Here is a 56,952-nt window from a genome sequence, read left to right as displayed (position 1 = left end):
CCGGCGGTGACGACGTCGCCGATTTTGGCGGTGATGGTGAAGACGTATCTGGTTTCGAGGATCGGTGTCATCGCTTCACCTTGTCAATGCGCCATCATCCGCGTCGGCAGCCATGTCGCCAGCAGCGGGAAGGCGATCAAAATCACCAGGCGCACGAGATCCGTCGCGACGAACGGGATCACGCCCTTGAAGATGGTGGAGAAGGACACGTCCTTCACCACGCTTTTGATGACAAAGACGTTCATGCCGACAGGCGGATGGATCAGGCCGAGCTCGACCGTCATCACGATGATGACGCCGAACCAGATCGGGTCGAAGCCGAGATGGATGATGACCGGGAAGATGATCGGCACGGTGAGGATGATCATCGCCATGGCATCCATCAGGCAGCCGAGCACGAGATACATCACCATGATCAGCGCCAGCACGCCGTAGGGGCCAAGGCCGAGGCCGGTGAGGAATTCGGTCACCTTCTGCGGCGTCTGCGTCACCGTGAGGAAATAGCCGAAGATCAGCGCACCGATCAGCACGGTGAACACGGCGGCCGCGGTGCGCGTCGCCTGGAGCAGCGAGGCCAGGATCTTCTCGCGGTCGAGGCGGCCCGTCAGCACGCCGATGATGAAGGCGCCCGCGGCCCCAACGCCGCCGGCTTCGGTCGGCGTGAAGCGCGGCAGGAAGGGCAGGCCGTAGAGGCCGCCGATGACGAACACGAACAGCAGCACCGGCGCCCAGATCTCCTTCAACCCCGCAAAGCGCTCGCGCCACGGCAGCACCTTGCCCTTGGGCAGGAAGTCGGGCCGGAAATAGCCGATCAGGAAGATCGTGATCATGTACATGGTCATCGCCAGCAGGCCAGGAATGATGCCGGCGATGAAGAGCTTGCCGATGTCCTGCTCGGTGATGATGCCGTAGACCGCGAGCACGGTGGAGGGCGGCAGCATCGCGCCCAGCGTGCCGCCGGCCGCGATCACCCCGGTGGCAAAGGACTGCGGATAGCCGAAGCGGCGCATCTCGGGATAGGCGACGGCGGAGAAGGTTGCGGCGGTCGCGACCGAAGAGCCGCAGATCGCGGCGAAGCCGCCGCAAGCGCCGACGGTGGCGATGCCGAGCCCGCCGCGCAAATGCCCGACAAAGCCGTTGGCGGCGCGGAACAGCTCGCGGCTCATGCCGGAATTGCTGACGAAGGAGCCCATCAGCAGAAACATCGGAATGACGCCGAACGTGTAGTCGGTGACCGTGCGCATCGAGGTCTGCCCGACCAGTTTCAGCGCCGGGGTGGCGCCGACCAGATAGGAGAAGCCGGAGACGCCGACGAGGCCCATGGCCATGCCGACGGGGACGCGCAGCAGCATCAACGCGAACAGGGAAACGAAGCCGATAACGGCGACGGCATCGGTGCTCATGATTACTCCGTCGCCTTCAGCTTGGGGTCGTGCATCTCTTCGGGATGGAAGATCAGCCGGTAGGTGCGGATCGCGATCAGCAGAACCGCGGAGACGTCGCCAATCCAGGCGATCGCGAAGAACGGCCAGGTCGGCATGTGCATGTCGAACGTCTGGACGTTGTCGTTGTAGGTGCCGCGCACCTTGTCGAACAGCGTCCAGGTCTGCACGCTCACGACGAACAGCAGCACCAGGGTCGCGAACACGTCGATCCAGCGCTGATAGCGCGGCCCGACATTGCCCCAGACGAGATCAACCGTGATGTGGGTGCCGCGATAGGAGGTCGCCGCGATGCCCCAGAAGATGAGGATGCCGAGCAGCATGCGGCCGATGTCGAAACTGTCGGGGATCGAATAGTTCAGCGTGTTGCGCAGCAGCACCGACAGGAAAATGTCGAGCGCGACGATGCCGACGAAGCCGGCCGCGATCCATTCGATCGAGTCGATGACGCGGTCCATCCAGGAGCGCTTCATGGGAGTTTCCTACCTGATGTCATTGATCGATCCTGATCCCCGCTTCGCACTTCGCCTCTCCCCGCTTGCGGGGAGAGGCCGGAATTCGCGCGCAAGCGCGGATTCCGGGTGAGGGGGACTCTGCGCGAGTCCAACTGCCACCGCCCCCGCGGAGACTCCCCCTCACCCCAACCCTCTCCCCGCAGGCGGGGAGAGGTAGAGGAGCGTCGTGCGCTCCTCACCGGTCAACCCGCTTGCAGAGCAACGGCGGCGAGATGCCCCTCGCCGCCGTGCTCCGTTCGACGCGAGCTACTCCGCGAGCGCGTTGTACTGCTTTAGCGACGCCTTCAGCTCGCTGAGCGCGGCGTCGGGATCGGCCCCGGCCTTCTTGGCGCCGTCGCCCCAGGTCTTGACCAGCGGATCGGCGGCCTTCTTCCAGGCGGCGGTCTGGTCGGCCGTCAGCTTGTAGACCTCGTGGCCTGCCTCCGCCTTCACCTTGTCGACGCCGGCATCCTCGAACTTGCCCCAGTGCTCGCCGACCATTCCGGCCATCTCGGTCGAGCAGTTCTTGTCGATCGCGGCCTTCTGCTTGTCGGACATCGCGTTGTACTTGTCCTTGTTGATCACGAACACGAAGGTCGTCGTGTAGAGCGGCGCCTCCATGTGGTACTTCGTGACCTTGTCGATGCCGAACAGCACGAGGGAGCCCCAGGGGAAGGTGACGCCGTCGGCGACGCCGCGCTCGATGATGTCGCGCACTTCGGGCGCGGAGGACTGCACATTGGTGCCGCCGAGCGAGGTGACGAAGTTCGCCATGGTGGCGTGCGCCGGGCGGATCTTCATGCCCTTCACGTCTTCGGGCATCACGATCTTCTTGGTGCGGGCGTGGAAGGAGGAGGGCGAGTGGACGAAGGCGAGGCAGTATTTGACGTCCTTCATCTCCTTCTCGGCATATTTGCGGTACCAGGCGTCCAGCCCCATCGAGCCGCCCTTGGCATCCGAGATCAGGAACGGCAGCTCGCCGGCGCCGATGATCGGGAAGCGCCCGGGCTGGTAGCCGGGATTGACATAGGTGACATCGGCGATGCCGTCGCGCGCCATGTCGTAATGGTCGAACGCCTTGCCGAGCTGCTGGGCCGGAAACACCTTGCCGGTGATGGTGCCGCCGGAATCCTTGTTCACCGCGGCCACCCAGTCTTCCAGCGATTTTTGCAGCGGATGCGAAGCCGGCACCCAATGCGAGACCTTCAGGTCGAAAGTCTTGTCCTGCGCCAACGCAGGCGTCACGCTTGCTGCCAGCAGCAAAGCCAGACAGGCTTTTCTCATCACGCGTCTCTCCCTGTTTTCGACGGGCTTCGTCGGCCCGGTCTCTTTAATTAACATGTTATCTAATTGGCCGGCGCGTTCAAGCCGGAACTGGCGCGACATCTACGTCAGCGATGTTGCATGGATTTGTCGCGGTGCGGCGACCAGCCCTCCCCTTTTGCCCAACAATTATATGATATAATTATCGTCTGCGGACGATCGCGACAAGCGAGCCGCGACGAAAGCCTACAGGATCGGGAGGAGCAAGTATTGCGGACAAAAGTCGCAATCATCGGGGCCGGGCCGGCCGGATTGTTGCTTGGGCAACTTCTGCACCGCTACGGGATCGACAACGTCATTCTGGAGCGCCAGAGCCCGGATTACGTGCTTGGCCGCATCCGCGCCGGCCTGCTCGAGGAAGGAACCGTCGCGCTGCTCAACCAGGTCGGCGCCGGCGCGCGGGCGCATGCCGAAGGTCTGGTGCATGAGGGCATCGAGCTTGCCTTCTCCGGCCGCCGTCATCGCATCGACATGAAGGCCGCGACCGGCAAGACGGTGATGATCTACGGCCAGACCGAGGTCACGCTCGACCTGATGAATGCGCGCAAGGCGGCCGGCCTCACCACCGTCTACGAGGCGAAGGACGTGCAGCCGCATGATTTCGACGGTGGTCACCCGCGCGTAACCTGGGTCCAGGACGGCGTCACCCATACGCTCGATTGCGACTTCATCGCCGGCTGCGACGGCTTTCACGGCGTCAGCCGCGCCAGCGTCCCGGCCTCGGCGATCGAGGAGTTCGAGCGGGTTTACCCGTTCGGCTGGCTCGGTATTCTCTCGGAGACACCGCCGGTCAGCCACGAACTGATCTATTCCAACCATGCCAGAGGCTTTGCGCTCTGCACCATGCGCTCGATGAAGCGCAGCCGGCACTATGTTCAGTGCTCGCTCGACGACCACGTCGACCAATGGCCGGACGACCGCTTTTGGGACGAACTGAAGCGCCGGCTCGACCAGGAGGCGGCCGACAGCCTCGTCACGGGTCCCTCGATCGAGAAGAGCATCGCCCCCTTGCGCAGCTTCGTCGCCGAGCCGATGCGATTCGGCAAGATGCTCTTGTGCGGCGACGCCGCCCACATCGTGCCGCCGACCGGCGCCAAGGGACTGAACCTGGCTGCCAGCGATGCGCATTATCTGTCGAGCGCGCTGCGCGAATTCTACGACGAGAAGTCCAGCGCCGGCATCGATGCCTATTCAGCAAAGGCGCTGGCGCGCGTCTGGAAGGCCGTGCGCTTCTCCTGGTGGATGACCTCGATGCTGCACAAATTCTCCGACACCGGCACCATCGGCGCGCGCATCCAGCTCGCCGAGCTCGACTACGTCACCCAGTCGCAGGCCGCGATGACGTCGCTGTCGGAGAATTACGTGGGATTGCCGTTCTGATACTCGCTGTCATGCCCCGCGAAGGCGGGGCATCCAGTACGCCGCGGCTTCTCCGTATCGCGTCACGGTCTCTGGAGTACTGGATCGCCCGCCTTCGCGGGCGATGACAGGTGCCGTAGGGTGGGCAAAGCGAAGCGTGCCCACGAGCTTTGGCGGTTACCGCGAGATCGTGGGCACGGCGCGTTGCGCCTTTGCCCACCCTACGGCACTGCTGTTTTGGAGGGACGCCGCTGCCACATGCTCCGTCATTGCGAGCGCAGCGACGCAATCCAGGAATCTCTCCGCGGAGACAGTCTGGATTGTTTCGCTGCGTTCGCAATGAGAGTGGGGCCGTTTCAAACACCTGCGCAAATGGCGTTTAAAACTTTGTAATTGATGCAACCGTCACGTCCATCGCGTTCAATGGCGGCAGCCAAACACACGCGAGACAATCATGGCTTCCTCCGACATCCCCGCCGGCTTCGAGCCGCATTTCCGCAAGGCGCCGCTCACCGATCCCTGGGAGCCGCTGTATTCCAGAAAGACCGACAAGGCCGTGATCATCGGCCTGCGCCTGGCGACACCCCACACCAATGCGCGGGGGCTGATCCATGGCGGTCTGATCGCGGCGCTGGCCGATGCCGCCATGGGCTATAGCTGCGCACAGGCGACGGGCTGGACGACGTCGTTCGTCACGATCTCGCTCTCGGTCGACTACGTCGGCTCCGCCGAGATCGGTCAATGGCTCGCGATCGAGGGCGAGGCGATCAAGACCGGCAGCACGATCTGTTTCGCGCAGTGCCTGGCGAAGGCCGACGATGCCGTGATCGCGCGGGCCAGCGGGACGTTTCGCGTGGTGCCCAAGAAGGGATAGCCCCGCTCTCTCCGTGCCCCGGACGCGGTGCGGCGCGGAGTGCCGCTCCGCAGAGCCGGGACCCATGCGTCCGCGGAGAAATGGGCCCCGGCTCAGCAGCGCATCACTACGTGCTGCGCTGCGTCCGGGGCACGAGACCTACCCAAACTTCCACTCCGCCGTCTCCACTACGAGATCGACGAACGCACGTACCTTGGCCGAGAGCAGGCGCGAGGTCGGATAGACGATGTGGATCGGCAGCGCCGGCTGCTCGTATTTCGCCAGCACGATTCTGAGCCGCCCGCGCTTCAAGCCTTCGGCGGCCTGATAGGCCAGCACGCGCGTCACGCCGCCGCCAGCCTCGGCATATTGCAGGGCGGCGTCGGCGCTGTTGCTGGTGAAGCGTGGGCTCAACGTTACCTCGACGTCGCGGCCGTCCTGCATGAACTGCCAGCTGGCGGATGGCCCGAACTGGATGGATTGATGCTCCAGCAGCGCCTCCGGCGCCTTCGGCTCGCCATGCCGCTTCAGATAGGCGGGCGAGGCCACCACGATGCGGCGCATCTCGCCGACCTGGCGTGCGACCAGCGAGGAATCGGCCAGATGCCCGATCCGCACCGCGGCGTCGACGGCGTCTTCGACGAGATTGACCAGGTTGTCGGAGAGCCTGAGTTCGCAGGCGACCTCGGGATAGCGCTTGAGATAGTCGGTCATGACCGGACCGACATGCAGCCGGCCGAAGCCGACCGGCGCCGACACCACCAGACGTCCGCTCGGCCGGTTGCGCTCCTCCCGTGCCGAGCCGTCGGCCTCCTGGACATCGGCGAGAATCCGCCGGGCCCGTTCCAGATAGCGCGTGCCGACGTCGGTCAGCCTCACCTGACGGGTGGTTCGCTGCAGCAGCCGGGCGCCGAGATGCTCTTCCAGTGCAGCGATCAGTCGCGTCACCGCCGAGGGCGACAGCCGCAGTTTGCGGGCCGCCGGCGCAAAGCCACGCAGATCGGCGACGGTGACGAAAACGTGCATGGCTTCGAGGCGGTCCATGGAATTATTGCATATATTGCAATGATGAAGTGTCAATAAGCCAGATTGTTTTAAGCGTCGAAAGGTCCACATTTCGGGGCGAGAGACGCAGACATGCGCCGGAATTTCAGGAGATGTTCCGATGACGACAGCAGCCCACACCTACGCCAGCGACGTGGCCTTTACGCCGGCAGTCAAGTCGATCCAGGCCCGCAAGGGGTCGCGCGAGGCCTATGCCCGTGCCGAGCAGCATGGCTGGCGGACCGAGGTCGACGAGAAGCTGGCGAGCTTCCTGACGGAGGCGAACAGCTTCTATTTCGCCACCGCCTCGGCCGACGGCCAGCCCTATATCCAGCACCGCGGCGGCCCGAAGGGGTTTTTGAAGGTGCTGGACAAGCAGACGCTCGCCTTTGCCGACTACGCCGGCAACCAGCAGTTCATCACGCAAGGCAATGTGACGGAGAATCCCAAGGCCTACATCTTCGTGATGGATTACGCCCATCGCCGCCGGGTGAAGATCTGGGGCGAGGCCCGCGTGGTGGAAGATGACGATGCGTTGACGACGTCGCTGATGCCCAAGGGCTACCGCGCACGGCCGGAGCAGGTGATCCTGTTCAAGATCGCGGCGTGGGACACCAACTGCCCGCAGCACATTCCGCAGAAATTTGACGCTGAGGATGTGGCGCAAGCGCTGGCGGCGAGGGATCAGCGGATCGCGGAGCTGGAGGCGGAAGTCGCGGCGTTGAAAGGCAAAGCGAGCCTACCTTCTAGCGAAAGCTAGAGCGGCTCGTACGGTGTACCCTCTCCCCCTTGCGGGAGAGGGTGGCTCGTCGCGTGGCGGCGAGACGGGTGAGGGGTCTGTCTCCGCATGCAACAGTCCCACGTCGTCATTCGCGGAGAGAACCCCTCATTCATATCGTCGATGCGATCCAGGTGAGGAAGAGCGTCCGCGAGTCGCGCCCGGTCGATTTAGCAGCTGCTCCATCCACACCGTCATCGCGAGCGCAGCGAAGCAATCCAGAGTGTCTCCGCGGAAAGATTCTGGATTGCTTCGCTGCGCTCGCAATGACGGGGGAGGGAGCTACAGCACGCTCGCGCCCTCGTGCTGGAAGCCGAGATAGCTCGCCGCGACCCGTTCATTCGCCGCGATATCGCTGGCCTTGCCGCTGAGCACGAACTCGCCGAGTTCCATCACATAGGCCTGGTCCGCGATCTTCAGTGCGGCCTGCGCGTTCTGCTCGACCAGCAGTACCGAGACGCCGGCGGTGCGAAGTTCGGTGACGATGCGGAAGATATCCGCGACGATGATCGGGGCGAGGCCGAGGCTCGGCTCGTCCAGCATCAGCAGTTTTGGTTCGCCCATCAGCGCGCGGCCCATCGCGAGCATCTGCTGCTCGCCGCCGGAGAGCGTGCCGGCGAGCTGCTTGCGGCGCTCCTTCAGGCGCGGAAACAGCGTGTAGACACGTTCCATCGAGGCCTTCGCCCTGCTCCGCTCGATGCGGAAGGCGCCCAGCTCGAGATTGTCCTCGACATTCATGGTCACGAACAATTCGCGGTGTTCGGGGACGAGGCCGAGCCCCATCGCGACGCGATCCTCGATATCGAGCCGGGCGAGATCCTGGCCGGCAAAGGTGACGCGGCCCTTCAGCGGCAGGATGCCCATGATCGCCGACAGCAGCGTGGTCTTGCCGGCGCCGTTGGCGCCGACGATGGTGACGATCTGGTTCTGGCCGACTTCGAGCGAGACCGAACGCACCGCCTCGACCTTGCCATAGGCGACATGCGCGTCGGTGACGGACAACAGCGCGCTCATGCCGCCACTCCGAGATAGGCCTTGATCACTTCGGGATTGGTCTTGATCGTCGAAGGCGTTCCTTCCGCGATCTTGGTGCCGAAATCGAGTACCACGATGCGGTCGGCGAGGTTCATGACGAAGCCCATGTCGTGCTCGACCAAAAGGACGGACATGCCGCCGTCGCGCAGCTCACGGAGCAGGGTGGCGAGCCGCTGCTTCTCCATGTGACGCAGGCCCGCGGCCGGTTCGTCGAGCAGCAGCAGCATCGGATCGACGCAGAGCGCGCGCGCGATCTCGACGATGCGCTGCTGGCCCAGCGAGAGGCTGCCTGCGAGCTGATGCATCTGGTCGGCCAGGCCGACGCGCTCGATCTGGCGTGCGGCTTCCGCGAGCAGTTTTGCTTCGTCGGCACGATCGAGCCGCAGCATGGAAGAGAGTGGGCCGGAATGGCCGCGCAGATGCGCACCGATCGCGACGTTCTCCAGCACGGTCATGTCGGGGACGAGCTTCACATGCTGGAAGGTCCTGCTGATGCCGAGCTTGACGATCTCCTGCGGCGGCGCCCGATCGACTTTCTTGCCGAGCACCGAGATCGAGCCCGAGGTCGCCGACAGCACGCCGGTGATCAGGTTGAACGTCGTGCTCTTGCCGGCGCCGTTCGGCCCGATCAGCGCGACGATCTCGCGGGCCTGGACGTCGAAGGAGACGTTGTTGACCGCGATCACGCCGCCGAATTGCTTGCGGGCTTTCTCGACCTGAAGGAGGACGCCGGACTGGATGGGCGTGCGGGTTCGCTGCTCCAGCTTGAGCGATGCATCGGGCTTTTTGCCACTGCTGCGCTCGGGCAGGAACGACATCAGCCAGGGCCAGAGGCCGCCGGGTGCGAGCTGCAGCAGCGCCACCAGCATGATGCCGAACACGATGGTCTCGACCTGCCCGGAGCCGGGCAGGATCAGCGGCAGATAGCTTTGCAGCACTTCCTTGAGCACCACGACGATCGCCGCGCCCAGCACGCCGCCCCAGACATAGCCGGCGCCGCCGACCACCGCGATGAAGAGATACTCGATGCCGGCCTGCGCGCCGAACGGCGTCGGGTTCACCGCGCGCTGGAGATGGGCGTAGAGCCAGCCGGACAGGCCGGCCAGTACGGCGGCATGGATGAACACCAGCAGCTTTGCGCGCGGCGTGTGCACGCCGAATGCTTCCGCCGCGACGTGGCCGCGCCGCAGCGCGCGGATGGCGCGGCCGGTGCGGGAATCCAGCAGGTTCATCGTGAGCAGGGCCGAGACGATCACCGCGACCCAGATCGCGTAATAGATCGAGCCGGGCGAGAGCATCTTGTACGTGCCGATCGACAGCGGCGGGATCGCCGAGATGCCGTCGTTACGGCCGAGAAACTCCAGCTTGCTGAAGAGATAAAACAGGCCGAGCCCCCAGGCGAGCGTGCCGAGCGGCAGATAGTGGCCGGAGAGGCGGACCGTGACGAGGCCGAGCAGCACGGCCAACAGGCCGCTGACCACGAGCGACAACGGCAGCGTCAGCCAGGGCGAGAGGCCATAGGTCGTCGTCAGCACGGCCGTGGTGTAGGCACCGAAGCCGACAAAGGCTGCCTGACCGAACGAGGTGAGGCCGCCGACGCCGGTGAGCAGCACGAGGCCCATCGCGACCAGGGCGGTGAGGCCGATATTGTCGAGCAGCACGATCCAGAACGGCGGCATGCCCGGAACGAACGGGATCGCCGCCATGACAGCTGCGAAGATGAGGATGGGAAGCCGGCTCTGCATGCGCCTCAGTCCTTCTCTTCCTCGACCGCGGGCGCGGCCAGCGAGCGCAGCAGCAGCACGGGGATCAGCAGCATGAAGACGATCACTTCCTTGTAGTTGGAGGCATAGAAGGACGAGAACGCCTCGACGATGCCGACGACCAGCGCCGCGACGGCGGTGAGCGGATAGCTGACGAGGCCGCCGATGATGGCGGCGACGAAGCCCTTCAGGCCGATCAGGAAGCCGGAGTCATAGTAGAGCGTCGTGATCGGCACGATCATGATGCCCGACAGCGCGCCGATGACGGAGGCGAGCAGGAAGGCGATCTGCCCGGACAGCGTGGTGCGGATGCCGGCCAGCCGTGCGCCGAGCCGGTTCACGGCGGTCGCGCGCAGCGCCTTGCCGTAGAGCGTCAGGCCGAAGAACAGCCAGAGCCCGACGATGAAGGCGATGGTGATGGCGTAGACGGTGATGCTCTGGCCGGTGAAGCGCAGCGCGCCGGCGGTGAAGGCGCCTGACAGCACGGCAGGTCCGCGCTGGCCCTCGGCCCCGAAAAACAGGAGGCCGAGGCCCTGAAGCGCGAGGTGGACGCCCACCGATGCGATCAGCAGCACCAGCACGGAGGTGTGCGCCAGCGGCTGGAACGCGATGCGGTAGAGATAGAGGCCGATCATCGCCACGATCACCAGCGACAGCGCGATGCAGATCGCCACCGGCGGCTTCTGGGCGGCGAAGTAGATGGTCAGCGCCAGCACGATGGAAGGCAGCACGATATTGGTGAGGACGCTGCGCAGGATCAGCCGGCCATGCAGCGCCTTGCGAGCCACGAACAGGTCGAAGGCGCAGGCGCCGATGCCCAGCGCCAGCGCGAGCTTTGCCGTGCCGGGCATCTGGCCCGCGGCCAGCGAGGCATAGGTCAGCGCGCCGTAGGTGACGAATTCGCCCTGGGGAATCAGGATGACGCGGGTGACGGCAAACACCAGCACCAGCGCCAGGCCGAGCAGCGCGTAGATCGCGCCATTGGTGATGCCGTCCTGCACCAGGAACAGCATGATGGTGGTGTTCAAGACCGGACGCTCCCCCTCAAAGATCGGGACCGGTCTCCGCAATTGCGGTGGACGGTCCGCTCACAGCCATTGAAACGCTGACGATATTTGATATGGTCCATAACAATTATCAAATATAACATCAAGGGCGGGCGGACGACCCGTCCCGAATTTAGCGGGATTACGAGCACGAGGCGATGACCGTTTCCAAAACCGCTGAAAAGTCCTCTGAAAAGTCCGGTGACGCGGCCAAGGGCCGCAAGGACGCCGGCGAGTCGCAAGGACAGGTTCACGCCGAGGCCCTCCAGCTCGGCGAGCTCTCCGAGCAGCTCGGCTACGTCCTGAAGCGGGCGCAGCTCAAGGTGTTCGAGAATTTCCTGCGCTGCATGGCCTCGCTCCAGCTCACGCCGGCGCAGTTCTCCGTGCTGCTGCTGGTCGAGAAGAACCCTGGCCGTAACCAGACCGAGGTCGCCTCCACCCTCGGCATCCTGCGCCCGAATTTCGTGGCCCTGCTCGACAATCTCGAGAGCCGCGACCTCTGCGCCCGGATCCGCTCCACCAACGACCGCCGCTCGCACATCCTGGTCTTGACCGACAAGGGCAAGGCCGTGCTGGCGCGGGCGAAAAAGCTCGTCGCCACCAAGCACGAGGCGCGGCTGAACGAGCTTTTGGGGCAGGCCAATCGCGAAGCCCTGCTCGGGATGCTGTCGAAGATCGCCAACGAGTTTTGAGGCCCGGCTCTCGCCGCTCGCAATGACGGCGGAGGACTGGCGCCGGCTCAGTCCACCAAAATCACGCGGATGTCGTTGACGTTCGTCAGGGTCGGGCCGGGCTGGAGCAGGTCGTCGGTGGCCTCGAAGAACGTCGTCGCGTCGTTGTTGTCCAGATAGGCCTGCGGCTGCAGCCCTTGCGCCTTCATCTTGGCGAAGGTCGATGCGTCGATCAGGGCGCCTGCGGGGTCGGTGGGATGGCCGGCGCCGCCGTCGGCGCCATCGGTGTCGCCGGCAAGCGCCGAGATGTTTGGCGTGTCCTTCAACAGCGCGGCCAGTGCCAGCGCGTATTCCTGGTTCGGGCCGCCGCGGCCATTGCCGCGCACGGTGACCGTGAGCTCGCCGCCGGAGAGGATCGCGAGGCGCTTGCCTTGCGCGCGCGCGTCGAGCGCCATCCTGGCATGGGCGGCGGCGACCTCGCGGGCCTCGCCTTCGAGATCGGCACCGAGGTCGATGGTCTCGTAGCCGGCGTCTTTTGCGAGCTTCACCGCGGCGTCGAGCGACTGTTTTGGCCGCGCGATCAATTCGAAATGCGCGCGGGCAAAGGCGGCATCGCCGGGCTTGGCGCTTTCGTTGGCGGGATTGTCGAGCGCGCTGCGCACGGCGTCGTCGATCGCGAGCTTGTACCTGGCGACGATCGCGCGTGCGTCCGCCAGCGTGGTCGGATCGGGTACGGTCGGGCCGGAGGCGATCGCGGAGGGATCGTCATGCGGTACGTCGGAGATCGCGAGCGTCACGATCTCGGCGGCATTTCTGCCGGCGCGCGCGAGCCGGCCGCCCTTGATCCGCGAGAGATGCTTGCGCACGACGTTCATCTCGCCGATCGGCGCGCCGGAGCGCAGCAGCGCTTTGTTGACCGCCTGCTTCTGCGCAAAGCTGATGCCGTCCACCGGCGCGATCCAGTTCGCCGAGCCGCCGCCGGTGAGCAGCACCAGCAGCAGATCGTCAGGGCCGGCCTCGCCTGCGAGCGCGAGCGTGTCGGCCGCGCCCTTGAGGCCGGCTTCGTCAGGCACGGGATGGCCGGCCTCGACCACGCGGATGCGGCGCGTCGGCACGCCGTAGCCATGGCGGGTGGTGGCGATGCCGACGAGGCGCTCCGGCGGAAGCTGCAGCGTGTCGAGATAATGCCGCTCCGCGGCCGCGGCCATCGCGGCGGCGCCCTTGCCGGCGGCGAGGCAGATCACGCGCCCCTTCGGCGCGGGGCGCAGGTGCGCCGCCAGGATCGTGCTCGGATGGGCGGCGGCAACGGCGGCGTCGTAGAGCGCGCGGAGCAGGGGACGTCGGTCGGTCATGACGAAGGCCTTCGGCGGACTATAGCAGCGACATGCCTACCGCATCGGGCGCAAAAGCGTAAGCAGGCTTTACCATCATTCGATTGTGCAATCGCGTAATCATAATCAGGTCAGCAAAAACTCCCTGCGATCATCTCGCAGGGAGTTTGTCGTTATCGCATATTTCAGACGGTTAGCCGCCCGCGTCGGCGCTGATCACGTCGCCGAACAGTTCCCACTTCTCGCCCTTGAACCTCTCGAGCTGAAGCTGGCTGATCGGCGCGAAATCGGCAGGCGAGGTGTTGATCTTCACGCCCGGCAGCAGCGCCTCGGTGCGGAAGTCCTTCAGATTCGCCGCCTGCTTCATGATGTTCTCGCGCGTGAGATCGTCGCCGCACTGCTTCAGGACCTGAACCAGCGTCTGGGCCACGGCATAGCCGACGATGGTGCCCTTATCGAGCTTGTCGCCCTCGGGGAAGTATTTGGTCATGAACGCCAGGAAGTCCTTCATGCCGGGATCGTTGGTCCACGCGGTATCCGACACGTCCTTGAGATAGTCGGCCGAGATGATGTCCTGGCCGTTCTCGAAGCCGGCGGGCTTCATCACGCTGCCGACCGAGGCCGAGACGTTGTTGAGGAAGTGCAGCGGCTTCCAGCCGATCTCGGCGTTCTTCTTGATCGCCTGCGCTGCGAATTTCGGCGTCGTGATGTTCATGAAGACGTCGGCGCCGGTCGATTTCAGCTTGACGATGTGGTTGTCGATGGTCGGCTCGGAGGTCTCATAGCTCTCTTCCATGACGATCATCGACGCAGCCTTGGCGCCGAGCCCGTCCTTCAGGCCCTTCAGGTAGTCCTTGCCGTAATCGTCGTTCTGGTAGAGCACGGCGATCTTGGCGTCCGGCTTGTTCTTGAGCAGCCACTTCGCATAGATCTGCGTCTCGCTCTGGTAGTTGGGCTGCCAGCCCATGGTCCAGGGGAAGTTCTGCGGATCGTTCCACTTGGTGGCGCCGGTGGCGACGAACAGCTGCGGCACCTTCTTGGAGTTCATGTATTTGTGGATCGCCGAGTTCGGCGGCGTGCCGAGCGAGTTGAAGATGAACAGCACCTCGTCGCTCTCGACCAGCTTGCGCGCCTGCTCCACCGTCTTCGGCGGCGAATAGGCGTCGTCATAGCTGATGTAGTTGATCTTGCGGCCGTTGATGCCGCCCTCGTCGTTGATCTTCTTGAAATAGGCGGCTTCGGTCCGCCCGATGATGCCGTAGGCGGAGGCCGGTCCGCTGTAGGGCATGATGTTGCCGATCTTGATCTCGGTGTCGGTCGCGCCGGTATCGTATTTCTTCTGGGCCGATGCAGTGGAGGCCGAGGCCGCAATGAGCGCAAGCGCGAGCGACGCGGCCGCAAGTTTGCCGGTGACAGCGGGCATTCCTATCTCCCTATTTTTTTGGTGTGTGTGCGTCCCTTTTCTTGTGTTGCTTGTTTTTGGCGACGCAGCCGCAATTCAATACGATTTGCCTGATGCCTTCAACAGAAAGCCCCTGCGACGACGCCGCAGGGGCTGCTTCTTTAGTAGTCAGGAAGGGGCGCGGTCCGGTGTGCGGATGCGAGACGGCGCAGCTGTCTTTGGTTGATTGATTGGATTTCGTCGATTTTGAGTTGCGCGGGCTCAATGCCCGAGATCGCTCGAGATGACGTCGCCGAACAGCTCCCATTTCCTGCCTTTGAAGCGCATCATCTGGAGCTGCTCGATGGGCGCGAAATTATCCGCCGCGGTGTTGATTTTGATGCCGGGCAGCAGTGTGTCGGGCGCGAAATCCTTCAAGGAAGCGGCCTGCTTCATGACGTTCTCGCGGGTGAGATCGTCGCCGCACATCTGCAGCACCTTCACCATGGTCTGGGCCGCGGCATAGCCGAACACCACGCCGGCATCGAGCTTGTTGGCCTTGGGATCGTATTTGGCGAGGAAGTTGTAGAATTTCTTCATGCCGTCATCGGCATTCCATTGCGGGTCCGAGCCGTCCTTGGTGTAGCTCGCCGACAGGATGCCTTGCGAGATCTCGAGGCCCGCCGGCTCCAGCACGCCGCCCACCGAGGCCGAGACGTTGGAGATGATGTGGATCGGATGCCAGTTGATCTCGGCCGCCTTCTTGATCGCCTGCGCCGCGAATTTCGGCGTGGTGATGCTGATGAAGACGTCGGCGCCGGAGGCCTTCAGCTTCACGACGTGCTCGTCGATCGCTGGCTCCGAGGTGTCGTAGCCGTCTGCCATTGCGATCATCGAGGCCTTGGCGCCCAGGCCGTCCTTCAGTCCCCTCAGATAGTCCTTGCCGAAATCGTCGTTCTGGTAGAGCACGCCGATCTTCGCGTCCGGCTTGTCCTTCATGATGTACTTGGCGTAGATCCGCGCCTCGCTGGCGTAGCTCGGCTGCCAACCCATCGTCCACGGATATTGCTTCGGATCGTTCCATTTCGAGGCGCCGCTCGCCACGAACAATTGCGGCACTTTCTTCTCGTTCATGTATTTGCGGATGGCGCCATTGGTGGAGGTGCCGAGCGAGCCGAAGATCAGCAGCACCCCGTCGCTCTCGACCAGCTTGCGCGCCTGCTCCACCGTCTTCGGCGGCGAATAGCCGTCGTCATAGGAGATGAACTTGATCTTGCGGCCGTTGATGCCGCCCTCGGCATTGACCTTGGCGAAATAGGCTTCCTCGGTCTTGCCGATGACGGCATAGGCGGAGGCCGGCCCGCTATAGGGCATGATGTTGCCGATCCTGATCTCGGTATCGGACGCGCCGCTGTCGTATTTCGTCTGCGCCAGCGCCGGACCGGGCATCGCAGTGCACAATGCGAGTGCGGCCGAGAAGGCCGCAATCTGGAATCGAACGGCGATCATGGGTCTCCTACCCCGGGCTGGATCGGTCGCATTGAACAAGATTGACGCCCGACGTCAACAAAAAGCCCCCGCGGTCTCCCGCGGGGGCTTTTCGACTCTTCGATCGGACTTGGACTATGGCGTCAGCGTCACTCGGAGGCGACGTCGCCGCTGATGATCTCGCCGAACAGCTCCCACTTCTCGCCCTTGAAGCGCTGCATCTGGAGCTGCGAGATCGGGGCGAAGTCGGTGGCGCTGGTGTTGATCTTGACGCCGGGCAGCAGGGTGTCCGGAGCAAAATCCTTCAGGGAAGCGGCCTGCTTCATCAGGTTGGCGCGGGTGAGGTCGTCACCGCACATTTCCAGCGTTTTGACCAGGGTCGACGCCGCGCCATAGCCGTAGACCATGCCGGTGTCGGTCTTGTCGGCGCCGGGCATGTACTTGTCGACGAACTCGTTCCACTTCTTCATGCCGGGGTCGTTGTTCCACTGCGGATCGGTGGAATCCTTGGCATAGGCCGCCGACAGCACCTCCTGCGAGGCCTCGAAGCCGGCCGGCTTCATCACGCTGCCGACCGAGATCGACACATTGGTGAGGATCTGGAGCGGCTTCCAGCTGAGCTCGGCGGTCTTCTTGATGGTCTGGGCCGCGAACTTCGGCGTCGCGTAGATCAGCAGCACGTCGGGATTGGCGGCCTTGATCTTGACGATGTGACCCTCGATCGAGGGCTCGGAGACTTCATAGCTCTCTTCCATGACGATCATGGACGCGCTCTTGGCGCCGAGACCGTCCTTGGTGCCCTTGAGGTAGTCTTTGCCGAAATCGTCGTTCTGATAGAGGATCGCGACCTTGGCGTTCGGCTTTTCCTTCATCAGCCATTTCGCGTAGATCTGCGCTTCGCTCTGGTAGGAGGGCTGCCAGCCGATGGTCCAGGGGAAATTCTTCGGGTCGTTCCACTTGGTGGCGCCGGTCGCGACGAAGAGCTGCGGGATCTTCTTGGCGTTCAGGTACTTCTGGATCGCCGTGTTCGAGGGCGTGCCGAGCGGATTGTACACGGCCAGGACCTCGTCGCTCTCGACGAGCTTGCGGACCTGCTCGACGGCCTTCGGCGGCGAATAGGCGTCGTCATAGGTGACGAAGGTGATCTTGCGGCCGTTGATGCCGCCCTTGTCGTTGATCATCTTGAAATAGGCTTCTTCGGTCTTGCCGATGATGCCATAGGCCGACGCCGGACCGCTGTACGGCATGATGTTGCCGATCTTGATCTCGGTGTCGGACGCGCCGGTGTCGTATTTCTTCTGAGCGAGCGCAGCGCCGCAGGTGAGGGTCGCGACCGCCGTTACCAGTGCGGTGGTTCGCAGTATTCTTCCTAGAAACAATTTGGTCTCCTTCAATGAGGGTTTTCAGTTCTTCCTGAGCCTGCCGGCGAGCTGCTGGCCCAGGATTGCGACTTGCCTTGCGCCATGCGGCACCAGGTAGATGACGGCGAACAGGAGCACGCCGAACACCGCGCCGGAGAGGCCCTTGGAGATGCCTTCCGCGATGTTCGGCACGAAGATGATGAAGGCGGCGCCGACGATCGAGCCGGGCAGCCAGCCCACGCCGCCGACCACCATGCCGAGGAACAGCGAGATCGCGAGCGTGATGGTGTAGCTGTCGGGCGCGACAAACTGCACCGCGATGGCGCCGAGCGAACCGGCGATGCCGGTGATGGCGGCGGAGACGCCGAAGGCCAGCGTCTTGTACAGCGCGACGTCGACGCCCATGGCGGAAGCCGCGATCTCGTTGTCGCGGATCGCCATGAAGGCGCGGCCCGAACGGGAGCGCAGCAGGTTCACCGAGAAGATGTAGATCGCGAGCACCACGGCGAGCGAGAAGTAGTAGAGCCACATGTCCTGCGACATCGGCAGGCCGAACGGCGCATCGGGCTTGGTGACGACGAGGCCCTGCACGCCGCCGGTCCAGTGCTCGAGGAAGTTCAGCTTCAGCAGCTGCGGCATCGCGGTGGCGAGCGCGAAGGTCGCGAGCGCGAGGTAAACGCCGGAGAGTCGCAGTGCCGGCTGCCCGAACAGGAAGCCGAAGGCGAAGCAGACGACGCCCGCGATCGGCAGGGTCAGCGCGTAGTTGACGTTGAAGTGCTCCATCAGCACCGCGGTCGTGTAGGCGCCGACGGCGTAGAACGCGCTCTGGCCGAGCGAGAACTGGCCGCTTCCGCCGGTCAGGATGTTCAGCGCCAGCACCGCCAGCCCGTAGATCAAAAGCATCGTCATCTGGAAGATGATGAAGTTCTTGACGAAGACGGGCATGATGATCAGCGCGGCGAGCACCACCAGCGAGGTGCCGGTGCCCAGTGTCATGGCCCGCTTCGGAACGGCCTCGACCGCCTGGTGGCCTTCTGCAACGACTTCTTCTGCGGCGCTCATGATCAAACTCGCTTGACGATGTGCCGGCCGAAAAGGCCAGCGGGTTTGACGACCAGGACGGAGATGATCAGCGCGAGCGCGATCGGGAGTTTCAGCTCGTTGCCGACGCCGGGGATGTAGGTTCCGGCGAGGTTCTCGAACACGCCGACCAGGAAGCCGCCGACCACGGCGCCGAACGGGCTGGTCAGTCCGCCCAGCACCGCCGCGGCAAAGCCGTAGATCAGCACGCCGCCCATCATGTTGGGCTCGAGGAACACGACCGGGGCGATCAGCATGCCCGCGATCGAGCCGATCGCGGTCGCCATGCCCCAGCCGAGCGCGATCATCCAGCTCGTGTTGATGCCGACGAGACGGGCCGATTCAGGCACGGATGCGGCCGCGCGCATGGCAAGACCAATGCGGGTGTACTGGAAGAAGAAGTAGAGGCCGAGCAGCAGCAGCACCGTGACGCCGATCATGCCGGCCTGGTGGGTCGAGATCAGCTGGCTGCCGAGGAACGGCGAGGAGCCGAACGGGGTCGGATATTGCTTGATGGTGAAGTCCCAGATCAGGCCGGCCGAGGAGTTGATGATCGCGAACAGCGCGATGAAGCCGGCGACATTGGTCAGCACCGGCGCCTTCGTCAGCGGCTTGAACAGGATGCGCTCGATTGCGATGCCGGCGACAAAAGAGAATGCCAGCGTGATCACGAAGGCGGCCCAGTAGGGCACGCCCCACTGCATCAGCTGCCAGGAGATGAAGGTCGAGAACATCGCCATCTCGCCCTGCGCGAAATTGAGATGGTCGATGGCCTGGTAGATCATGACCACGGCGAGTGCCATGCAGGCATAGATCGCGCCCGTGGCGATGCCGGCCAGCACCTGGTTGGTGAAAAGCTCCATCGTGCCGGCTCCCTCAATAACCCAGATAGGATTTGCGGATTTCTTCGTTGTTCGCGATGTCCTTGGCATTGCCCGACATCACGATGCGGCCGGTCTCGATCACATAGGCCTGGTCGGCGAGCTCGAGCGCGAGCTGCGCGTTCTGCTCGACCACCAGGATCGACACCTTGTCCTCGCGGTTGATCTTGCCGAGGATGCCGAACAGGTCGCGCACCACCAGCGGGGCGAGGCCGAACGACGGCTCGTCCAGCAGCATCAGCCGCGGCCGCAGCATCAGCGCGCGGGCGACCGCGAGCATCTGCTGCTCGCCGCCCGAGAGCGTGCCGGCCTGCTGGGTGTGGCGCTGCTTGAGCACCGGGAAATGCGCATACATGCGCTCGATGTCGGAGACGATGCCGGCGCTGTCCTTGCGGGTGATGGCGCCAAGCTGAAGGTTCTCCTCCACCGTCATGGTGGTGAAGGTGCCGCGGCCCTGCGGCACGTGGGCGATGCCGAACCGCACGATGCTTTCGGTGGAGCGGTTGTTCAGCGGCTTGCCGTCGAACTCGATGCCGCCGGTCGAGCGCACCATGTTGCAGATCGCGCGCAGCGTCGTGGTCTTGCCGGCGCCGTTGGCGCCCAGCAGCGTTGTCAGCGATCCCTCGTTGAGCGAGAAGGACAGGCCATGGAGCGCCTGGACCTGGCCGTAATAGGCGCGCAGGTCCTTGACGTTGAGCAGCGTCGTCATTGGTCCTTGCTCCCGAGATAGGCCTTGATGACGTCGGGGTCCACCTGCACCTGGGCGGGGGTGCCTTCCGCGAGCTTCTTGCCGAAATTGAGCGCGACGACGTGGTCGGCGATCGACATCACGAGGCCCATGTGATGCTCGACCAGCAGTACCGTCATGTGGCGTTCGTCGCGGATGCGGCGGATCAGGTCGCCGAGTACGTAGACTTCCTCGTGGTTGAGGCCGCCGGCGGGCTCGTCGAGCAGCAGGATCTTCGGGTCGGCAGCTAACGCGCGTGCCAGCTCGACCCGCTTCTGGGTGCCGAACGGCAGCCCGGACACCACGGTGTGGGCGACGTCCTCGAGGTCGAGATAGGCGAGGATCTCGTGCACCTTCTTGTTGACGTCGGTCTCGCTGCGGCGGATCCAGGCGAGGCGCAGCGAGTCGCTGATGATGTCGCTGGAGGTCCGCGCATGCGTGCCGACGCGGACATTGTCCATCACCGACAGGTTCGGAAACAGCGCCACGTTCTGGAAGGTGCGGCCGATGCCGATCTCGGCGATCCGGTGCGGCGGACGCGACAAGATGCTCGCGCCTTCCATCAGGATGTCGCCGGACGACGGCTGGTAGAGCCGGGAGAGGCAGTTGAAGAGCGTGGTCTTGCCGGCACCGTTGGGGCCGATCAATCCGAGGATCTGGCCCTTGTGCATGTCAAAGGACACGCCGTTGAGCGCGACGATGCCGCCGAACACGACGCTGACGTCGCGAACCGCGAGCAGGGGCGATGTCCCCTGCGCGAGCTGTGCCTGCGTCATGTCGTCTCGCCCACAATGTTCAGCGGACGACGGTGCGATGTGAACCGCTCCCGATCATGACAAAGGCTATCTGAACCCCTCGGCCACACGCGCAACTTTTCCTCCTGATTTCAGCTTTTTGCTGACGTCTTTTTTGGATTGCGGCATCAGTCCCCCGAGTGCCGCTTCGATGTTCCTTACCATCGCAAGCAGGCGCGGTCCAATGTCGTTGATCAAACGCTCTTCCGTGAAACGGAATGCGGGCGCGCCGCAATTGAATGCGTAAGGTCCGGTTCCGTCATTGAGCCTCAGCGCGACGCCGGCCGCGCCGATGTCGTCGTGCCAGTCGCCGACGGAAATCGCAAAGCCGTATTTCGCCACGGTCTCGCCAGAACGTTCCAGTCCGTCGCGCATCTTGGGCCAGCGGCTGCCGTAATGTTCGCGCAGGACGCGGGACAGTTCGGCGCGATTGTCTTCGTCGAGCGCCCAGAAATAGGCGCGACCCATCGCGCTGGTTGCAATCGGCACGCGGGAGCCGACGTCAAGTTGAACGCCGACGGTCTCGCTGCCGCGGCTTTGCCCGAAATAAATCATGCTGTGACGGTCGCGGCCGCCGATTGCCACGGCGCCGCCGGTCGCACGCATCACTTCCTCGCGAAACGGTTCGGACAAATGCCGAACGCCGAGGTTGGATAACGCCGCGTAGCCGAGCGCCATTGCGGCGGGCGCGAGCTGATATTTCTCGAAACGGGGAACCGGCGTCAGATAACCGAGCTTCGTCAACGTGTAGGTCAGGCGCGAAACGGTCGGCTTGGGCAGGTTGGTCCGCGCAGCGATCTCCTGGTTGCCGAGAAGTCCGTCGCTGGGTTGGAATGCGCGCAATACGTCAAGTCCGCGGGAAAGCGCGACGACGAAATTCCGGTCGGTCGCTGTCTTCTTGCCTGTACGCTTCATCCCTGATCTGCTTCTTGCGCGGAGTCGTTGACAACGTCCGTGCTTCAAAATAACCCTGCCGTCAAGATGCGGAATTAAATTCCGCAGTGCGAAATTGAACAAAGTTACCCCACCAAGGAGGGACACCGTGAGCGAAGTGGTCAAGCTTGAGCGTCATGACGAAGTCGGGATCGTCACGGTCAACAGCCCTCCGGTCAATGCGCTGAGTGCCGCAGTGCGCGGCGGAATCCTGGACTGCATCAAGGCCGCAATCGCCGATCCCGCGATCAAGGGCATCGTGCTGACCTGCGCCGGGCGCACCTTCATCGCCGGCGCCGACATTACCGAATTCGGCAAGCCGCCGAAGCCGCCTGGCCTGAACGAAGTTCTGGCCGAAATGGAAAACTCGCCGAAGCCGATCGTTGCCGCGATCCACGGCACCGCGCTTGGCGGCGGCCTCGAGGTCGCGCTGGCCTGCCATTATCGCGTGGCTGTCAAAGAGGCAAAGCTCGGCCTGCCCGAGGTGAAGCTCGGCCTGCTGCCGGGCGCCGGCGGCACCCAGCGCCTGCCGCGCGCGGTCGGGCCGGAACTTGCCGTCAAGATGATCGTCGGCGGTGACCCGATCGGCGCGGCCGAAGCGCTCAAGAACGGCCTGATCGAGGAGATCGTCGAGGGCCCGGCCTCCGGCGGCGAAGCCTTCGTCCGCAAGCTGATTGCCGAGAAGCGTCCGCTGCGCCGCCTGCGCGACGACGATTCCAAGATCGCGGCCGCCAAGGCCGACCGTTCGATCTTCACCAATGCGGTCGCCGCCATGACCAAGAAGTCGCGCGGCCTGGAAGCGCCGTTCGCGGCGGCCGACGCGGTCGGCTACGCCATCGACCTGCCGTTCGACGAGGGCCTGAAGAAGGAGCGCGAGGGCTTCCTCAAGCTTGTCGCCAGCGACCAGTCGAAGGCGCAGCGCTATGCCTTCTTCGCCGAGCGCGAGGCCGCCAAGATCGCCGGCGTGCCCGAAGGTACCAAGTCGCGTCCCGTTAACCGTGTCGCCATTCTCGGCGCCGGCACCATGGGCGGCGGCATCGCGATGTCGTTTGCCAACGCCGGTGTTCCCGTCACCCTGATCGAGACCGGTGAGGAGCAGCTCAAGCGCGGCATGGGCATCATGCAGAAGAACTGGGAAGCGACCGCCGCGCGCGGCGGCATCCCGGCCGATGCGCCGGCCAAGCGCATGGCGCTGATCAACGGCGTCGTCGGCATCGAGAATGTCGGCGATGCTGACCTCGTCATCGAAGCCGTGTTCGAGACCATGGCGGTGAAGAAAGAGGTGTTCGGCAAGCTCGATCAGTACGTCAAGCCGGGCGCCGTGCTCGCCTCCAACACCTCGTATCTGAACATCGACGAGATCGCGAAGTCGACCAAGCGTCCGCAGGACGTGCTCGGCATGCACTTCTTCTCGCCAGCCAACGTCATGAAGCTGTGCGAGATCGTGCGCGCCGACAAGACCGCGCCGGATGCGCTGGTGACCGCCGTCACCATCGCGCGCAAGATCGCCAAGGTGCCGGCCGTGGTCGGCGTCTGCGACGGCTTCGTCGGCAACCGCATGCTGGCCCAGCGCGGCAAGCAGTCGGAAAAGCTGCTGTTCGAAGGCGCGCTGCCGCAGCAGGTCGACGCCGTGGTTACAAAATTCGGCATGCCGATGGGTCCGTTCGCGATGGGCGACCTTGCCGGCCTCGACATCGGCTGGCGCTCGCGCAAGGACCGCGGCATCAAGTCGGAGATCGCGGATGCGCTGTGCGAAGCCGGCCGCTTCGGCCAGAAGACCGGCAAGGGCTATTACAAGTACGAGGCCGGCTCCCGCTCGGCGCTGCCCGACCCGGAGGTCGAGAAGCTGATCGACGAGACGCTGCTGCGTCTCGGCCGCAAGAAGCGCGTCGTCACTGACGACGAGATCCTTGAGCGCATGATGTACCCGATGATCAACGAGGGCGCAAAAATCCTCGAAGAAGGCATCGCGGCACGCCCCTCCGACATCGATGTGGTCTGGCTCTACGGCTACGGCTGGCCGATCTATCGTGGCGGCCCGATGTTCTGGGCCGACACCGTTGGCCTCAAGCACATCGCCGATCGCCTGGCCTTCTACGCCAAGGAGACCAACGACCCCAGCCTCGAGCCCGCCCCGCTGCTGAAGAAGCTCGCGGCCGAGGGCAAGACCTTTGCGTCGCTCGCGGCGGCCTCGAAAGCGGCTTGATGGAGCTTTGCGCTCCAGCTCTCAGTCATTCCGGGTTCGATGCTTCGCATCGCCCCGGAATGACGGTCTGTGTGGTTTAAGGAAGCAATGACCCATCCCGGCGAACAGTTTTATCCCGAGGGCGTGCGTTGGGACGACACCATCGTCCAGGGTTCGCTGCCTGACCTCTTGTCGAACGCCGCAGCGAATTACGGCCCGCGCACCGCGCTGGAATTCCGCGATCGTCCGATCAGCTATACCGATCTGGCCGCCATGGTCGAGCGCGCGGCCGCCGCCTTCCTGCGTGAAGGCATCGGCAAGAACTCTTCCGTGGCACTGTTCCTCGGCAACACGCCGGACCATCCCGTCAATTTCTTCGGCGCGCTGAAGGCCGGCGCCCGCGTCGCGCATCTGTCGCCGCTCGACGGCGAGATCGCGCTGACCCACAAGGTCTCGGATTCCGGCTCGCGTCTGCTCGTGACCTCGAACCTCGCCGCGCTGCTGCCGACCGCGCTGAAGTTTCTGGAGAAGGGCCTGATCGACCGCCTCGTCGTCTGCGAGGACGACAATTGGGGCAAGGTCGGCACGCCGCAGGCGCCGATCCCCAACGATCCCCGCATCGTCACGTTCAAGACGTTTATCGAGGGCGCGACCGCACCCGCGCAGTGGCCGTCCGTGACGGCCGACGACGTCGCGCTGCTGCAATATACCGGGGGCACCACGGGCCTTCCCAAGGGCGCGATGCTCACCCACGGCAATCTCACCTCCGCGGTGTCGATCTACGACGTCTGGGGCAAGCCGTCGCGTGCGACGCGCGGCGATGTGATCGAGCGCGTGATCTGCGTGCTGCCGCTGTTCCACATCTACGCGCTCACCGTCGTGCTCTTGTCCACGCTCAGCCGCGGCAATCTGATCTCGCTCCATCAGCGTTTCGACGTCGAGGCGGTGATGCGCGATATCGAGGTGAAGCGCGCGACCTATTTCCCGGGCGTTCCCACGATGTGGATCGCGATCGCAGCGCTGCCTGACCTGGACAAGCGCGACTTCTCCTCGCTCAATGCCATCGGCTCGGGCGGCGCGCCGCTGCCGGTCGAGGTCGCAAGGTTCTTCGAGAGCAAGGTCGGCAAGAAGCTCAGGAGCGGCTGGGGCATGACCGAGACCTGCTCGCCCGGCACCGGCCATCCGCCCACAGGCCCCGACAAGCCCGGCTCGATCGGCCTGATGCTGCCCGGCATCGAGCTCGACGTCGTCTCGCTGGAGAACCCGGCGAAGGTGCTGCCGCCGGGCGAAGTGGGCGAGATCCGCATCAAGGGCCCGAATGTCACCAGGGGCTATTGGAACAAGCCGAAGGAATCCGCCGAATCCTTCGCCGACGGCCGCTTCCTCACCGGTGACATCGGCTACATGGACACCGACGGCTATTTCTTCCTGGTCGACCGCAAGAAGGACATGATCATCTCCGGCGGCTTCAACGTCTATCCGCAGATGATCGAGCAGGCGATCTACACCATCCCGGGCGTGCACGAGGTGATCGTGCTCGGCATTCCCGACCCCTATCGCGGCGAGGCCGCCAAGGCCTTCATCAAGCTGCGGCCGGACGCAAGGCCGTTCTCGCTCGACGAGCTGCGCGCGCAGCTTTCTGGCAAGGTCGGCAAGCACGAATTGCCTGCAGAGGTCGAGTTCGTCGACGACCTGCCGCGCACGCCGGTCGGAAAATTGTCGCGCCACGAATTGCGCCAGCAGCAGAAACCAGCACAATCCATCCAAACTGCATCAGGAGGTCGCTCTTGACCGACGCCGTCATCGTTTCCACCGCCCGCACCCCGATCGGCAAGGCCTATCGCGGCATGCTCAACGCCACCGAGGGCGCCACGCTGCTCGGCCATGCCATCGGCGAAGCCGTCGCGCGCGCCAAGGTCGATCCGAAGGAGGTCGAGGACGTCGTGATGGGTGCAGCGCTCCAGCAGGGATCGACCGGCGGCAACATCGCCCGCAAGGCGCTGCTGCGCGCTGGCCTGCCCGTCACCGTCGCCGGCACCACGATCGACCGGCAATGCGCCTCGGGCCTGCAGGCGATCGCGCTCGCCGCGCGCTCGGTGATCTTCGACGGCGTCGAGATCGCGGTCGGCGGCGGCGGCGAGTCGATCAGCCTCGTGCAGAACGACAAGATGAACGGCTTCCACGCCCAGGACCCGGCGCTGCTCAAGATCAAGGGCGAGGTCTACATGCCCATGATCGACACGGCGGAAGTCGTCGCCAAGCGCTACGGCATCTCCCGCGAGAAGCAGGACGAATATTCGCTAGAGAGCCAGCGCCGCACCGCCGCGGCCCAGCAGGGCGGCAAGTTCAAGGACGAGTTGGCGCCGATCACGACGCTGATGGCCGTCACCGACAAGGCGACTGGCGCGGTGTCGATGAAAGAGGTGACGCTGTCGCAGGACGAAGGCCCGCGCCCCGAGACCACGGCTGAGGGCCTTGCCGGCCTGAAGCCCGTCCGCGGCGAAGGTTTTTCGATCACCGCCGGCAATGCCAGCCAGCTCTCCGACGGCGCCAGCGCCTCCGTGATCATGAGCGACAAGGAAGCCGCCAAGCGCGGTTTGCAGCCGCTCGGCATCTTTCGCGGCTTCGTCTCCGCCGGCTGCGAGCCGGACGAGATGGGCATCGGCCCGGTCTTCGCCGTGCCCCGCCTCTTGAAGCGTCACGGCCTCACCGTCGACGATATCGGCCTGTGGGAGCTCAATGAAGCCTTCGCGGTGCAGGTGCTGTATTGCCGCGACAAGCTCGGCATCGACCCCGACAAGATCAACGTCAACGGCGGCGCGATCTCGGTCGGCCATCCCTACGGCATGTCGGGCGCGCGCCTCACCGGCCACGCTTTGATCGAAGGCCGCCGCCGCAAGGCCAAGTACGCGGTCGTCACCATGTGCGTCGGCGGCGGCATGGGCGCTGCCGGTCTGTTCGAGGTGTTGCAGTAAATGTTTCTGCCATTCCGGGGCGCCGCGAAGCGGCTAGCCCGGAATCCATAGTCACCAGTCGGGGATATGGATTCCGGGCCTGCGCCTTACGGCGCATCCCGGAATGACAGCGGGTTTGGTAAGAATAAAATTCGCTCACAGGAGGATCCAATGGATCTCGCATTCACGAAAGAAGAGCAGGCGTTTCGCGAGGAAGTGCGTTCGTTCTTCCGCGACAACGTGCCGCCGGACACGCGGCGCAAGCTGGTCGAGGGCCGTCACCTCTCGAAGGACGAGATGGTGACCTGGTGGCGCATCCTCAACAAGAAGGGCTGGGGCACCAGCCACTGGCCGACGCAGTATGGCGGCACGGGATGGACCTCGGTGCAGCACTACATCTTCAACGAGGAGCTGCAGTCCTATCCGGCGCCGCAGCCGCTCGCCTTCGGCGTCAGCATGGTCGGCCCGGTCATCTACACCTTCGGCAATGAAGAGCAGAAGAAGCAGTATCTGCCGCGCATCGCCAATGTCGACGATTGGTGGTGCCAGGGCTTCTCCGAGCCCGGCTCCGGCTCCGACCTCGCCTCGCTCAAGACCAAGGCCGAGCGCAAGGGCGACAAATGGATCATCAACGGCCAGAAGACCTGGACCACGCTGGCCCAGCACGCTGACATGATCTTCTGCCTCTGCCGCACCGATGCGACCGCCAAGAAGCAGATGGGCATCTCCTTCATCGTGTTCTCGATGAAGTCGAAGGGCGTCACCGTGCGCCCGATCCAGACCATCGACGGCGGCGTCGAGGTCAACGAAGTCTTCTTCGACGACGTCGAGGTGCCCATCGAGAACCTGATCGGCGAGGAGAACAAGGGCTGGGATTACGCAAAATTCCTGCTCGGCAATGAGCGCACCGGCATCGCCCGGGTCGGCGTCTCCAAGGAACGTCTGCGCCGCATCCGCGATCTCGCCGGCAAGGTCGAGTCGGGCGGCAAGCCGATCATCCAGGATGCCGCGTTCCGCGAGAAGCTGGCGGCCTGCGAGATCGAGCTGAAGGCGCTCGAGCTGACCCAGCTCCGCGTCGTCGCCGACGAGGGCAAGCACGGCAAGGGCAAGCCCAATCCGGCCTCATCGGTGCTGAAGATCAAGGGCTCCGAGATCCAGCAGACCACCACCGAGCTGCTCATGGAAGTGATCGGCCCGTTCGCCGCGCCCTACGATCTGCACGGCGACGACGGCTCCAACGAAGCCATGGACTGGACCGCCCAGATCGCGCCGAGCTATTTCAACAACCGCAAGGTCTCGATCTACGGCGGCTCCAACGAGATCCAGCGCAACATCATCGCCAAGGCGGTGCTGGGGCTGTGAGTCAACGATGACGGTGTCGTCCCCCGCGAAGGCGGGGGACCCAGTACGCCGCGGCAGTCGTGAGTACGGCAGGCGGCTGCGTTTACTGGATCCCCGCCTTCGCGGGGATGACGTCTGAGGGTGAGGCGACGGCAGGGCAATTCCCGCCGATTTGGAGAGAAACATGGATTTTGATCTGAACGAGGAGCAGCGGCTTCTCAAGGATAGCATCGACGGCCTGCTGACCGACTCCTACGATTTCGAGAGCCGCAAGAAGTACATGAAGGAGAAGGGCGGCTGGAGCAAAGCCGTCTGGGGCAAGCTCGCCGAGCAGGGCCTGCTGGGCCTGCCCTTCGCGGAAGCCGATGGCGGCTTCGGCGGCGGCGGCGTCGAGACCATGATCGTGATGGAAGCGCTCGGCAAGGCGCTGGTGCTCGAGCCGTATCTCGCAACCGTCGTGATCGGCGGCGGCTTCCTGCGCCATGCGGGCAGCGATGCGCAGAAGGCCGCGCATGTGTCCGGGATCATTGACGGCAGCAAGACGCTGGCGTTCGCCCAGCTCGAGAAGAACTCGCGCTACGACCTGTTCGACGTCTCGACGACCGCGAAGAAGAAAGGCGACGGCTGGGTCATCGACGGCGAAAAATTCGTCGTGCTGAACGGTGAGAATGCCGACACCCTCATCGTCACCGCGCGCACCAAGGGCGACCGCCGCGACAAGACCGGCATCGGCGTGTTCCTGGTGCCGGCGAATGCCAAGGGCGTCACCAAGAAGTCGTACCCGACGCAGGACGGCCTGCACGCCGCCGACATCACCTTCACGGGTGTCGAGGTGGGAGCCGATGCCGCACTCGGCAATCCCGACGACTCGCTCGCCCTCATCGAGCGTGTGGTGGACGAAGCCCGCATCGCGCTCTGCGCCGAGGCCGTCGGCCTGATGGACGAGTCGCTCAAGACCACGGTCGAGTACATCAAGACGCGCAAGCAATTTGGCGTCGCGATCGGCTCGTTCCAGTCGCTCCAGCACCGCGCCTCCGACATGTTCGTCGCCGCCGAGCAGGCGCGCTCGATGTCGATGTTCGCGACCATGGCCGGTGATTTCGAGGACGCTCACGAGCGCTCCAACGCGATCGCCGCCGCCAAGGTCCAGATCGGCAAGTCGCTGAAGTTCGTGGGCCAGCAGTCGATCCAGCTCCACGGCGGCATCGGCATGACCATGGAGGCGAAGATCGGCCACTACTTCAAGCGCCTCACCATGATCGAGAACTCGTTCGGCGACACCGACTACCACCAGCGCCGCGTCGCGGATGCGGGCGGGTTGATCTAGGTCTCTCCTTCGTCATTGCGAGGAGCGCAGCGACGAAGCAATCCAGACTGCCTCCGCGGTAAGACTCTGGATTGCTTCGCTTCGCTCGCAATGACGAGTGCGCGGTATCAACGAGGCAACACCAATGAAAAACACCCCCTTCGATCTCACCGGCAAGGTCGCCATAGTCACCGGCTCCAGCCGCGGCATCGGCCGCTCCTCCGCCGAGCTGCTCGCAAAGCTCGGTGCCAAGGTCGTGGTGTCCTCCCGCAAGGCCGACGCTTGCAAGGAAGTCGCCGACGGCATCATCGCGGCGGGCGGCGATGCCACCGTCATCCCCTGCAACATCGCGCGCAAGGCCGAGGTCGAGGCGCTGATCTCCGGCACGATCAAGCACTACGGCAAGATCGACATCCTCGTCTGCAATGCCGCCGTGAATCCGTACTACGGCCCGCTGCTCGACATCACGGACGAAGCCTTCGACAAGATCATGGGCTCGAACGTCAAGAGCAACATCTGGCTCTCCGCGCTCGCGATCCCTGGAATGGTCGAGCGCGGCAACGGCTCCGTGATCATCATCTCCTCGATCGGCGGCCTGCGCGGCTCCACCGTGATCGGCGCCTACGGCATCTCGAAAGCCGCAGACTTCGCGCTGTGCCGCTCGCTCGCCGGCGAATGGGGCCCGAAAGGCGTCCGCGTCAATTGCATCGCGCCCGGCCTCGTCAAGACCGATTTCGCCCGCGCGCTCTGGGAAGACGAAGCCAACCTCAAGCGCCGCACCGCCACCACCCCGCTCCGTCGCATCGGCGAACCCGACGAGATCGCCGGCGCGGTGGCCTATCTGGCCTCGGATGCGTCGAGCTTCATGACGGGGCAAACCATCGTCATCGACGGCGGCGTGACCACGGCGGCGGTGTAGGCTTCTTTCCCTCTCCCCCTGCGGGAGAGGGTGGATCGCCGCGGAGCGGCGAGACGGGTGAGGGGTTCTCTCCGCGCGTGAATCTCTTCCTGCTGTGGTCGCCGAAGCATACCCCTCATCCGGCGCTTTGCGCCACCTTCTCCCGCAAGGGGAGAAGGGAACGGTCGAGACGCCCGCATCCAATCTTGACCTTCCGCCTCCAATCCGCTCCCTTTGGCGCGACACAATGATCCCCTCCGGGATAGCGGCCAAGGTAAGTTTCCATGTCTTTCATCCTCGCCATCGACCAGGGCACCACGTCCTCGCGCGCGATCGTCTTCCGCAGCGACATCTCGATCGCCGCAAAAGCGCAGCAGGAGTTTCCGCAGCATTTTCCGGCCTCGGGCTGGGTCGAGCACGAGCCGGACGACATCTGGACCTCGACCGTGATGGTCTGCCGCGATGCGATCGAGCAGGCCGGCATTACGGCGAAGGACATCGCCGCGATCGGCATCACCAACCAGCGCGAGACCACCGTGGTGTGGGACCGCGCCACCGGGCAGGCCGTGCACCGCGCCATCGTCTGGCAGGACCGCCGCACCGCCGACATCTGCGCGAAACTGAAGGCCGACGGCCGCGAGGGCGTGATCTCGCAGAAGACCGGCCTGATCATCGATCCCTATTTTTCCGGCACCAAGGTCGCCTGGATTCTCGATCACGTTCCCGGCGCGCGCGGTCGCGCCGCGCGCGGCGAGCTGATGTTCGGCACCGTCGACTGCTACCTGCTCTGGCGCCTCACCGGCGGCAAGGTGCACGCCACCGACGCCACCAATGCCTCGCGCACGCTGCTGTTCAACATCCACACCGGCCAGTGGGACGACGAGCTCCTCGAGATCATCGGCGTGCCGCGCTCGATGCTGCCCGAGGTGAAGGATTCCTCCGCCCGCTTCGGCGAGAGCGTGCCGGACCTGTTCGGCGGCGCCATCGCCATCTCCGGCATCGCCGGAGACCAGCAGGCCGCGACCATCGGGCAAGCCTGCTTCCGTCCGGGCATGATGAAGTCCACCTACGGCACCGGCTGCTTCGCGCTGCTCAACACCGGCACCACGCCCGTCGTCTCCAGGAACAAGCTGCTCACCACCGTCGCCTATCAGCTCGACGGCAAGCGTACCTATGCGCTCGAAGGCTCGATCTTCGTCGCGGGAAGCGCGGTGCAATGGCTGCGCGACGGCCTCGGTATCATCAAGCACGCCGCCGAGACCGGACCTCTTGCCGACCAGTCGGACTCCATGCAGAGCGTCTATCTCGTCCCCGCCTTCGTCGGCATGGGCGCGCCCTACTGGAATCCGCGTGTGCGCGGCGCGCTGTTCGGCCTCACCCGCAACACCGGCCCGGCCGAACTCGCGCATGCCGCACTCGAAAGCGTCTGCTACCAGACGTTCGACCTCTGGGCCGCGATGCGCGCGGACTGGCCCAGCTCGGAAACGGCAAGTGTGGTCCTCCGCGTCGACGGCGGCATGACCGCCTCCGACTGGACCATGCAGCGCCTCGCCGATCTCCTCGATGCCCCCGTCGATCGCCCCGTGATCCAGGAGACGACGGCGCTGGGCGCCGCCTATCTCGCTGGTCTTGCGGCCGGCGTCTATCCCGAGCCGACCAAGTTCGCCGACAATTGGCGCCTCGAGCACCGCTTCAAGCCGAACATGAGCCAGGCGACAAGAGAGCGAAAGCTCGCCGGCTGGGCGCGCGCGGTGAAGGGCGTGCTGGCGAGCGACGAGGGGGAAGGGTAGGCCGCTCTAGTAGCCTCCCCACCGTCATTGCGAGGAGCGCTTGCGACGAAGCAATCCAGTCCGTCTCCGCGGAAAGCGTCTGGATTGCTTCGCTGCTCTCGCAATGACCGAGTGGAGGCATCGCCGTCGCTCTTCAAGTTTCAACACCATGCATAACAAAACGGAATCAGAATGATCCTCCCCGACGGATATTCCGACGTCCCCGCCGGGAAGATCGCCGCCGTCGTGACCCATCTGGAGATGACGGAGCGTCCCGCGCGCCGTGACGATCCGCCGGGCGCATGGACGCTTCGCAAGGCCGACGCACCCACGCTCGATTGGTATCGCGATCTCCACCGCCGCGTCGGCGAGGAGTGGCTGTGGTTCTCGCGGGCGCGCATGAACGATGCCGAACTCGCCGCAATCATCCACGCACCGGGGATAGAGGTCTACGCCCTTGTCGTGGCCGGCCGCGACGAAGGCCTGCTTGAACTCGACTTCCGCGAGGGCGGCCAGTGCGAGCTGGTCTATTTCGGCGTCACCGCTGGCTTGATCGGCACGGGCGCCGCCCGCTTCCTGATGAACCGCGCGTTGGAGATCGCCTGGTCACGCGAGCCCAACCGCGTCTGGGTGCACACCTGCACCTTCGACCATCCCTCGGCCGTCGCGTTCTACCAGCGCTCCGGATTCCGCCCGTTCCGCCGGCAGATCGAGGTGGCCGACGATCCGCGCCTCGACGGCACGGCGCCGCGCGATGCAGCGAAGCACGTGCCGATCATCGAGTAGGTATACGGTAACAGGCTCGCTTAAAAGCACCGCCTTCATTGCATGCTCTGGAGAGAGGCCGCGCTATATGGCGCTAGTCGCCGTCTGTCTCGTGGGCTAGAAGTTAGCGTTCATCCCCACCTAGTCAAGCTTGCCGGTAAATGCGGGCCTAGAGCGCTGCGTCAAGTCGAATATAGGGCGGCCGCAAGAGTAGGCGAGAACGGTTAGGGGATGGGCTTCCGAGCGGCGAGAGGCTGCGTGTCAACCATCGAACCAACATGAAGAACCATTGTTCATGAAACTCTTAAGGGTATCCTCAAAGTGATTGCGCAGCCGATTGCCCATCGCGGAGCTGGGCTCTCGATAGCTGATAATATCGTCACTTGCTTGCGCGCTTACGCTGAACCAAGCGTCCAGAAAAATCGAGACGGCTGGCGTGCGCCCTTTTTTGCGTAGGTCAAGGCTCATGCTCCCAGAGAGTGCTGTTCGCACGAACATGCGCTCCTCCTTGTCTTCAACATTGATTCCCTCGGCCCTAAATCTGAAGCCTCCGCCCTCGTCCGGGAGGGCGAAGTATTTCGAAGACGCGCCGAACCTTTGTCTGACAAAATTGCGCAACTGATCGCTAGCTTGATCAAGGGTCATACGATCGAATTGGCATCGAAACTGTCCCGCATAGTCACCGCCGCTGAAGTCATAATAAACGTAGCGCGCCGCCAATAGCTTTGAGGAGGCATCTGAGATCTCTGCAACCACTGTGCACGTCATTTCACCCCTGATATTGGATGGGACGTCTACTTCGTACGTGCAATATTCGAGCGGTGCTATCTTCTTCTTGGAAGATAGTCGTGTGAAGGCACAAAAGCGCTCAACTGCGGGGCCTGCAGTGTATTCTGTTGCATGTTGCTCACAATGTAAGCCGGACTTCAACGATTGCTTCCAAAGTTCAAGAATTTGAGGAGCGCGAAACACTTTGGAGGAATCGACTAGCGCCAGTGCATACTTCTCTTGGGGCAACATCCAACTCGATATTCTGGAGAGTTCGTTGTCCACGAAGCTCGCACCGAATATGTCGGAGTTCAGGTCGACCGACTCGATGTTTGGTTGCATCGGGTTGAATGGAATTGCTCGGTTGTAATAATCCGGCTGAAGCTTTGCGTCGCTATTGTCGTCGCCTCCGAAGGCAGTGTTTTTGGGCCAAAGCGGTATCCACTTGGTCGGGCGGTAGTTAACCTTTTGAAATCCTTCTAGCGATATTGGCGCTCGAAGCTTGGCGCAGGGCAATAGCGTCTTGAAAAAATAGCAGAGATGAGTCGGTGCGAGTGACGAGTCCTTCGCGGCAACAGCTGTAGCCGTTGCTATGATCATCGTGATTGTGCAAAGAAGATAAACTCTTATCATCTTCCTACGGCCTTTCTATTGCTTGGCCGAAAAGATGAACGTCGATACGGTCGACGTGGTGCTACCCAAAAATCCGAGTAAAAGGGTGAGAGTCAGGCTGTACTTCTCAAAATCTAAGCCTCCATTCTTTAACCAGCCATTCGCGGTTGCGAAGTACATCAATGTTGAAACGGTGACGCCGACGAGGAAAATGGTGAAACCGCCGAGGGTCACCAGCCGCAAAATCTTTCCTCGTTCGCCTGTCGGCTCTGGTAACGTCTTTCCTACGGTTGCATAAGACACTGCGGCCGCGAGATAAGAGAGGAAAACTGGCAAACATAGCTGTATGAGCTGCATTTGCTGGCCTTTCTCGTAGTCCAAACGGAGACCCCATAGCGGGCCAGTTAGAAAGGCGACCAAGATTAAGAGGACGAAGAACAGGCTCGCGTAGATGATCGTGAAGCGAACGGACATTTTACTTCCTGTGGTATCCTTGTTGGTTATTGGGCGGGCTGAACAGGCAGTGCCGTTTCTATCAGTCGTCCAGTTGGTCAAGAAATTCTGCCGATACGTAATCCTTTACGTCGATACCCAATTGGTCCGTCAGGAATCGTCGTATGAAGCGCATAGCTTTATCTATGTGGAATGCTGCGTCGTCCGCCGTCGGGTTCGCGTACTTGTGCTGAATGCTGTTTCTTTCTTCGTGCAATAGCTCAAGATCTGCGCGTTCGGGAATCACCACGTTCAATCCCGCCAAGATCTCATACGCTCCCCAAATAGTGATAGTCTCCTTGGGATTCCGGTAGATAGACTTGCCGGCCGCTCGCACGCACTCCTTCAGAATTAACTCGATGGCCTGATCGACGTGGAGCAAGGCAAACTTCATGTCGGTGGATGTGTCGCTTCTAAAAAAATGCCAAAGGCCGTGGTTCAGCACTTCGAACGCAGACCTTAGTAGCGGCGATAACTTTTGGGCCGCCTTGGTCTCCTTCGGCTTTTTTGCGGTCGCCATATGCGCCTCGCTATGAAGCGCTTTCTGAAATCTTCGATTCTATAAAGGTTTCACCCGATCTAGTTAGTGTGTACCTCTTTCTACCTTTCTCGCCCTTAGTCTTCGAGAGCATCATGTACCCTCGTCTTATGTTCTGAATTATCATTTGGCTCGTGTTCGAGCTCTCGATCTTCGCTTCGTAGTAACAGTTGTTAATATCCGCAGGAGTGAATTCGGTAGTATCAGCTTGGCGCTCTAAGTAATAGCCGAACGCGAGAGTTATATCGGTGTGCCTCTTGAGCCTAAGCTGCTGGACAAACTCCCGAATCGAGATCGACTTAGCTTTCGCGACAACGGCCGGGCTGACCTTCTTTCCGCGATTCCGGGCGGAGCCCAATGCTTCGACCGCTGCCGCCGGGTTTTCGTTCGGGTGGAAGCGCTCGAGCATTTTAAGGACGAAGGCTCTGTCTCCCTCGACTTCAAATTCTTCGCCTTCGCGTGAAATGCGGACTCGATAGCCCTTTGTCGTCATCGCACTTGATCTCCCGCTACGGTTGCAGGAAAGTGCCTGATGGAAGGCGCAAAGAGTAGCTTGCGGTGATCCTTTTTGGTAGTTCTCCACCTGTTTCGTGCTGATTTAGATGAGCGTTTGACCGAAAACACCTCCTGCTTCGCCCTTGCCAGCGAAAACCCTCGCTGCATCGCATTGAAGCACGTCAGCCCGGTCTGCTCCGACCGGCAGGTGAATCCCGCGCGCTGCCAGACCTCGCCATAGGCCAGCACCGGCAATGACGGACCCATCACCGTGTCGCCGGCGCAGATGCGCCCCGCAGCTCCCTTTGCGCTCATCTCGAAGGCGTGGCCCCAGTCGAGTTCGCAATCGGCGGGCCGGCGCGGGCGCGTCCATGTTCATGAGGTCGCAACGGAGATGCCCTGGCTATTGTCGGTGTAGAACTGGCAGGCGATGTTGTTCGACGGCGTCTGGAAGCCGGTCGGGCGGTCCTGCGCGTGAGCGAGATGCGCTGCTGCGAGCAGAGAAAGCCCAAGCGTGACCGGTGCGACTCGTTGCATCTTCTTGCTCCGTGCCCAGCTCTGTCATGCCCGGACTTGATCCGGGCATCCATCTCTACCTAAAAATGCGCCCGTAATGAAGAATGGAGGGCCGGGCCTACGCCGCGCCGAAGGGGCTTTGGCCCCGCAGGCGGGGCAAGCCCGGCCATGACGAGCGAGCAAAAACCATGTTCCTGATCGGCCAATACGACTCTCCCTTCGTCCGCCGCGTCGCGATTGCGCTGCGGCTTTACGGGCTCGCCTTCGAGCACAGGCCGTGGTCGACCTTCGGCGACGCCGACAGGATCGCGCCATACAATCCGCTGCGCCGCGTGCCGACGCTGGTGCTCGACGACGGCGAGGCGCTGATCGAGAGCACGATCATCCTGGATTATCTCGATGAGCTCGTCGGGCCCGAGAAGGCGATGCTGCCGCGCAGCGGCGCCGATCGGCGGAAGCATTTGCGCATCTGCGCGTTCGCGTCCGGTCTTGGCGACAAGACCGTGAGCCTGCTCTATGAGCGCGTGCTGCGAAAGGAGCAGCTAACGCTATGGGTCGAGCGTTGCCAGGCGCAGATCGGCGACGTGCTGAAGGTGCTCGAAGCCGAGCGCGCCAGGGTGGCGACGCCGTATTGGCTGGGCGACCGCATCGGCCACGCTGACATCGCGGTGGCCTGCGTCGTCCGCTTTACCCGCGAGGCGCATCCGCAATTGTTCGACACGGTGCGCTATCCGGCGCTCAGCGCCCATGCCGAGCGCTGCGAGGCGCTGGCACCGTTCCGGGAGATCGTGCAGCCGCTGGCGCCGCCAAAGGGGTGAGCCTTTTTCAACTCTCCCCGCAGGCGGCAGGGCAATCGCATATAGTATGCACGATGCGACAGCATCGGCAGTGGGCTCCCTCTCCCGCTTGCGGGGGAGGGCTGGGGTGGGGGTGTCTCCGCGTCGGGATTGTCGAGAATTGCGGAGGGTGTCCCTGTGTGGTGAGAGCCCTCACCCGCCGCGCTCTGCGAGCGCGTCGGCCTCTCCCGCAAGCGGGAGAGGCGGAGCAAGCCCGCGGGGAGAGGCGCCGCTATGCGAACCCGATCTTGATCAGGATCGTCAGGAACAGGCCTCCGACGACCGCGCAGACGGCGGCGGCGATCAGCGGTCCCAGCGCGCCTTCCCGGCTCGCAGGCTCCAGCACGGCTTGTCCCGGCTGGTTCGGGTTGTAATAAACCCTGACGTTCTGCCCGGGGCGATATTTCGCCGCTTCCTTTTCGGCAACATCGCGCAGCCCGGAGATCATGGTGCCGCCCCAGTTGATTTCGGTGCCGGTGAAGTCGCGCTTGTCGACCTTGTAGGCGTAGCGGAGATCGACCTGATAGCGGTGCACAAGCTTCGACGTCGTCGGCCTGTTGTCGTGTTCGGTCTTCTCCTCGATGATCTCCTCGATCACGTCGCAGCGGGTGACCTTGCCGGTCGTGGTCGGCCAGCGCAGGCTGGCGCTCGCCAGCCGGCGCGTCCGGACATATTCGGCGACGCAGAACACGCCGCCCACGAGCACGATGATCGGCAGCGCGAAGGCGAACAGCGGAACGCCGTTGTCGGCGTACAGCACGTGACCGGCAAGCGAATGCGCGGTCAGGGTGGCGGCGATGACGCCGAACACGATCGTGAACGCCACGAGCGCCGCGACGTTCTGTGCCGCGGCGGGCTCCAGCAGCGCCTCGGCCGGTTGCTTCGGATCGACATGGATTTCGACATGGGCGCCGACCGGATATCGCCCCGTCAGTTTTGCGGCCAGCACCCTCGTCGTGATGGCGGGGCCGCCGACGAAGATCTTGTCGCTTTCCAGCTCCTGGCCGCCGGCCCGATAGCGATAGCGGATGATGGGCCTGGCGTCATTCTGGTCGTCCGAGGCATGTGCGGCCGGCTGGTCGACCCTGGAGACCGTGATGATGCCCTCGACCTTGTCCCAGCTCCGCGCGGCCCGCATCCGGCCCCACATGCGGACCAGGTTGAACAGCATCAATCCCGACAGCAGCACCGCGATGCCGGCGGCAATCTGCGTCCACATCAATTGTTGGGCGTCCAGCATCCGATTCCCCTGCGCTTCGGCGGCGATCGCCATTGGTCGCAGCGAACGCGCTTTGCGTTCACGGCACTGTCGCCGTTTCAGGACATCGTGCAGCCGCCGGCGCCGCCGAAGGGGGAGCGGTGACGTCGTAGCCCGGATGAGCGAAGCGATATCCGGGGCAGCTGTTCCCGCATGTCGCTTCGCTCATGGGGGGTACAACAGTGCCTCGATCCTATTTCCGCGTACAGGGCTTGATCTCGCCCGTCGCGGTCTTCAGGACGATCGGATTTGGCGACAATCTGATGCCGAAGAACAATTGTGAGCCGGACACCTTGTCGTCCGACCCCTGGTGTGCGTCCAGCTCGAGCTTCGCAGCGATCTCGGATGTCAGCTTCGCCTTCTCCTCCATCGAGATCTCGTCGCGGTATTTGATCTCGTAGACGACATCGGCTTCCAGAACCGACCGCGTCTGGCACACGACGCCGCCGTTCGAAATGTTCTGGGTGACCGCGTCCTCGCATTCGGCCTTGAGCAACGCGTTCCGGGTCGAGATCAGCGACTCGTCGGAAATCAGCAGGATGTTGGCGTTCTCGAGCTTGAGGTGGATGGAGTCGACCTGCTGCATCCCGGCGACGGCCGACAGCTTGTCCCTGACCTGCGCGGAGACGTCGAGCTTCTTCTCGAGCGACTGCTTCAGGTCGCGGTCCACGGTCGGCGATTTCTGGATCTTGCCGGTCAGGATCGCGGGATCGACGTCGCAGGTCGGGTGCAGTTCAAGCCGGCCGTTGCTTAAGTATTCGATCGTGTTGATGGTGCCGGGACCTCCGAACGTGCTGGGCGGGACCACCTCGAAATAACCTGTTTCGGTGAGGATGGCCGTGATCGTCTGCTTCTTGCGCGGGAACCCGACCCAGGCGGCAATCATCACGAGGCCGATCGCAACGAACACGCCAGTGCCGAGCCAAAGCCATTTGCGGCTGGCTACTTGCCTGGGCAGCACAACTGATTTCGCTCGCCGCATGGCACGTAGCCTTTCGGACAGTCCGCGGCGGCAATCGTGGGCAGCACGACGAGAACGATTGCGGCGACGAACAGTGCAATGAACTGCTTCATATGTTCGATCCCGAGCAAACCGTCGGTTTGAAGGTAGTAGACCGAGAGAGTAGCGAACGAAGGTTGAGCGGACAAGTGATCGCGTTCACAAGCGGCGAGTTCCCGCGAACGAAGTTACGTCCGGGCTTGAAGATGTAAATTGGAGCGTCGTGGCGTCGCCGCTTGCTCCGTCATTGCGAGCGCAGCGAAGCAATCCAGACTGTCGCCGTGGAAAGATTCTGGATTGCTTCGCTGCGCTCGCAATGACGAGATTGGGGCGCTCGCATCCGCCGGAGTACCAAACCGGCGCAGTGAGCGATGATGCAACAATACAGGTGGTTTGCCCGACGGCGCAAGTCTTTTTCGGCAAGACCGAAATTGCTTAAGCCTTTCAACCCCATCTCTACTGTGCATGGGGTTGTTTTCTTATTTTTGTCTGGAGGCGGGTCTATCCCGCCCCCGCGCGCTTCTTCTGCCAGACCAGATGCACCGCGCAGGTGCAGCCCGGCGGATGCGAGGCGAGATCCTTCGAGGTCTCGTCGTTCGCCGGTGTCGCCGCAAAGGCCCTGTCGATCTGTTGCGACGGGATGTAGTTCAGCACCGGCGCGAGCCAGCGCTCGGTCTCGGCCACACTCATGCCCTTGCGCGCGGCATAGTCCTCGACCTGGTCGCGCTCGATCTTGCCGACGCCGAAATAATAGCTCTCGGGGTTGGCGAAATAGAGCCCCGACACTGAGGAGCCCGGCCACATCGCAAAGCTCTCGGTCAGCTTCACGCCGGCGGTCGCTTCCGCATCGAGCAGCTCGAACAGCGTCGCCTTCTCGGTGTGGTCGGGCTGCGCGGGATAGCCGGGCGCGGGGCGGATGCCCTGGTACTTCTCCAGGATCAGATCGTCGGGGGAGAGCGTCTCGTCCGGCGCATAGGCCCAGAACTCGCGGCGAACGCGGGCATGCATGCGCTCGGCGAAGGCTTCGGCGAGGCGGTCGGCCAGCGCCTTGCACAGGATCGAGGAATAGTCGTCGTTGGCCATCTTGAAGCGGTCGGCGATCACGTCCTCGCCGATGCCGGCGGTGACGACGAAGCCGCCGACATAATCCGGCACGCCAGCGGGTGCGACGAAGTCGGCGAGCGCGGCGTTGAAGCGGCCCTCGCGCTTCTCGAGCTGCTGGCGCAGCGTGTGCAGTGTCGCGATTGGCTTGGTCCGGCTTTCGTCGGCATAGAGCACGATGTCGTCGCCTTGCGCGTTGGCCGGCCAGAAGCCGACGGTGGCGCGTGCCCGGAACCACTTCTCCTTGACGATCAGGTCGAGCATCTTGCGCGCATCGTCATAAAGCGAGCGCGCGACCTCGCCGACCTTGGCATCGTCGAGGATGGCGGGGAAGCGTCCCGCAAGCTCCCAGGTCTGGAAGAACGGCGTCCAGTCGATATAGGGCACGAGTTCGGCGAGGTCGTATTCGTCGAAGCTGCGGGTGCCGAGGAAGGTCGGCTTCACCGGCTTGTTCTTGGCAAAGTCGACCGGCACGCGGTTGGCGCGGGCGACATCCAGCTTGAGCCGCTTCTTGTCGGCCTGCGCGCGCAGATGCGCGTCCGAGATTTTTGCGTATTCGGCGCGCACTTCGGCGGCATACGCCTCGCGCTTCTCGGGGCTCAGCAGCGACGACGCGACGCCGACGGCGCGGCTGGCGTCGTTGACATGCACGACGGGACCGGCCCGATAGCTCGGGTCGATCTTCACGGCCGTATGCACGCGGCTCGTGGTGGCGCCGCCGATCAGCAGCGGCAGCTTGAGGCCTTCGCGCTGCAACTCGCCGGCGAAAAACGCCATCTCGTCGAGCGAAGGCGTGATCAGGCCTGATAGCCCGACGATGTCGGCCTTCTCCGCCTTCACGGTCTCGACGATCTTGGCGGCCGGCACCATCACGCCGAGGTCGATGACCTCGAAATTGTTGCACTGGAGCACGATGCCGACGATGTTCTTGCCGATGTCGTGGACGTCGCCCTTCACGGTCGCGAGCACGATCTTGCCGGCGGAGGAGGAGCCCTCGGTGCCGATGCCGTTGGCGAGGTTGCGCGCCTTCTCTTCCTCCATGAACGGCATCAGCCAGGCCACCGCCTGCTTCATCACGCGCGCCGATTTCACCACCTGCGGCAGGAACATCTTGCCGTCGCCGAAGAGGTCGCCGACCACGTTCATGCCGGCCATCAGCGGCCCCTCGATCACGTCGAGCGGGCGCTTCGATTCCTTGCGGGCCTCTTCGGTGTCCACTTCGATGAACTCGGTGATCCCGTGCACCAGCGAATGCGACAGCCGCTTGGCCACCGGCCATTCGCGCCAGGCGAGGTCGGCTTCCTTGGTCTGGGTCTTGTTGCCGCGGAATTTTTCGGCGAGCGCCAGCAGGCGCTCGGAGGCGCCGGGATCGCGGTTCAGCACCACGTCCTCGCACACCTGGCGCAGCTCGGCATCGATGTCGTCATAGACGATCATCTGCCCGGCATTGACGATGCCCATGTCCATGCCGGCCTTGATGGCGTGATACAGGAACACCGAGTGCATGGCCTCGCGCACCGGCTCGTTGCCGCGGAACGAGAACGATAAATTGGAGACGCCGCCCGAGATATGCGCGCCGGGCAGGTTCTTGCGGATCCAGCGCGTCGCCTCGATGAAGTCGACGCCGTAATTGTTGTGCTCCTCGATGCCGGTCGCGATCGCGAAGATGTTCGGATCGAAGATGATGTCCTCTGGCGGGAAGCCGACGCGGTCCACCAGGATGTCGTAGGCGCGCTTGCAGATTTCGGTCTTGCGCGCGAACGTATCGGCCTGGCCGACTTCGTCGAACGCCATCACCACCACGGCCGCACCATGGCGCCGGGCGATGTTGGCCTCGTGGATGAACTTCTCCTCGCCTTCCTTCATCGAGATCGAATTGACGACCGGCTTGCCCTGCACGCATTTCAGGCCGGCCTCGATCACCGAGAATTTCGAGGAGTCCACCATCACGGGGACGCGGGCGATGTCGGGCTCGGCGGCGACGAGGTTGAGGAAGGTCACCATCGCGGCTTCGGAGTCGAGCAGGCCCTCATCCATGTTGACGTCGATGATCTGCGCGCCGTTCTCGACCTGGTCGCGCGCGACCTGCAGCGCGGCCGTATAGTCGCCGTTGGTGATCAGCTTGCGGAAGCGGGCGGAGCCCGTGACGTTGGTGCGCTCGCCGACATTCACGAACGGGATCGCGTCGGTCAGGATGAACGGCTCTAGGCCGGAGAGCCGCAGGCGCGGTTCGATCTCGGGCACGATACGCGGCGTGTGCGGTGCGACGGCCGCGGCAATCGCCGCGATGTGCTCCGGCGTGGTGCCGCAACAGCCGCCGACGATGTTGACGAGGCCATCGCGGGCGAACTCGCCGACCAGGCGCGCCATGTACTCGGGCGTCTCGTCATACTGGCCGAACTCGTTGGGCAGACCGGCATTCGGATAGGCACACACCAGCGTGTCAGCCACACGGCCGATATCGGCGATATGCGCGCGCAAATCTTCGGCGCCGAGCGCGCAGTTGAAGCCGATGGTGACGGGCTTGGCGTGCCGCACCGAATTCCAGAACGCCTCCGGCATCTGGCCCGAGAGCAGGCGGCCGGATTTATCGGTGATGGTGCCCGACACCATCACGGGCACGTCGATGCCGCGTTGCTCCGCGATCTCCGCGATGGCGTAGAGCGCCGCCTTGGCATTCAGCGTATCGAAGATGGTCTCGACCAGCAGCAGGTCGACGCCGCCGTCGAGCATGCCGTTGATCTGCTCGCCATAGGATTTGCGCAAATCGTCGAACGTGACGGCGCGGTAGCCGGGATTGGACACGTCGGGGGAGATCGAGGCGGTGCGGTTGGTCGGGCCGATGGCACCGGCGACGAAGCGCGGCTTGCCGTCCTCGGCCTCGACGCGTCGTGCGGCGTTGCCGGCGAGGCGGGCGCCTTCGCGCGCCATTTCGTAGACGATGTCGGTGAGGTCGTAATCGGCCTGCGCGATCGAGGTGGTCGAGAACGTGTTGGTCGCGACGATGTCGGCGCCGGCGCGCAAATAGGCGGCGTGGATGTCCTCGATCGCCTGCGGCTGGGTCAGGATCAACAGATCGTTGTTGCCGCGCAGGTCGCGATGGAAATCCCTGAAGCGCTCGCCGCGGAAGGCGGCTTCGTCGAACTGGAGGTTCTGGATCATCGTGCCCATGGCGCCGTCGAGCACGAGGATACGCTCGCGTGCGGCATTGAGCAGGGCAGTTCGCTTGGGAGAAGTGGGTACGGTCATTTTCTTTTACGCCGCCTTCTGCACGCTCTTGGCGCGGATGCCGAGCAAATGGCTGATCGCGAACACGAGATCGGCGCGGTTCATGGTGTAAAAATGGAATGTGTCGACGCCGCGCTTGGCGAGTTTCTGCACCTGGCCGGCGGCAACGGTGGCAGCCACCAGCTTGCGCGTCTCGGCGTCGTTATCGAGGCCCTCGAACTTCTCGGCGAGCCAGTCCGGCACGGATGTACCGGTGCGCGTGACGAAGGCTCTCGCCTGCTTGAAATTGTGCATCGGCATGATGCCCGGCACGATCGGGATGTTGATGCCGCGCGCACGGACGCGGTCGAGGTAGCGGAAGTAGAGGTCGTTATCGAAGAACACCTGGGTGATCGCGCGCGCCGCACCCGCGTCGACCTTGGCCTGGAGCGTGTCGATATCGGCATCGAAGTCGCGCGCCTCCGGATGCTTCTCGGGGTAAGCCGAGACCGAGACCTCGATATCGCCGTGCCGCTTCTTGATCCCCGCGACGAGGTCGGCAGAGCTCTGGTAACCGTCGGGATGGCTGGAATAGGGCGTCCCGATGCCGCCGACGGGATCGCCTCGCAAGGCCACGATGTGGCGGACGCCGACCTCGTGATAGCGGTCGACGATCTCGTCGATCTCGCCGCGCGAAGCACCGACGCAGGTCAGATGCGCGGCCGGCAGCAACGCGGTTTCCTTCAGGATGCGCGAGATGGTCGAATGGGTCCGCTCGCGGGTCGAGCCGCCGGCGCCATAGGTCACCGAGACGAATTTCGGGTCGAGCGGGGCCAGCCGGTTGATGGTCTCCCAGAGATTGCGCTCCATATCTTCCGTCTTGGGCGGAAAGAATTCGAAGGATATCGCAGGTCGCTTCAGGTGCCCGTCTTGCCCGTCGGCTTGGGCAGGAATCGTCGGATCAGTCATGGCACCACTCACTCCAGGATTTTGGCGGCCGGCGGTCAGGTCTATATTGGGAGAGGCTAAGATAGGGCAAAGACGGGTTTCTCGACAGCCCATCGATGATGGGAAGTGGCCCACTTTTATCGAGTATATTCGAATTATGGCGCGATACTGACTGCAGGTGGGATATCCATCAATCCAATAATAATACATTATATCAATAGTATGATAGGAAACGAGTGGAGGACGAAGGCGATTTTGATGTGTGGGCAGAAGGAATGTGATGTTGCCGGGTCAGTGTCTGGCCCATCATTCTGGATCGGCTTGCCCCCGGTGATCGCGGCCCGCACACGCCAGACCTGCGCTGTCGGCCCATTGCCGCCGCGCCAGCCTCCACTAGTTTAGCTCGCGATGATCCCGCTTTCAGTCCTCGACCTCTCCGTCGTCACCACAGGCACGAAGCCCGCCGCGGCGCTGCGCAACAGCATCGATCTGGCGCGCCATGTCGACGGGCTCGGCTATGTCCGCTACTGGCTCGCCGAGCACCACAACCTTGCCTCGGTCGCGAGCCCGGCGCCCGACGTGATGATCGGGCAGATCGCGGCGGTGACGAAACACATCCGCGTCGGCTCCGGCGGCGTGATGCTGCCCAACCACGCCCCGCTGGTCGTGGCTGAACGCTTCAAGATGCTGGAGGCGCTGTTTCCCGGCCGCATTGATCTCGGCCTCGGCCGCGCGCCCGGCACCGACGGCGCCACCGCTTACGCGCTGCGCAGCCGGCTCGACCGCCGCGAAGGCGACGATTTTCTCGAGCGGCTTCACGAACTGATCCTGTGGCAGACCCGCGAATTTCCATCTGGGCACCCCTACAACAACGTCGTCGCGATGCCCGACGACACGCCGCTGCCGCCGATCTGGCTGCTCGGCTCCAGCGACTATTCCTCGGAGCTCGCCGCGCAAGTGGGCATGGGCTTCGCCTTCGCCCATCATTTTGCGTCCCATGACGCGATCGATGCGATGGTGCATTACCGTAACCGCTTCCAGCCCTCGGCCTGGAGCGCGAGCCCGCGCGCGATCCTCGCAGTCGCCGCTATCGCTGCCGACACCGATGAAGAGGCCGAAAGGCTCGCGAGTTCTTTCGACCTCAACCGCCTGCGCCGCGACCGCGGCCAGTATCTGCCGCTGCCGAGTGTCGAGGAAGCGCTGTCCTATCCCTATACGGACTCCGAGCGTACCTCGATTATCCGCAACCGCTCGCGCCTGTTCGTCGGCAATCCGGCGACGGTGCAGAAAAAACTTCAGCCGCTGATCGATGCGAGCAAGCCGGACGAACTGATGGTGATTACCGCGGTCTATGACCACGATGCGCGGAAAAAGTCGTATTCGCTGCTGGCGGATGCGTTCGGGCTTAAGGTAGCCGCGTAAAAGTTCTCGTGCCCCGGACGCAGTGCAGCGCGTAGCGGTGCACTGCTGAGCCGGGGCCCATCTATCCACGAGCAGAACTGGGTGCCGGCTCTGCGCAGCAGCGTTGCACGCTGCAGCGCGTCCGGAACACGAGATCAATCCTGCTGCGTCTCGCTGAACGTCGCCCGGAACGGGTGGCCCGGATACACGCCGACGATGCGGAATTCGCGCGAGAAGAATTTCAGCTCCTCGATCGCGAACGCCAGGCCCTTGTCGTCAGGATGGCCGTCGACGTCGGCATAGAACTGCGTGGCGAAGAAATTGCCGTCGACCATGTAGCTCTCGAGCTTGGTCATGTTGACGCCGTTGGTGGCAAAGCCGCCGAGCGCCTTGTAGAGCGCGGCCGGCAAATTGCGTACCCGGAATACAAAAGTCGTGACCAGCGGGCCCGAGCCTTGCGCCGCCCATTTCGGCTCGCGCGCCAGCACCACGAAGCGGGTCGTGTTGTGGGCTTCGTCCTCGATATCCTCGGCGAGGATGTCGAGCCCGTAGATCTTTGCGGCGAGGCGCGAGGCGATCGCGGCAACGGTCTTGTCGTTGCGCTCGGAGATGTCGCGTGCGCTGCCGGCGGTGTCGGCGTGCACGATCGGCTTGATGCCGAGCTTGCGGATGATGCGCCGGCACTGGCCGAGTGCATGCACATGGCTCTCGACGCTCTTGATGTCTTCGATCCTGGTCCCCTTCACCGCCATCAGCTGATGGCGCACAGGGAGAAACCATTCGCCGATGATGAAGAGGCCGGAGGCCGGCAGCAGATGATGGATGTCGGCGACGCGGCCCGCGACCGAATTCTCGATCGGGATCATGCCGAGATCGGCCTCGCCCGACGAGATCGCCGACAGCGCGTCCTCGAAAGTGGCGCAGGGCATCGGCTCGGCGTCGGGATAGGCCTCGACGATGGCGATGTGGGAATTGGCTCCGGGTTCGCCCTGGAATGCGATCTTCATCTTGCTCATGACGGGCCTTGTAACAGCGGCTCAGGATTTGGAAAGGATGCTGCGGGCGGTTTCGAGATCGGGCGGCGTGTCGACGCCGCGGGGCACGCTGTCGACGATCATGATGTCGATGCGCATGCCGGCCTCAACGGCCCGCAGTTGCTCCAGACTCTCCTGGCGTTCCAGGGGCGAGGGCGGCAGGGACACGAACCGCTCCAGCGCAGCGCGGCGATAGGCGTAGACGCCGATATGGTGGTAGCGCGGTCCGTTGCCATGAGGTGCGGTGGCGCGGGTGAAATAGAGCGCGCGCAGCCGTCTGGGGCCGATATGGGTGCCGACGGCCTTCACGACGCTGGGAGCAAGGTCCTCCTCCTCGGTGTGGATCTGCGAGGCCAGCGTCACGATGTCGACGGCGGGATCGGTGAAGGGGGGAAGCACCTCGCGGAGGCTCTCGGGCGCAATCGTCGGGAAATCGCCCTGGAGATTGACCACGATCTCGGCCTTGCCGTCGGGATCGAGCTTCTGCATGGCCTCGTGGATGCGGTCGGAGCCCGAGGGGTGGTCGGCGCGGGTCATCACGGCCTCCCCGCCATGGGCGGTCACGACGGACGCGATCTCGTCCGTGTCGGTTGCAACCGCAACCCGGCCGATGCCGGCGGCCTCGGCGCGGCGCAGCACATGCACGATCATCGGAAGGCCCGCGATGTCGGCGAGCGGCTTGCCGGGCAGACGGGTGGCGGCCATGCGGGCCGGGATCAGCACCAGGATGCGGGGATCGGTCATTGGGTCAGGGATCTTGGGTTCAAGGGCTTGGGGGCAGGGGCCTGGAAACGGGCGTTTTCCGCGCCGAGAAATGGGGTGGGGACGGGTTCGAAGCCGGGTCGCTTATACGGGTTGCCAGACCCCGGGCAAACCGATATCTCAATGGCAAAACTCGGGGAAACAACAAGGAACGCTTTGATTCTCCCGAGGCTCGTCCTGGCGGCCGCCCGGCCGCTATTTTCCTTACTGCGGTGTGGGGCCTGGCCGGAAATGGACTCGTTTGAACTCAATAAAATTCTCGGGGCCGTGCTCGGCACCTGTCTCATCCTGCTGGTGACGAGCTTCACCGCGAGTGCGCTGTTCTCGCCGAAGCCATTGGAAAAGCCCGGCTTCGAGATCGCCGTGAAGGAAGATGCCGGCCACGGCAAGGAAGCTGGCGCTGCCGCTGCGCCCTCCGAGCCGATCGAAAAGCTGCTCCAGACTGCCTCGGTTGAGAAGGGCGCGGCTGCCGCCAAGAAGTGCGGCGCCTGCCATACCTTCGAGAAGAACGGCCCGAATCGTGTCGGTCCGAACCTCTACGGCGTCGTCGGCGAGGCCAGGGGCGAGGGTCGCAACGGCTTCAATTTCTCGGCCGCCATGAAGGCCAAGGGCGGCACCTGGACCTTCGACGACCTCAACAAGTTCATTGCCAATCCGAAGGGCTTCGTCCCGGGCACCGCGATGGGCTTCGCCGGTATCCCGAAGGATTCCGAGCGGGCCGACGTCATTGCCTATCTGAATTCCCTGTCGGAGCATCCCCAGCCGCTGCCGACGGCATCGAAATAAGGCCTCGAAAACCTGTCTTTGAATATGCGGCCAGGCTGAAAAGCCTGGCCGTTTCCTTATCCGGGCCTCGCGGTGAATTTATCGAGGCGTTTGGCCGCATCCGGCAGGCCATCCGGCCTTCCAAGATGAGGAAAAAGCAACATATTCCGTCGAAACCTCGCCTATATTGGGAACTTAAAGGAGTAGCTTCCTCCTTCAAGACAGGACTATTGATTTGGCCATCACCCGACGCGATCTCCTGCTCACCGGCACTGCGGCCGCAGCGCTCCCGGCCCTCGGTTCCGTCGCGGGCGTTCCCGTCATCGGCGTGGCAGCCGCGCAATCTGACCAGCTGCCCTGGCGCCATGCCCTGTCGCTGTTCGGCGACATCAAATATCCCGCCGACTTCAAGCGCTTCGACTACGTCAATCCGGACGCGCCGAAGGGCGGCGTCGCCCGGCTGATCTCGATCGGCACATTCGACAATTTCAACCTCGCGGTCGCCGGCATCAAGGGCTCGCTCGCCCCCGCCGCGGCGATGGTCTACGAGCAGCTGATGACGCGCGCCCAGGACGAGGTCGCCACCGAATACGGCGAACTCGCCGAATCGGCCCAGCATCCGGATGATTTTTCCTGGGTGATCTATCGCCTCCGCAAGGAAGCGCGCTGGCACGACGGCAAGCCGGTGACGCCGGAGGACGTGATCTTCTCGCTGGAGACTCTGAAGAAGCAGTCGCCGATGTATGCGTCCTACTACCGTCACGTCGTCAAGGCCGAGAAGAGCGGTGAGCGCGACGTCAAGTTCACGTTCGATGCGCCCGGCAATCGCGAATTGCCGACCATCGTCGGCGAGCTCACGGTACTGCCGAAGCATTGGTGGGAAGGCACCGACGCCCAGGGCCGCAAGCGCGACGTCAGCGCGACCACGCTGGAGCCGCCGCTCGGCTCCGGTGCCTACAAGATCAAGGAATTCGTGGCCGGACGCTCGATCAAGCTCGAGCGCGTGAAGGACTATTGGGGCGCCAGCATCCCGAGCCAGATCGGCACCAACAATTTCGACGAGCTGCGCTTCGAATTCTTCCGCGACAACCTGGTCGCGCTGGAGGCGTTCAAGGCCGATCAGGCCGACTGGATCGCGGAAAACTCCGCCAAGCAATGGGCGACCGCCTACGACTTCCCGGCAGTGGCCGAGAAGCGCGTGATCAAGGAAGAGTTTCCGATCAACGATTCCGGCCGCATGCAGGCCTTCGTCTTCAACATCCGGCGCGATCAGTTCAAGGACGCCCGGCTTCGCCGCGCCTTCAACTGCGCCTTCGATTTCGAGGAGATGAACAAGCAGCTCTTCTACGGGCAGTACAAGCGCATCAACAGTTATTTCGAAGGGACCGATCTTGCATCCTCCGGCCTGCCGCAGGGCGAGGAATTGCAAATCCTGGAGACCGTGAAGGACAAGGTGCCTCCGGAGGTCTTCACCACGGCGTACCAGAATCCGGTCGGCGGCAATCCGGAAGCCGTGCGCGCCAATCTCCGCGAGGCGGCGAAGCTGCTGAAGGAGGCCGGCTTCGAGGTCAAGGACCACAAGCTGGTCGACAGCTCCGGCAAGCCGCTCACGGTCGAGATCCTGGTGCAGGATCCGTCGTCCGAGCGCATCGCGCTGTTCTACAAGCCGTCGCTGGAGCGCATCGGCGTCAGCACCTCGATCCGCGTCGTCGACGACGCGCAATACCAGAACCGGCTGCGCAGCTTCGACTTCGACATGATCATCGACCAGTGGGGCGAGTCGCTCTCGCCCGGCAACGAGCAGCGCGAGTTCTGGGGCTCGCAGGCCGCCGACATGCCGGGCGCGCGCAACACAATCGGCATCAAGAACCCCGCGGTCGACGCGCTGATCGAGCGGGTGATCTACGCCAAGAACCGCGGCGAGCTGGTCGCGGCCACGCGCGCGCTCGACCGCGTGCTGTTGTGGAATTTCTATCTCGTGCCGCAATTCACCTACGGCTTTGCGCGCTACGCCCGCTGGGACCGCTTTGGCCATGCCGAGCCGCTGCCGAAATACGGCCGGTCCGGCCTGCCGACATTGTGGTGGTACGACGCGGACAAGGCGGCGCGCATCGGAAAACGCTCTTGAGGAAGCAATTGCGCATGGCGCAGCTGTCACGCCGGCATGTGCTGGCCCTGGGGGCCGGCGGCGCGCTCAGCGCCGCCCTGCTGCGGCGCGCGACCGCGTCCGAGATGCCCGCCGAGGCGCACGGCATCTCGGCCTTCGGCGACCTCAAATATCCCGCCGACTTCCATCATTTCGACTATGTCAATCTGGATGCGCCGAAGGGCGGCACGTTCTCGCTCATTCCGTCGGTGCGCGCCTACAACCAGTCCTACCAGACCTTCAACTCCCTCAACGCCTTCATCATGAAAGGTGACGGCGCGCAAGGCATGGACATGACGTTCGCGCCGCTGATGGTGCGCGCCAATGACGAACCGGATGCGATGTACGGGCTTGCCGCCAAATCCGTTCAGATCTCGCCGGATAGACTGGTCTACCGCTTTACGATGCGGCCCGAGGCGAAATTCCATGACGGCACCAAGCTCACGGCCCACGACGCGGCGTTCTCGCTGACGTCGTTGAAGTCCAAGGGGCATCCTCTGATCATCGTCCAGATGCGCGACATGGTCAGCGCCGAGGCTCTCGACGACGCGACACTGGTCGTCACTTTCGCGCAAGGGCGGGCGCGCGACGTGCCGCTCTATGTCGCCGGCCTGCCGATCTTCTCGAAAACGTTCTATGCCTCTCGCGCCTTCGATGAAACGTCGCTCGATATCCCGCTCGGTTCCGGCCCGTACAAGGTCGGCAAGTTCGAGGTCAACCGCTATATCGAATATGAGCGCGTCAAGGATTGGTGGGCTGCCGACCTGCCGGTTTGCCGCGGCAGCTACAATTTCGACGTCGTCCGTTACGAGTTCTATCGGGATCGCGACGTCGCGTTCGAGGGGTTTACCGGCAAGAACTATCTCTATCGGGAGGAATTCACCTCGCGCATCTGGGCGACGCGCTACGACTTCCCCGCGGTGAAAGAAGGGCGCGTCAAGATGGAGGTCGTTCCGGACGACACGCCGTCGGGCGCGCAGGGCTGGTTCATCAATACGCGGTGCGACAAGTTCAAGGATCCGCGCGTGCGCGAGGCCTTGATCAACGCCTTCGATTTCGAATGGACCAACAAGACCATCATGTATGGCGCTTATGCGCGCACGGTGTCGCCGTTCCAGAACTCGGACCTCATGGCAGGCAATGGGCCTCCGTCGCCGGAGGAGCTGAAGCTGCTGGAGCCGTTCCGCGGCCAGGTTCCCGACGACGTCTTCGCCGTACCGTTTTCGCCTCCGACATCGGACGGCTCCGGGCAGGACCGCAACCTGTTGCGCAAGGCGCAGCAATTGTTGACCGAGGCCGGCGTGACCATCAAGGACGGCAAGCGAGTGCTGCCGAATGGCGACCTCTTCAGGATCGAGTTCCTGCTGGACGAGCCTTCGTTCCAGCCGCACCACGCGCCCTACATCAAGAACCTGGGCACGCTCGGCATCGAAGCGAGCGTACGTCTCGTCGACGCCGTGCAATACAAGGCACGTCAGGAAGATTTCGACTTTGACATGACGATTCAGCGGTTCAGCATGTCGGCGACGCCAGGCGATGCCATGCGCTCGTTCTTCTCCTCGCAAGTCGCGGCAACCAAGGGTTCGTACAATCTTGCGGGCGTCGCCAGCCCGGCGATCGACGCCATGATCGAGAAGATCATGGCGGCCGACAACCGCGAAGACCTGACCGTCGCCTGCCGCGCCTTCGATCGGCTGTTCCGCGCGGGTCGCTACTGGGTGCCGCAATGGTACAACAAGACGCACCGGCTGGCGTATTGGGACCAGTTCGCGCATCCGCAGAAGCTGCCGCGTTATGCCAACGGCGTCGGCGCGCCCGAAATCTGGTGGCATGACAGCGCCAAGGCGACCAAGCTCGAGCAGGCGAAATAATCATGAGCGCCTATATCGCCCGCCGCATCCTGCTGATGATCCCGACCTTGCTCGGGATACTCTTCGTCTCCTTCGTGGTCGTGCAGTTCGCGCCCGGCGGTCCGGTCGAGCGCGTCATCGCGCAGCTCTCCGGCGCCGACACCGGCGGCAGCTCGCGCATCTCGGGCGGCGGCGATTTTGCCCAGCGCGCGCCCGGCCAGCTGGGCGCCGGCGGCGATGCCATCAACTCGAAATATCGCGGCGCGCAGGGGCTCGATCCTGACTTCATCAAGAAGCTGGAAGTGCAGTTCGGCTTCGACAAGCCGGCGCCGGAGCGTTTTGCGCTGATGGTCTGGAATTTCGCCCGCTTCGACTTCGGCAAGAGCTATTTCCGCGACGTCAGCGTGCTCCAGCTGGTCAAGGAAAAGCTGCCGGTCTCGATCTCGCTCGGCATCTGGCTGACGCTCCTGACCTATCTGATCTCGATTCCGCTCGGCATCCGCAAGGCGGTCAAGGACGGATCGCGCCTGGACACCTGGACGTCGACCGTGCTCGTGCTCGGCTACGCCATACCCGGCTTCCTGTTCGCGATCCTCCTGATCATCCTGTTCGCCGGCGGCTCGTTCTTCAACTGGTTTCCGCTGCGCGGGCTGACGTCGGACGGCTGGTCGCAATTTCCATGGTACTGGAAGATCATCGATTACTTCTGGCATTTGACGTTGCCGCTGATCGCGATGGGGTTAGGGGCGTTCACCACCATGACGTTCCTGACCAAGAACTCGTTCCTGGACGAGATCCGCAAGCAATACGTGATGACCGCGCGCGCGAAGGGCTGCAGCGAAAACCGGGTGCTCTACGGTCACGTCTTCCGCAACGCGATGCTGATCGTCATCGCGGGCTTTCCCAGCACCTTCATTCACGCCTTCTTCTCGGGCTCGCTCTTGATCGAGACCATCTTCTCGCTGGATGGGCTGGGACTGCTCAGTTTCGAGAGCGTTCTCAACCGCGACTATCCCGTGGTGTTCGGCACGCTCTACATCTTTTCGCTCGTCGGCCTCGTGGTCAACCTGATCTCCGACCTGACCTATATGTGGATCGATCCGCGGATCGATTTCGAGGCGCGGGAGGTCTGATGACGCTGGCGGCCCCAACCCCGATCGAAACCACCGCAAAGTCGCCGCTCGGCGATGCCGTGCCGATCACGCGCAAGCCGTTCGTGCCGTCGCCGCTCAACAGGCGGCGCTGGCAGAACTTCAAGGCGAACCGGCGCGGCTACTGGTCGCTCTGGCTCTTCCTGGTCCTGTTCGTGCTGTCGCTGTTCGCCGAACTGATCGCCAACGACCGGCCGTTCCTGGTCAAGTTCGACGGTCATCTCTACTGGCCGGCCTTCGTCACCTATTCCGAGACGACTTTCGGCGGCGATTTCGAAACCGCAGCCGACTATCGCGATCCCTATTTGCAGAAGCTGATCAAGGACAAGGGCGGCAGCATCGTCTGGCCGCTGATCCGCTACTCCTACGACACCCATAACCTCGATCTGCCGACGCCGGCCCCGTCGCCGCCGACCTGGATGCTGACGGAAGCGCAATGCAAATCCGTCGTCGAGAAGAAGGGGCTGAAGAGCTGCCGCGATCTCGAATACAACTGGCTCGGCACCGACGATCAGGGCCGCGACGTGGTGGCGCGGATGATCTACGGTTTCCGCATCTCGGTGCTGTTCGGCCTCTGCCTGACCATCGTCTCCTCGCTCATCGGCATCGCAGCCGGCGCGGTGCAGGGCTATTTCGGCGGCTGGGTCGACCTGTTGTTCCAGCGCTTCATCGAGATATGGACGGCGATTCCAGCGCTCTATCTGCTCCTGATCCTCTCGTCGGTGCTGGTTCCCGGCTTCTTCGTGCTGCTCGGCATCCTGCTGCTGTTTTCCTGGGTGTCGCTGGTCGGACTCGTGCGCGCGGAGTTCCTGCGCGGACGCAATTTCGAGTACATCCAGGCGGCAAGGGCGCTGGGCGTGTCGAACGCCGTGATCATGTTCAAGCATTTGCTGCCGAATGCGATGGTCGCGACCATGACGTTCCTGCCGTTCATCGTTTCCTCGTCGGTGATGACGCTCACGGCCCTGGACTTCCTCGGCTTCGGGCTTCCACCCGGCTCGCCGTCGCTCGGCGAGCTGCTGTCGCAGGGCAAGTCCAACGTGCAGGCGCCTTGGCTCGGTTTCTCCGGCTTCTTCTCGGTCGCGATCATGCTGTCGCTGCTGATCTTCATCGGCGAAGCCGTGCGCGACGCCTTCGATCCGCGCAAGACGTTCAAGTGAGGGCGTGATGGACGCGATCAACCAGCCCCTGCTTGCCGTGCGCGATCTTTCGGTGGCTTTCCACCAGGGCGGTGCCACCACGCTCGCGGTCGACAAGGTGTCGTTCCAGATCAAGCGCGGCGAATGCGTGGCGCTGGTCGGCGAGTCCGGGTCCGGCAAGTCGGTCAGCGCGCTCTCGATCCTCAAGCTGCTGCCGTACCCTAACGCTTCGCATCCCTCGGGCAGCATCCGGTTCAAGGGGCAGGAGCTGATCGACCAGTCGGAGCAGCAGATGCGGGCGATTCGCGGCAGCGACATTTCCATCATCTTCCAGGAGCCGATGACCTCGCTCAATCCGCTGCACACGATCGAGGCGCAGATCGGCGAGATCATCCAGCTGCACAATCCGACCAGCAATGCCGAGGCCCGCAAGCGGACGCTGGAATTGTTGACCCAGGTCGGCATTCCCGAGCCCGAGACGCGGCTGAACAGCTATCCGCACCAGCTCTCCGGCGGCCAGCGCCAGCGCGTGATGATCGCGATGGCGCTCGCCAACGAGCCGGATCTGTTGATCGCGGACGAGCCGACCACGGCGCTCGACGTCACCGTGCAGGCGCAGATCCTGGCGCTGCTCGCCGAAATTCGTTCGCGGCTCGGCATGAGCCTGCTCTTCATCACCCACGATCTCGGCATCGTGCGCCGCATCGCCGACACCGTCTGTGTCATGAAGGGGGGCCTGATCGTCGAGCAGGGACCGGTCGAGCAGGTCTTCAAGTCGCCGAAGCATCCCTACACGCGCGATCTGCTCGCAGCGGAGCCGAAGCCCGATCCGGCGCCGCCGCAGCCTGATGCGCCGGTGGTGATGTCGGCGGATGATCTGAAGGTGTGGTTTCCGATCAAGCGTGGCCTGATGCGCAAGACGGTCGGACACATCAAGGCGGTCGACGGCGTCAGCATCGCCGTGCGCAAGGGCGAGACGCTGGGCGTCGTCGGCGAATCCGGCTCGGGCAAGACCACGCTGGGTCTGGCGCTGCTGCGGCTGATCTCCTCGAACGGGCGCATCGTATTCCTGGGCAAGGACATCCAGGGCCTGCGCTTCAAGGAGATGCGGCCGTTCCGACGCGACATGCAGATCGTGTTCCAGGATCCGTTCGGCTCGCTCAGCCCGCGCATGTCGGTTGCCGACATCATCGCCGAAGGCCTCACCGTGCATCAGCCAAAGCTGTCGCGCGAGGAGCGTGAGGTGCGCGTCGTCAAGGCGCTCGAGGACGTCGGGCTGAAGCCGGATACGCGTTACCGCTATCCGCACGAATTCTCCGGCGGCCAGCGTCAGCGCATCAGCATCGCGCGTGCGGTGGTGCTGGAGCCCGATTTCGTCGTGCTGGACGAGCCGACCAGCGCGCTCGACATGCTGATCCAGTCGCAAATGGTCGATCTGTTGCGCGAGCTTCAGCGCAGGCGGGAGCTCACCTACATGTTCATCTCGCACGATCTGCGCGTCGTCGCCTCGCTCGCCAGCCACCTCATCGTGATGCGTGGCGGCAAGGTCGTCGAGGAAGGTCAGGCCGCCGAACTGTTCAAGAATCCGAAGACCGACTACACGCGCGCGCTGTTCGCGGCTGCTTTCCGGCTGGAGACGGCAGGCAATGGGGCCGCGGCGACGTAGTCGCGCTACAGCCGCTTGATCGCGACGATGTCGCTGCCGGCCTGCCTGATCCGCGCGATCGCCGGCTCGATCGGCTCGATCGCCGTCGCCATATGGTGCGCGTTGGCGTGAACCATGGTGGCGCCGTCGCGCACGATCGCGACATGCCCTTTCCAGAAGATCAGGTCGCCGCGCTGCAGGCTGCTCTGCTCATGCGGCTCCAGTGCGCGGCCGAGGCCCGCCTGCTGCATGTCGCTGTCGCGCGGGCAGCCGGTGCCGGCGGCCG

The 56,952-nt window shown here is 63.7% G+C and carries 50 protein-coding genes and 1 pseudogene (1 of these 51 only partly in view); 20 read left to right on the top strand and 31 right to left on the bottom strand.

The window, feature by feature from the left end; all coding sequences use genetic code 11:
* The 4 genes from PMI42_RS15625 to PMI42_RS15610 form a co-directional block, all read right to left on the bottom strand.
* On the bottom strand, positions 1-71 hold the 5' end (the start) of the coding sequence (locus PMI42_RS15625) for a DUF3237 domain-containing protein (RefSeq protein WP_008135723.1). The gene continues 388 nt to the left of window position 1, outside the view; only the first 71 of its 459 coding nucleotides appear in the window; its start codon is at positions 69-71; its stop codon lies beyond the left edge, outside the window.
* 12 nt (positions 72-83) lie between these two features.
* The gene (locus PMI42_RS15620) at positions 84-1,403 is read right to left on the bottom strand and encodes a TRAP transporter large permease (RefSeq protein ID WP_008135720.1); all 1,320 of its coding nucleotides are present in this window, start codon (positions 1,401-1,403) and stop codon (positions 84-86) included.
* Between the two features lie 2 nt (positions 1,404-1,405).
* Positions 1,406-1,915 (bottom strand): TRAP transporter small permease, encoded by a 510-nt coding sequence (locus tag PMI42_RS15615; protein WP_008135717.1) that lies wholly within the window; start codon positions 1,913-1,915, stop codon positions 1,406-1,408.
* Positions 1,916-2,203: 288 nt separating this feature from the next.
* Complete coding sequence (locus PMI42_RS15610; protein WP_008135715.1) at positions 2,204-3,220, bottom strand: TRAP transporter substrate-binding protein; 1,017 nt, start codon at positions 3,218-3,220, stop codon at positions 2,204-2,206.
* Positions 3,221-3,469: 249 nt separating this feature from the next.
* Here PMI42_RS15610 and pobA point away from each other — a divergent pair, with 249 nt between their 5' ends.
* Positions 3,470-4,639, top strand: coding sequence for a 4-hydroxybenzoate 3-monooxygenase (pobA, locus tag PMI42_RS15605; protein WP_008135713.1), 1,170 nt, complete (start codon positions 3,470-3,472; stop codon positions 4,637-4,639).
* Positions 4,640-5,072: 433 nt separating this feature from the next.
* On the top strand, positions 5,073-5,492 hold the full coding sequence (locus tag PMI42_RS15600; protein ID WP_008135711.1) for a PaaI family thioesterase: 420 nt from the start codon (positions 5,073-5,075) through the stop codon (positions 5,490-5,492).
* A gap of 138 nt (positions 5,493-5,630) precedes the next feature.
* Here PMI42_RS15600 and PMI42_RS15595 read toward each other — a convergent pair whose 3' ends face one another.
* Positions 5,631-6,515, bottom strand: coding sequence for a LysR family transcriptional regulator (locus tag PMI42_RS15595; protein WP_008135710.1), 885 nt, complete (start codon positions 6,513-6,515; stop codon positions 5,631-5,633).
* A 121-nt stretch (positions 6,516-6,636) separates the two neighbouring features.
* On the opposite strand from PMI42_RS15595, the gene PMI42_RS15590 reads away from it, so the two are divergent.
* Positions 6,637-7,275 (top strand): pyridoxamine 5'-phosphate oxidase family protein, encoded by a 639-nt coding sequence (locus tag PMI42_RS15590; protein ID WP_008135708.1) that lies wholly within the window; start codon positions 6,637-6,639, stop codon positions 7,273-7,275.
* A 300-nt stretch (positions 7,276-7,575) separates the two neighbouring features.
* Here the strand turns inward: PMI42_RS15590 and PMI42_RS15585 are convergent, their stop codons facing one another.
* The 3 genes from PMI42_RS15585 to PMI42_RS15575 are packed head-to-tail and all read right to left on the bottom strand — an operon-like array spanning position 7,576 to position 11,119.
* Positions 7,576-8,307: an ABC transporter ATP-binding protein gene (locus PMI42_RS15585; RefSeq protein ID WP_008135707.1), complete on the bottom strand. Its 732-nt coding sequence runs from the start codon at positions 8,305-8,307 to the stop codon at positions 7,576-7,578.
* Positions 8,304-10,073 carry a branched-chain amino acid ABC transporter ATP-binding protein/permease gene (locus tag PMI42_RS15580; protein ID WP_008135705.1) on the bottom strand — a complete coding sequence of 590 codons (1,770 nt, stop codon included), beginning with the start codon at positions 10,071-10,073 and terminating at the stop codon, positions 8,304-8,306. The genes PMI42_RS15585 and PMI42_RS15580 overlap by 4 nt, the downstream gene beginning before the upstream one ends.
* A 5-nt stretch (positions 10,074-10,078) precedes the next feature.
* Complete coding sequence (locus PMI42_RS15575; RefSeq protein ID WP_008135704.1) at positions 10,079-11,119, bottom strand: branched-chain amino acid ABC transporter permease; 1,041 nt, start codon at positions 11,117-11,119, stop codon at positions 10,079-10,081.
* A 176-nt stretch (positions 11,120-11,295) separates the two neighbouring features.
* Between PMI42_RS15575 and PMI42_RS15570 the strand changes: the two genes are divergently transcribed.
* A complete protein-coding gene (locus PMI42_RS15570) occupies positions 11,296-11,829 on the top strand; it encodes a MarR family winged helix-turn-helix transcriptional regulator (protein WP_008135703.1) in 534 nt (177 codons plus the stop codon).
* 47 nt (positions 11,830-11,876) lie between these two features.
* On the opposite strand, the gene PMI42_RS15565 is transcribed toward PMI42_RS15570, so the two are convergent.
* The 9 genes from PMI42_RS15565 to PMI42_RS15525 all read right to left on the bottom strand — a co-directional run bounded on the left by PMI42_RS15565 (position 11,877) and on the right by PMI42_RS15525 (position 21,766).
* Positions 11,877-13,160, bottom strand: a complete 1,284-nt coding sequence (locus tag PMI42_RS15565; RefSeq protein ID WP_008135702.1) for a glycerate kinase type-2 family protein — start codon at positions 13,158-13,160, stop codon at positions 11,877-11,879.
* Between the two features lie 172 nt (positions 13,161-13,332).
* Positions 13,333-14,562 (bottom strand): ABC transporter substrate-binding protein, encoded by a 1,230-nt coding sequence (locus tag PMI42_RS15560; protein WP_008135701.1) that lies wholly within the window; start codon positions 14,560-14,562, stop codon positions 13,333-13,335.
* Positions 14,563-14,802: 240 nt separating this feature from the next.
* Entirely contained in the window at positions 14,803-16,029 is a 1,227-nt protein-coding gene (locus tag PMI42_RS15555; RefSeq protein WP_008135700.1) for an ABC transporter substrate-binding protein, read from the bottom strand.
* Between the two features lie 128 nt (positions 16,030-16,157).
* Positions 16,158-17,387: an ABC transporter substrate-binding protein gene (locus tag PMI42_RS15550; protein WP_008135699.1), complete on the bottom strand. Its 1,230-nt coding sequence runs from the start codon at positions 17,385-17,387 to the stop codon at positions 16,158-16,160.
* 24 nt (positions 17,388-17,411) lie between these two features.
* Positions 17,412-18,431, bottom strand: coding sequence for a branched-chain amino acid ABC transporter permease (locus tag PMI42_RS15545; protein ID WP_008135698.1), 1,020 nt, complete (start codon positions 18,429-18,431; stop codon positions 17,412-17,414).
* A gap of 2 nt (positions 18,432-18,433) precedes the next feature.
* Positions 18,434-19,312: a branched-chain amino acid ABC transporter permease gene (locus tag PMI42_RS15540; protein WP_008135695.1), complete on the bottom strand. Its 879-nt coding sequence runs from the start codon at positions 19,310-19,312 to the stop codon at positions 18,434-18,436.
* Between the two features lie 13 nt (positions 19,313-19,325).
* Positions 19,326-20,039, bottom strand: a complete 714-nt coding sequence (locus tag PMI42_RS15535; RefSeq protein WP_008135694.1) for an ABC transporter ATP-binding protein — start codon at positions 20,037-20,039, stop codon at positions 19,326-19,328.
* Positions 20,036-20,833 (bottom strand): ABC transporter ATP-binding protein, encoded by a 798-nt coding sequence (locus PMI42_RS15530; RefSeq protein WP_008135691.1) that lies wholly within the window; start codon positions 20,831-20,833, stop codon positions 20,036-20,038. The genes PMI42_RS15535 and PMI42_RS15530 overlap by 4 nt, the downstream gene beginning before the upstream one ends.
* A 66-nt stretch (positions 20,834-20,899) precedes the next feature.
* Positions 20,900-21,766 (bottom strand): IclR family transcriptional regulator, encoded by an 867-nt coding sequence (locus PMI42_RS15525; protein ID WP_008135688.1) that lies wholly within the window; start codon positions 21,764-21,766, stop codon positions 20,900-20,902.
* A gap of 127 nt (positions 21,767-21,893) precedes the next feature.
* Here PMI42_RS15525 and PMI42_RS15520 point away from each other — a divergent pair, with 127 nt between their 5' ends.
* From PMI42_RS15520 to PMI42_RS15485, 8 genes are all read left to right on the top strand, one after another.
* The gene (locus PMI42_RS15520) at positions 21,894-23,990 is read left to right on the top strand and encodes a 3-hydroxyacyl-CoA dehydrogenase NAD-binding domain-containing protein (protein ID WP_008135687.1); all 2,097 of its coding nucleotides are present in this window, start codon (positions 21,894-21,896) and stop codon (positions 23,988-23,990) included.
* Between the two features lie 87 nt (positions 23,991-24,077).
* Positions 24,078-25,760 carry a dicarboxylate--CoA ligase PimA gene (gene pimA / locus PMI42_RS15515; RefSeq protein ID WP_008135685.1) on the top strand — a complete coding sequence of 561 codons (1,683 nt, stop codon included), beginning with the start codon at positions 24,078-24,080 and terminating at the stop codon, positions 25,758-25,760.
* A complete protein-coding gene (locus PMI42_RS15510) occupies positions 25,757-26,944 on the top strand; it encodes an acetyl-CoA C-acyltransferase (protein WP_008135683.1) in 1,188 nt (395 codons plus the stop codon). The genes pimA and PMI42_RS15510 overlap by 4 nt, the downstream gene beginning before the upstream one ends.
* A gap of 150 nt (positions 26,945-27,094) precedes the next feature.
* Positions 27,095-28,285, top strand: a complete 1,191-nt coding sequence (gene pimC / locus PMI42_RS15505; protein ID WP_008135681.1) for a pimeloyl-CoA dehydrogenase large subunit — start codon at positions 27,095-27,097, stop codon at positions 28,283-28,285.
* Between the two features lie 163 nt (positions 28,286-28,448).
* Positions 28,449-29,591: a pimeloyl-CoA dehydrogenase small subunit gene (pimD, locus tag PMI42_RS15500; protein ID WP_008135679.1), complete on the top strand. Its 1,143-nt coding sequence runs from the start codon at positions 28,449-28,451 to the stop codon at positions 29,589-29,591.
* 124 nt (positions 29,592-29,715) lie between these two features.
* Positions 29,716-30,489 carry an SDR family NAD(P)-dependent oxidoreductase gene (locus PMI42_RS15495; RefSeq protein ID WP_008135678.1) on the top strand — a complete coding sequence of 258 codons (774 nt, stop codon included), beginning with the start codon at positions 29,716-29,718 and terminating at the stop codon, positions 30,487-30,489.
* 263 nt (positions 30,490-30,752) lie between these two features.
* Positions 30,753-32,258, top strand: a complete 1,506-nt coding sequence (glpK, locus tag PMI42_RS15490; protein ID WP_008135677.1) for a glycerol kinase GlpK — start codon at positions 30,753-30,755, stop codon at positions 32,256-32,258.
* Positions 32,259-32,429: 171 nt separating this feature from the next.
* Entirely contained in the window at positions 32,430-33,023 is a 594-nt protein-coding gene (locus PMI42_RS15485; RefSeq protein ID WP_008135676.1) for a GNAT family N-acetyltransferase, read from the top strand.
* 240 nt (positions 33,024-33,263) lie between these two features.
* Here the strand turns inward: PMI42_RS15485 and PMI42_RS15480 are convergent, their stop codons facing one another.
* From PMI42_RS15480 to PMI42_RS40470, 6 genes and pseudogenes are all read right to left on the bottom strand, one after another.
* Entirely contained in the window at positions 33,264-34,370 is a 1,107-nt protein-coding gene (locus tag PMI42_RS15480; RefSeq protein ID WP_157195762.1) for a hypothetical protein, read from the bottom strand.
* 48 nt (positions 34,371-34,418) lie between these two features.
* Entirely contained in the window at positions 34,419-34,856 is a 438-nt protein-coding gene (locus PMI42_RS15475; RefSeq protein ID WP_008135674.1) for a hypothetical protein, read from the bottom strand.
* A gap of 61 nt (positions 34,857-34,917) precedes the next feature.
* A complete protein-coding gene (locus PMI42_RS15470) occupies positions 34,918-35,394 on the bottom strand; it encodes a hypothetical protein (RefSeq protein WP_008135673.1) in 477 nt (158 codons plus the stop codon).
* Positions 35,395-35,404: 10 nt separating this feature from the next.
* Positions 35,405-35,905: a hypothetical protein gene (locus PMI42_RS15465; protein ID WP_008135672.1), complete on the bottom strand. Its 501-nt coding sequence runs from the start codon at positions 35,903-35,905 to the stop codon at positions 35,405-35,407.
* A pseudogene (locus PMI42_RS40705) lies at positions 35,902-36,255 on the bottom strand (DUF6636 domain-containing protein); the annotation flags it as partial. The gene PMI42_RS15465 and the pseudogene PMI42_RS40705, both read right to left, overlap by 4 nt.
* 27 nt (positions 36,256-36,282) lie before the next feature.
* Complete coding sequence (locus PMI42_RS40470; protein ID WP_008135670.1) at positions 36,283-36,444, bottom strand: hypothetical protein; 162 nt, start codon at positions 36,442-36,444, stop codon at positions 36,283-36,285.
* Positions 36,445-36,611: 167 nt separating this feature from the next.
* Here PMI42_RS40470 and PMI42_RS15460 point away from each other — a divergent pair, with 167 nt between their 5' ends.
* A complete protein-coding gene (locus tag PMI42_RS15460; RefSeq protein WP_035965795.1) occupies positions 36,612-37,241 on the top strand; it encodes a glutathione S-transferase family protein in 630 nt (209 codons plus the stop codon).
* A 250-nt stretch (positions 37,242-37,491) separates the two neighbouring features.
* Here PMI42_RS15460 and PMI42_RS15455 read toward each other — a convergent pair whose 3' ends face one another.
* The 5 genes from PMI42_RS15455 to metF form a co-directional block, all read right to left on the bottom strand.
* Positions 37,492-38,499 carry a DUF3592 domain-containing protein gene (locus PMI42_RS15455; RefSeq protein ID WP_085969590.1) on the bottom strand — a complete coding sequence of 336 codons (1,008 nt, stop codon included), beginning with the start codon at positions 38,497-38,499 and terminating at the stop codon, positions 37,492-37,494.
* A 211-nt stretch (positions 38,500-38,710) separates the two neighbouring features.
* A complete protein-coding gene (locus PMI42_RS15450; RefSeq protein ID WP_240535246.1) occupies positions 38,711-39,478 on the bottom strand; it encodes a hypothetical protein in 768 nt (255 codons plus the stop codon).
* Positions 39,460-39,591, bottom strand: a complete 132-nt coding sequence (locus PMI42_RS40655; protein ID WP_008135663.1) for a hypothetical protein — start codon at positions 39,589-39,591, stop codon at positions 39,460-39,462. The genes PMI42_RS15450 and PMI42_RS40655 overlap by 19 nt, the downstream gene beginning before the upstream one ends.
* 427 nt (positions 39,592-40,018) lie before the next feature.
* The gene (gene metH, locus PMI42_RS15445; RefSeq protein ID WP_008135662.1) at positions 40,019-43,867 is read right to left on the bottom strand and encodes a methionine synthase; all 3,849 of its coding nucleotides are present in this window, start codon (positions 43,865-43,867) and stop codon (positions 40,019-40,021) included.
* 6 nt (positions 43,868-43,873) lie between these two features.
* Positions 43,874-44,794: a methylenetetrahydrofolate reductase [NAD(P)H] gene (gene metF / locus PMI42_RS15440; RefSeq protein WP_008135659.1), complete on the bottom strand. Its 921-nt coding sequence runs from the start codon at positions 44,792-44,794 to the stop codon at positions 43,874-43,876.
* 387 nt (positions 44,795-45,181) lie between these two features.
* Between metF and PMI42_RS15435 the strand changes: the two genes are divergently transcribed.
* Entirely contained in the window at positions 45,182-46,195 is a 1,014-nt protein-coding gene (locus PMI42_RS15435; protein ID WP_008135657.1) for an LLM class flavin-dependent oxidoreductase, read from the top strand.
* 134 nt (positions 46,196-46,329) lie between these two features.
* Here the strand turns inward: PMI42_RS15435 and PMI42_RS15430 are convergent, their stop codons facing one another.
* Positions 46,330-47,190, bottom strand: coding sequence for a prephenate dehydratase (locus tag PMI42_RS15430; protein ID WP_008135656.1), 861 nt, complete (start codon positions 47,188-47,190; stop codon positions 46,330-46,332).
* Between the two features lie 21 nt (positions 47,191-47,211).
* Positions 47,212-47,952, bottom strand: a complete 741-nt coding sequence (locus PMI42_RS15425) for a 3-deoxy-manno-octulosonate cytidylyltransferase (RefSeq protein ID WP_008135654.1) — start codon at positions 47,950-47,952, stop codon at positions 47,212-47,214.
* Positions 47,953-48,201: 249 nt separating this feature from the next.
* On the opposite strand from PMI42_RS15425, the gene PMI42_RS15420 reads away from it, so the two are divergent.
* From PMI42_RS15420 to PMI42_RS15395, 6 genes are all read left to right on the top strand, one after another.
* A complete protein-coding gene (locus tag PMI42_RS15420) occupies positions 48,202-48,756 on the top strand; it encodes a c-type cytochrome (RefSeq protein ID WP_008135651.1) in 555 nt (184 codons plus the stop codon).
* Positions 48,757-48,970: 214 nt separating this feature from the next.
* Positions 48,971-50,863, top strand: coding sequence for an extracellular solute-binding protein (locus PMI42_RS15415; protein ID WP_008135649.1), 1,893 nt, complete (start codon positions 48,971-48,973; stop codon positions 50,861-50,863).
* 14 nt (positions 50,864-50,877) lie between these two features.
* Positions 50,878-52,752, top strand: coding sequence for an extracellular solute-binding protein (locus PMI42_RS15410; protein ID WP_008135647.1), 1,875 nt, complete (start codon positions 50,878-50,880; stop codon positions 52,750-52,752).
* 2 nt (positions 52,753-52,754) lie between these two features.
* Complete coding sequence (locus tag PMI42_RS15405) at positions 52,755-53,864, top strand: microcin C ABC transporter permease YejB (RefSeq protein WP_008135645.1); 1,110 nt, start codon at positions 52,755-52,757, stop codon at positions 53,862-53,864.
* Positions 53,864-55,042, top strand: coding sequence for an ABC transporter permease (locus PMI42_RS15400; protein ID WP_008135643.1), 1,179 nt, complete (start codon positions 53,864-53,866; stop codon positions 55,040-55,042). Before PMI42_RS15405 ends, PMI42_RS15400 begins: the two co-directional genes overlap by 1 nt.
* A 7-nt stretch (positions 55,043-55,049) precedes the next feature.
* Positions 55,050-56,687 carry an ABC transporter ATP-binding protein gene (locus PMI42_RS15395; RefSeq protein WP_008135641.1) on the top strand — a complete coding sequence of 546 codons (1,638 nt, stop codon included), beginning with the start codon at positions 55,050-55,052 and terminating at the stop codon, positions 56,685-56,687.
* 5 nt (positions 56,688-56,692) lie between these two features.
* Here PMI42_RS15395 and PMI42_RS15390 read toward each other — a convergent pair.
* Positions 56,693-56,952, bottom strand: a 260-nt coding sequence (locus PMI42_RS15390) for an NlpC/P60 family protein (RefSeq protein WP_008135638.1), incomplete at its 5' end; no start/stop codon positions are given.

Origin of the sequence: Bradyrhizobium sp. YR681 (assembly GCF_000282615.1) — a bacterium.
GTDB lineage: Bacteria > Pseudomonadota > Alphaproteobacteria > Rhizobiales > Xanthobacteraceae > Bradyrhizobium.
The sequence above is the reverse complement of the archived record's forward strand: the minus strand, read 5'-3'. Positions and strand labels throughout refer to the sequence as shown.

Excerpts from the sequence above, each read along its gene's own strand:
- PMI42_RS15620 (WP_008135720.1), bottom strand. The coding sequence starts at position 1,403 with ATGAGCACCGATGCCGTCGCCGTTATCGGCTTCGTTTCCCTGTTCGCG.
- PMI42_RS15615 (WP_008135717.1), bottom strand. The coding sequence starts at position 1,915 with ATGAAGCGCTCCTGGATGGACCGCGTCATCGACTCGATCGAATGGATC.
- PMI42_RS15610 (WP_008135715.1), bottom strand. The coding sequence starts at position 3,220 with ATGAGAAAAGCCTGTCTGGCTTTGCTGCTGGCAGCAAGCGTGACGCCT.
- PMI42_RS15600 (WP_008135711.1), top strand. The coding sequence starts at position 5,073 with ATGGCTTCCTCCGACATCCCCGCCGGCTTCGAGCCGCATTTCCGCAAG.
- PMI42_RS15595 (WP_008135710.1), bottom strand. The coding sequence starts at position 6,515 with ATGGACCGCCTCGAAGCCATGCACGTTTTCGTCACCGTCGCCGATCTG.
- PMI42_RS15590 (WP_008135708.1), top strand. The coding sequence starts at position 6,637 with ATGACGACAGCAGCCCACACCTACGCCAGCGACGTGGCCTTTACGCCG.
- PMI42_RS15585 (WP_008135707.1), bottom strand. The coding sequence starts at position 8,307 with ATGAGCGCGCTGTTGTCCGTCACCGACGCGCATGTCGCCTATGGCAAG.
- PMI42_RS15580 (WP_008135705.1), bottom strand. The coding sequence starts at position 10,073 with ATGCAGAGCCGGCTTCCCATCCTCATCTTCGCAGCTGTCATGGCGGCG.
- PMI42_RS15570 (WP_008135703.1), top strand. The coding sequence starts at position 11,296 with ATGACCGTTTCCAAAACCGCTGAAAAGTCCTCTGAAAAGTCCGGTGAC.
- PMI42_RS15565 (WP_008135702.1), bottom strand. The coding sequence starts at position 13,160 with ATGACCGACCGACGTCCCCTGCTCCGCGCGCTCTACGACGCCGCCGTT.
- PMI42_RS15560 (WP_008135701.1), bottom strand. The coding sequence starts at position 14,562 with ATGCCCGCTGTCACCGGCAAACTTGCGGCCGCGTCGCTCGCGCTTGCG.
- PMI42_RS15555 (WP_008135700.1), bottom strand. The coding sequence starts at position 16,029 with ATGATCGCCGTTCGATTCCAGATTGCGGCCTTCTCGGCCGCACTCGCA.
- PMI42_RS15545 (WP_008135698.1), bottom strand. The coding sequence starts at position 18,431 with ATGAGCGCCGCAGAAGAAGTCGTTGCAGAAGGCCACCAGGCGGTCGAG.
- PMI42_RS15540 (WP_008135695.1), bottom strand. The coding sequence starts at position 19,312 with ATGGAGCTTTTCACCAACCAGGTGCTGGCCGGCATCGCCACGGGCGCG.
- PMI42_RS15535 (WP_008135694.1), bottom strand. The coding sequence starts at position 20,039 with ATGACGACGCTGCTCAACGTCAAGGACCTGCGCGCCTATTACGGCCAG.
- PMI42_RS15530 (WP_008135691.1), bottom strand. The coding sequence starts at position 20,833 with ATGACGCAGGCACAGCTCGCGCAGGGGACATCGCCCCTGCTCGCGGTT.
- PMI42_RS15525 (WP_008135688.1), bottom strand. The coding sequence starts at position 21,766 with ATGAAGCGTACAGGCAAGAAGACAGCGACCGACCGGAATTTCGTCGTC.
- pimA (WP_008135685.1), top strand. The coding sequence starts at position 24,078 with ATGACCCATCCCGGCGAACAGTTTTATCCCGAGGGCGTGCGTTGGGAC.
- pimC (WP_008135681.1), top strand. The coding sequence starts at position 27,095 with ATGGATCTCGCATTCACGAAAGAAGAGCAGGCGTTTCGCGAGGAAGTG.
- pimD (WP_008135679.1), top strand. The coding sequence starts at position 28,449 with ATGGATTTTGATCTGAACGAGGAGCAGCGGCTTCTCAAGGATAGCATC.
- PMI42_RS15495 (WP_008135678.1), top strand. The coding sequence starts at position 29,716 with ATGAAAAACACCCCCTTCGATCTCACCGGCAAGGTCGCCATAGTCACC.
- glpK (WP_008135677.1), top strand. The coding sequence starts at position 30,753 with ATGTCTTTCATCCTCGCCATCGACCAGGGCACCACGTCCTCGCGCGCG.
- PMI42_RS15485 (WP_008135676.1), top strand. The coding sequence starts at position 32,430 with ATGATCCTCCCCGACGGATATTCCGACGTCCCCGCCGGGAAGATCGCC.
- PMI42_RS15480 (WP_157195762.1), bottom strand. The coding sequence starts at position 34,370 with ATGATCATAGCAACGGCTACAGCTGTTGCCGCGAAGGACTCGTCACTC.
- PMI42_RS15475 (WP_008135674.1), bottom strand. The coding sequence starts at position 34,856 with ATGTCCGTTCGCTTCACGATCATCTACGCGAGCCTGTTCTTCGTCCTC.
- PMI42_RS15470 (WP_008135673.1), bottom strand. The coding sequence starts at position 35,394 with ATGGCGACCGCAAAAAAGCCGAAGGAGACCAAGGCGGCCCAAAAGTTA.
- PMI42_RS15465 (WP_008135672.1), bottom strand. The coding sequence starts at position 35,905 with ATGACGACAAAGGGCTATCGAGTCCGCATTTCACGCGAAGGCGAAGAA.
- PMI42_RS40470 (WP_008135670.1), bottom strand. The coding sequence starts at position 36,444 with ATGCAACGAGTCGCACCGGTCACGCTTGGGCTTTCTCTGCTCGCAGCA.
- PMI42_RS15460 (WP_035965795.1), top strand. The coding sequence starts at position 36,612 with ATGTTCCTGATCGGCCAATACGACTCTCCCTTCGTCCGCCGCGTCGCG.
- PMI42_RS15455 (WP_085969590.1), bottom strand. The coding sequence starts at position 38,499 with ATGCTGGACGCCCAACAATTGATGTGGACGCAGATTGCCGCCGGCATC.
- PMI42_RS40655 (WP_008135663.1), bottom strand. The coding sequence starts at position 39,591 with ATGAAGCAGTTCATTGCACTGTTCGTCGCCGCAATCGTTCTCGTCGTG.
- metH (WP_008135662.1), bottom strand. The coding sequence starts at position 43,867 with ATGACCGTACCCACTTCTCCCAAGCGAACTGCCCTGCTCAATGCCGCA.
- metF (WP_008135659.1), bottom strand. The coding sequence starts at position 44,794 with ATGACTGATCCGACGATTCCTGCCCAAGCCGACGGGCAAGACGGGCAC.
- PMI42_RS15435 (WP_008135657.1), top strand. The coding sequence starts at position 45,182 with ATGATCCCGCTTTCAGTCCTCGACCTCTCCGTCGTCACCACAGGCACG.
- PMI42_RS15430 (WP_008135656.1), bottom strand. The coding sequence starts at position 47,190 with ATGAGCAAGATGAAGATCGCATTCCAGGGCGAACCCGGAGCCAATTCC.
- PMI42_RS15425 (WP_008135654.1), bottom strand. The coding sequence starts at position 47,952 with ATGACCGATCCCCGCATCCTGGTGCTGATCCCGGCCCGCATGGCCGCC.
- PMI42_RS15420 (WP_008135651.1), top strand. The coding sequence starts at position 48,202 with ATGGACTCGTTTGAACTCAATAAAATTCTCGGGGCCGTGCTCGGCACC.
- PMI42_RS15410 (WP_008135647.1), top strand. The coding sequence starts at position 50,878 with ATGGCGCAGCTGTCACGCCGGCATGTGCTGGCCCTGGGGGCCGGCGGC.
- PMI42_RS15405 (WP_008135645.1), top strand. The coding sequence starts at position 52,755 with ATGAGCGCCTATATCGCCCGCCGCATCCTGCTGATGATCCCGACCTTG.
- PMI42_RS15400 (WP_008135643.1), top strand. The coding sequence starts at position 53,864 with ATGACGCTGGCGGCCCCAACCCCGATCGAAACCACCGCAAAGTCGCCG.
- PMI42_RS15395 (WP_008135641.1), top strand. The coding sequence starts at position 55,050 with ATGGACGCGATCAACCAGCCCCTGCTTGCCGTGCGCGATCTTTCGGTG.